This window comes from Arcticibacter svalbardensis MN12-7 (genome assembly GCF_000403135.1).
GTDB lineage: Bacteria > Bacteroidota > Bacteroidia > Sphingobacteriales > Sphingobacteriaceae > Arcticibacter > Arcticibacter svalbardensis.
Window position 1 is genome coordinate 1 of record NZ_AQPN01000032.1, and the last position, 52492, is coordinate 52492.

The following is a 52492-nucleotide window of genomic DNA, read 5'->3' on the forward strand; positions in this document are numbered from 1 at the left end:
TAATTATTATAAAATATATACGTTTATTAGGTTTTCATCGAATTGTAAAATGGCTAGGACAATTGCTTACCTCCGAGTATCTGCCTTGGATCAGAATCTCGAGAAGAATAAAGCAGACATACTGCACTTAGCTAATGATAAGAGTCTTGGCCCTGCAGAGTTTGTTGAAGAAAAGGTTTCAGGAAAAATTCCCTGGAAGCAAAGAAGAATTGGGCCATTGCTTCAGGAGTTAATAAAAGGTGATGTGATTATCCTGAGTGAATTTTCCAGGTTGGGACGGAGCATGTTGGAATGTATGGAAATTATTTCAATAGCAGTACAAAAAGGAATACGGATTTATACTGTTAAAGGAGGATGGTCGTTAGATAACACAATACAGAGTAAAGTAATGGCTATGGTTTTTTCAATGGCAGCCGAAATTGAACGTGACCTCATTAGCAAAAGGACAAAGGAGGCTTTTCAATCCGTTAAGCTTTCCGGAATTAAACTGGGTAGACCGAAAGGGCCAGGTAAAAGTAAACTAGATATTTTGCGTCCGGAAATAGAAGCTTTATTGAATAATGGAACTTCTCAAAAGTTTATTTCAAAACGATACAATATAACCGAATCCACACTCTCGAATTGGATAAAAAAGAACAGCATTAGAACTTTGACAAATATATTCAAAGTTTTATGATGATGGCAGAGGTACGAGCCGTGACGGATTTGTTCCCTTTCTTTAATTTACCCCAAATTTTTTGAAACACCTAATCTAATGTGTGTTTGCAGTTCTGTCGGTGTCTGTCCGAATTGTTTCTTGAAAGTGTGAGAAAAATGTGACAAGGTTTCAAAACCTAATTCCAGATAAACTTCAGACGGACGTTTATTTTTTTGTGTGATCAAAAAATGTGCTTGCGCTAATCTTTCTTTTTGTAACCACTTTTCGGGTGTTGTACTGAAAATTTCCAGAAAATCACGCTTAAACGTAGACAAGCTTCTTCCTGTCAGTTTAGCAAATTGTGCCAATGGGATGTTGTATGAAAAATGCTTGGTCATATATGCTTTCAAATCTATTTTGTGTGGTTTGCTGAAATCAAACAATAAGTTTCTCAATGCAGGATTTCGAAGCAAAATTTCAAGAGCTTCAATGATTTTGACGTACTCTAATGTTTGCGTTAGTTTCTCCGGTTGTGTAAAATAAGGCATTAGTGAACTGAAATAGCCCTTCATAAACTCATCATTTTCTAACATTACATTTGGTTCGCCAATGTAAATTCCATCAGCTGCTACATCATGTTCCAAGCTGTATTTTTTAAGGGTTTCTTGGTCTAAAAAAATGTTGATGGTAGTAAATGGTTTTCCCTCGAAAGGTTTTTTGATTGTTTTCATCAATTGAAATCTCTTAAACAAACACACTGTGCCAGCCGTGTAAGTTGTAACCCCGTCTGGTGTATAATGTTCAGCTATACCAGACGTGATTAAGCCCAATACGTGATCATGGACAAAATGGGTATGACCGAACTGTATATCGCCTTCACAAGCCTGCAAGATAATACTGCGGCTTTTTTGCTCTTTTTGCATACTGATAAAGATACCTTATTTCATTTGGCTCATTAATATTCTATCAAACATCTTATCAGACAAGATGCTTCGTAAAAACAACATCGGCTTTGCCATATAACCACCAGCATACCTTGTTTTCGGATTTTTTGCTTCTATACTTTTTTTGATCAATTCCGCAATTACAATCGGCTCGGGAACATTACCTGCCAATTTTTTAAACGATTTTTCAAAAGCGGTTACCAATCGGGCGTATGCTGTCTTACCCGAAACTCGCATTAAACTTTCAACCGCAATGTCGCCCCATTCTGATTTTGTGCCTCCCGGTTGAATCACAATTACGTTAATACCGAATTGCTTTACTTCCAATCGCATTGCATCACTTAATGCTTCAATTGCAAATTTACTTGCGTGATACCATCCGCCTAGGGGAGACGCGATTTTACCGCCAACCGAAGAAAGGTTTACAATTTTACCGTATTTGTTCTCCCGCATTTTTGGTAGTACCAGTTGAGTCAAACGCATTGCACCAAACACGTTTACTTCCAACTGATATTTTGCATCTTGCATTGTAACATCTTCAATTGCACCATAAGAACCGAAACCTGCGTTGTTTACCAAAATGTCAATCCTTCCTGCTTCCTTAAAAATCTGTTCAACACAAGCCGTAACGCTTTCGTCATTTGTAACGTCTAATGCAATAGGCTTAATGCCGTAATTTATCAGGTCTTGCATTTTTTCTGTCCTGCGTGCCGCACCATAAACATTGTAGCCGTTTTGTGCTAATAAAATTGCAGTTGCTTTTCCAATTCCTGCTGAAGCCCCTGTAACTAAAACTGTCTGTACCATAATTATTAAAATTTTTATGGTGTAAAATTAGTTATTGCTAGTCCATCTAGGTATCCTGAAACGTCCAAAGTGCTATCTTGAGACGTTCAAAATTACCAGCGGAGTACATTGATTTTTTTTGTTTTATCCGTCTTTAATGCTTACATGGTTGATAGATTTCTCTTTCAATAGCTCATATGATTCTATCAATATTCCCTAATTATTTGGTAACAAGACAGCCAGTGTCCCAGTATTCCACCGTTTATTGGTAGAAAATGAGATGAGTATTTGAGAAATGATATCTTATCGGGTAAAATAGAACGGTAGATCTAAGTGTACGGATAAAAGGGAGCGTAAAATGAACTGTGTCAGCATCACTTCATATTAGGTGTTGGCTTTTTCAGCCAACACCTAATATGAAGTCTCCGTTAGGTTTCAACCTTTCCCCAAATTTAATGTACAATTGAGACATTGTCAAGCCCCAGTTATGTAAAGGTGCAGTCCACTTTTTAGAGAAGTCTTTAAAGGCCAGGTACACCAGTTTTAGCAGTGATTGATCTGATGTGAAGGCTCCGTCTGCAAAACAGAATCCTCAATAAACCACACGGCACCCCAGCTTGGATATTTTGTAGTTCGACAATACAATGTATTAGGCTTTAGAATTCATATCTTTATATAAGATATGATGATAGAACGTATCACTTAAAAACGATCTATATGAGAAAAATAAGCGAAGATTATTGGATACTCTTTTTGTTGATGGGTGGAGTATTTTCGGTTAATATCTTTAATCATGGTATTACCGACTTTATAATGAAAGTTACGATGTGTTTGACCATAATAATCTTTGCCTTCGGAATTTTTGGTTTATGTAAATACTTGGAGTCCAGCAGAAATGTTTAAATTGATAGCCGCACAAAAAGATAAAGACCTTTCAGACCACTAATGTAGAAGAGGACCTACAAACTCCAATTTTCTCTGCCTAATAATTACAACGCTAATGCATTCGTTTCAAATATTTGCTTCATGTGTTAACCCCTTTATGCATTTTAGATACACTTTTGCAGATAATAGGTAGTAAGACTTTTACCCCAAGCTGGATCTAATGAAGTCATTGATTGCTGTTTGATATAATTTACTGCAGCTTTCTGTAAAAAAGGTTTAGCCTTTGAAGCACCACCACCTAGAAACGATGGTTTATGAAATAATTGTATACCCTCCAGCAAATTAAGACGTGGATTATTGGGGTACAATTTTAATAAATCATCAATTTCCGAACTGGTTGCCAGAAACGTTTTCAAACGTGCCATGGGAGAGGCAAAAAAATCTGATTGATGAATATATGTTTGTAGAATGGCTAGCTCTTCTTTATCACCAGATTGGTCCTTCGCTTCGTTAAAGTATCGTTGAGCCACCTCTAGTGATTTGTCCTTACTATCGGTTTCTTTCTCAAAATGTGCCATAACTGTATAAGTGTAGCTTACATAATATTTCGGAAGCCACCTGTCTTTTTCAACTTTTGAAATGGCTTCAAATTTATTAGCTAATGATTTAAAAGTCATAAGGTTCTCTGCTTTATCAAGTGCATCGATAGTTGTTTTCATTTCCTGCTCATACCTTGTTTGAGCATTTAGACCAAATGATGCTATGGTCAGTGCTAATACTAATACTCTTGTTTGTTTTCTCATCATTTGTTAAATTAAAAGGGTTTATATTACAGGCTTATAAACAGTGCTGCTAGATAAAATCTATTAGCTTGGGGCGTAACAGGAATTAAATCATATTTATTACTGGTTGAATTAAATGTATTATTGTAACCATACACATTATTGTTCCCAAAGACATTACTTACTGAAAAATAAAAGGTGACTGGAATCTTGGTAAGGCTCGACAAGTCATAAGAGTAATTTACACTTAGATTATGGTAAGGCGTGGTTTTATCAGAAAGGAACAAATTTGCAGGTTTATTGGCATCATAATAAGGACGCCCGGCTGCATAAGTGTAGGAAATTCCTATAAAGCTTTTGAGTTCAGTGATCCACTGTTTATAAACAAGGTTGAAGTTATGCTTTGAGAAAAATTTTGGAGTTGTGTACAATAAGTAATCTCGATAAAGCTTTTTTGTATCTAAATAGGAATAGCTAATCCAAAAGTCTCCGTTTTTTATAGACTGACTGTCACGATAAAATGCATCAAGTCCTTTTGCATAGCCGTATCCATTGTTTGCATAATTTGCTGGGTCTGGAATATCAGGAACGCTATAAGTTATTAAATTCTTGTAGTCTTTATAAAAAAGCTCAATTCTAAAAAGTCGGTCTTTTACTTTGTACTGGTAATTTAAAATAAAGTGATCAGCTCTTTCTGCATTCAGTTCATTAGTGAATTTCAAATATTGGGTCTGAGGATTCTGGTAAAATATTCCATAGGCTGCTGAGAATTGGCCATGATCAGAAATCCGGTAAGCAGCAGACATCCTAGGCATTAATCTAAAATTATCCTTTATTATACTATTTTCTACCCTCACCCCAACCCTAAAAACTAGTTTTGAAGAAAGATTATATTCCGCTTCAGTAAAAAAAGCACTCTGAAAATCATTAAATCCAAGTTTTTGTTGTACCTCCATAATTTTGATGTTTTCATCAAAGTTTTTAAGCAAAAGATCTCCTCCATAGTTTAAGCTTATTTGTTGCAAAACTCTTGTAACCAACGCTACTTTAATCTGGCCTGAAATAAATTTGTCATTGATTATCAGGCTATCCAGACTAAGATCATTTCTATCTAAACTGAATCCTATGCCCGTTTTAAGCATGGTACCATTACTTAGGTTAGTTTGAAAGGAATTTTTAATGAAAATATTCTTATTATCAAGCGCCAATAATACATTTGGTTTGCTGTAGCCATAATAGGGGTAATCTAAAGCCGATCGGTCATCATTATATGAAAAAAGGGTTTTACTTAGCCCACTTCCGATGTGGTTGATGACATTGAGCGATCCGGAGCTTGTCTGGGGTGCTTTTACCCAAGTTGTGTTTTGCGGAACAATTTTAAAATAAGGGCCTAAGTTTGAATAATCAAAAGCAGCTACATAAGTAGATTTCTTTAACTTCTTTGTGCCAGCTATACCAAGACCAAGGGAATATAAGTTTATATTAAGCTTGTCGCTTGCAGGGGCGCCATCAGTTTTTAATAAAACTACCGATGAAAGAGCCTGGCCATACTCAGCCGAATAGCCACCCGTACTAAAAAACGTTCCGGAAAACAGCATTGGAGAAAACCTTCCTTTTGTCGGGATTCCTTCGAGGCGTTGCTGATAAGGAGATTCTACCTGTAGTCCATCAATAAAGGTTCTTGCTTCGTAATCATCCCCTCCTCGTACAAACAATTTACCTGTTTCACCGACAGTTTGTGTCCCGGGTAACGTAGATAACGCTCCATAGATGTCGCCACTTGCACTTGCTGTCGTCACAATATCCATCGGCTTTAAGGCAACTGCTTTTCTCTCATCGCTGGCATCAAAAGAACCAGCGACTATCGATACCGTTTCTAACGTCTTTTCATCTTCGTATAAAACATATATCGGCTGTAAGATATCTGTGGTCAGCTCTATTATTTGCTCTATCGATTTGAAACCGACTGATTGGATTGTAATGACCTGCTTTCCCTCTTTTGTCGTCTTAAATGCAAATGTCCCATCAGCAATAGAGCTTGTACCATCATAACTACCTTTGAGATATACGCTAGCACCAGAAATGATATTACCATTCTTATTTACAATTTTACCAGCCACTATAAATTGCGCTTTTGAAGACCATGATAAAAAAAACAATAATGTAAATATTAAAAATGTTCTCATATATACTTTCTCAATGTTTTGTCGAGATACTTTTTGAATGTTTTAGAGGAAACTTTTTGTCTTTAAATACAGCAGTTACGGTTAATGCTCCACTTAATTGCACCATAAACGCCAGACGAGGTGATGTCTGAACCTGTAACATTAAACTCCAAAGGTGTAAGAAATTTATAAGCCCGCAATAAATTGATAGACCGATTATAAGTGCAAGTGAGCCTGCAGAGACGTGAAGAATTATGTTGCCTTTACGAAGTAGAGAAATAAGTTCCATGTTGTGTTTTGATCACAAAAGAACTGCATTGCTGTTTATACTTCGCCTCATCCTACACAATAGGACTACTTTTAGTACTGTTTTTTCGCTGGTAATCCCGTGGACCAACACCTACCTGTTCTTTAAAAATACGGTTAAATGCTGACTTCGAGCGAAAGCCACAATCATGTGCAATGCCTAAAATGGAAAAATTAGAAAAGGAAGGATTCAAGAGTTTTGTTTTAACCTCTTCCACTCTGTAAGCGTTTACAAACACAAAAAAGTTGCTTCCAGATTTCTGGTTGATTACTTGCGAGAGTTGGTTTGAATTTATAGACAGCTGATTTGCGAGTTGGGCAAGACTAAGATCATCACGAAGAAAAGGCTTTTGAGTTTCCATGTGGCTTAAGAGACGCAGGTATATGTGCTCAACCGCAGATTGATCAATACCGGATTTTTTGTAAGGAGCATCTTTCGTCACATTTTCTGCTGTCATTTTTGTTATAGCCAACATTAGGATAGTGCTCTGGCGCAAACCGAAGTATCCTATAAGGAAAACGTATAGTGACAGTAACGCACCGACGTATCCAAAGAGGGTGTTTCCGGAAATCAAATGTAACTGAGTGCCAAAATGAATAAATAAAAATAACACAAGAAACAAGACCAGTATTGTAAACACCAACCATTTAAGCCAATTCAGATTGATGGTTTCAGTGTATGAATACTCGTCGGGTAAACTTTTCTGATAACGGAGCAAGACTACAAGTCCCATGATAGCATAGAGCCCAGGAATAATGGCCATGGGTAAGGTAAATACGTAAACAAAAACTGACGAGATATTGGACGAAAAATGGGGATAACCAAATTTCATGAAAATATCAAGGGGATGGCTCAGTTTTATCCAACCCGTCAAAATCATATAGGCGAGCCAGGGTGTGAAGTAAACGACAAGGCGTTTATAATCTATCTTTTTACCGAATGAGAGGCTGCAAATGTACTGGAAAAGTATCGGGCCGCTAAGTAGTGGTATAGAGAACGCCAATATTCCCGAAACCCCACCGGAAAAGGAGTTCGTTTCCTGATTATCATAATAGAAAAAAAGTTGTATGCTTACCAAAAATAGCCATAGCATAAGCCAATAATCCGAGTGAGAACCTTTGTTTTTAGATCGAAAAAGCAGAATTAAGAAAAATCCGTGCACAGCACCTGCAAATATTATGGATCTGAGAAGCATTTAAACTTTAAGTTATTTCAAATCTATACAATCATTTGAAATAAGAGGAACATACTTTTGTTACATGTCATCAAGCGATATGTATATTTATTCATTTGTAACGGTTAAAACTAATTCATGAATTTGGCCAAAACGAAATCATGAAAAGTCTCTTCCTAACATTCCAAGAAAACGACCGTTTCTTGATAATTTGATTGCCTACATTAAAATTATATTTAGATGATTGCAATGGCATTTTGTTCGCGATATTAGGTTGGATAAATGGAATCCTGGTCTTTTTTGTTATCTAGGGGTTAATTAAAGAAAAGTACAAAAATTACCACGACTTCGCTGTAGGATTTTTTTTCTTAAGAGTCTCCTTGAATATTCAATTCTCAGCGATTAGGTTTAACTGCTTTAAGGCATTAAAGTCGAATATTTAAATTCTTTGCCATCCGAAAAGTCATAAGCGATGGAAATAGACGGCCAGACGATCAGCAGAAGAAAAGCAAAGAGAATTGGAGAAAACAAGGAAACATCTGATAATTCATTCTGCAATAACAACATCACTGAATTTTTTTACAAATGTAACCACCAGTACATAAATTACGCTTTATTTTTACGGTGTCAATAAATTGAATCAAAATTCGATAGAGCAATTGTTGTATTTATGATGATAACAACATCTAACTTTTAATAAAGATATAAACCATGGTTAAACACCAAAATAACAAGATTACCTTTTTAAAGCGTTATTCGTTTTGTTTAATCATTGTATGCATGATTATTGCCTGCAAAAAAGATCCATCAATTTCACCTGAAAAGAAACCAGATATCACACATAAAAGTTATGAAGATTATGATTTTGGCTCAATGGTGGCAAGATCAGGTTTCTATATTACTGATACCATATGGAATAAAGAGGACATGGCAAAGTTTACCATACGTAAGAGCCCAAATCAGGAATATGTGTATCCTCTTAGTGGTGATGTAAGCAATATTTATCTAGGTTCTGCTATTGATGGGAAGTATTTCATGGAAAATAATGGCTCATTAAAAGCATATACAAAGTTCCAAAAAAAACCCTTATATACGGTTACATCAAGCGCTTATAATTTGAATCTCCCTCGTGTTAGATTAGATGTGCCACTCGATAATAAAGCTGCAATGGATAGCCTGGTAAAAGTGTACTTATCCGGTGCAAAGCCAAGCATTTACGGCTTTGCGAGATACGAATATGTTCCTTTCTCAAACTATAATCAGCTTAAATTATTCTTTGGAGATGATATGGACGTAAGGAGCCTTTTTAATATCAATTCAAGCGATGATATGTCCAATGTAGAAAATGGCCTGGTTTATTACTATATGAAAGAAACTTTTAATTTTCGCTTGTTTTCAGAGCTGAAGCATTTTTTTAAACAGCCTTTTAATATGACAGAGGTGCAAAATGATGAAGCTGGATATATTAATAAAATTACTTATGGCAAAATCGGTATAATGACAATTGATTCAAAACTTAAATGGAGGGAAATGAGGACAATTATATCAAAGATTGAAGATAAGAAAGTACTTTCATCCAGCGAGCTAGCCGTATTAAATATGGGAAAAGTTCATACAAGCTTGATAGGCTATAGTTTAGGAGATCAGGCAGCTGTGAATAAGTCACCTGCGACTAATGAAGAAAAGGTTATTTCCTTCTTTTCTATTTGCACCCCACCAAAGAACTTTGAGACTACCGGAACATTCAGCTATGGGGATCATGGAGTACCTATATTCTTTGAGCTGAAAAACTTGTATTCCGGAACAACATTCTTAGAAGGTTTCAATTTTTCTAAAACCATAAACCTTTAAATTACAAAAAAGAAAGTAGGTCCGCATTCGATGGTAGATAACCTCTGTTGTTAATCATAACTCATTTACCGAGGTAAGCTCAGACGAATATCCTTTATGTGTTATTTTGAAATCATTGTAGTTTCTTATATTGCAATCTCTATTATATAGGAATAAGATGGTCGGTTAAATATATGGGAAAGAAAACTTACGAAGGAGTTATAAGAAATAAGGAAAGAACAAAAAGAAAATTTCTTGATGCGGTGGGCGATATCATACGTAGGGAAGGTCATCAGCATTTGGGAGTTAATAATATTGCCAGGGTTGCTTGTGCAAATAAGGCATTAATTTATTCTTATTTTGGAAATGTCAACAACCTTATTGATCAATATGCCAGGGAAAATGATTATTGGTTGCTGTTTAAGGATAGCCTAGAAGAGCAACTGCATGATAAAACCTTAAATAACAAAGACCTTATAAAAAAGGTGCTCTCCATGCAATTCGATTTTGTGAATTCAAATTTAGATATGCAAAAGTTTATTATCTGGCAGGTTACCAAAAGAGATGCCTTTATAACAGATATTCTAAATGATAGGGAAACGATAGGAAATCAATTCTTTAATGTAACAGATCAAATCCTGGATAAAAAAACTGATTTTAGGGCGATATCGGCACTGTTAGTAGCAGGTATATATCACCTTGTCTTATATTCCAAAAATACATCTGCCACCTTTTGTGGCATAGATTTGAACACTCCAGAGGGGTCTAAAAGGATTAAGAATGCGTTGAGTAATCTTTTAGATTTGGTATATGAAGATAGTTCAGTGAGTACTATTTAATAAGAGGTAAGACGAATAACGTTGACAAATGATAAAGAAGGATATTTTTTTCATTTTTGAATCTTATTACATAAAACGTGCTACTATGTTGAAAGGAACAGATAGCGCAATTTGAAAACTTGAATTTAATAGTGACAAATGTAACCACTAGTACATGCAATCGGCCCGAGGAATTTAAGATGTGAATGTTCTAATTCATTATTCCCACCTTATTTGGTAATAAGCAAATGACAGTCTCTGTTTTCCACCGTTTTTTGATAATGAATAGAGTTCAGTATTAACATCCCCTTGGTAGACTGGTTTGGAGATTATTGTATATTCGTATTATTAAAACATTTCGTCAAATAACATGAACAGTGGATCCGGGTATGTAATTATAAAAATCCTGCTCGGTCTTTAAATCTCCTAATATGATCCAAGTGCTGCGATTTCTCGCTATTACAATCCTAATATCCAGTACAAACGTTTGCTATACCTTTGGCCAATCAGTTGCGGAGCAAATCGTTGGTCTTAGTGAACACATAATTCCTTTAAAGGGAGACATTGCGGATTTTGAGATTTCAGAATATCAGAAACTTGGACCAAGTATAGCTGATAAACAAGTCATAGCACTCGGCGAAGCTACACACGGTACCCGCGAATTCTTTCTTTACAAGGCTGGATTGTGCAGATATTTGATAGAGGTGCTTGGCATGAAGACAATCATTATGGAATCGGATTTTGCAGGGACCCAGCAAATAAATGATTTTGTAGTGAATGGAAAGGGCAGTGCTGAACTAAGCATCTGGCAAATGGGCTTTAGCGGTACCACCCAGGAGTTCATTGATTTTGTTAATTGGGTAAGAGCCTATAACAAGAACAAAAGTGCTATTGATAAAGTCGTTTTTTATGGTTGCGATATGCAATATCCCAGCTATGCTGCAAATACTATCAAGGATTACCTGGTTAAGCGGAAGATGATAAATCCGGAACTTTCTAAGGGCTTTGAGACAATGAATAAGTTTCTTCCAAGCTTGACCAAAGATGATAAAGTCATGATTCGGAAGATTGTATCATCGCTGGCGAGTGTAGACTTTGCAGATCAAGATCCAAATACACGATCGTTATACAGGCACGATGTTAGAGTCTTAGAACAGTTCGTTGACTACATGGATGCACAATCGTCTTTGTTTCCCGCTAAACAAAGCGATCTACGAGACAAGTTCATGGCGGAGAATTGCAAATGGATATACGATTATAACAAAAAGGGTAAAACTGTAATCTGGGCACACAATGAGCACATCAAAAAATCGAAAGGTAGTGATGGGTTTATTAGAATGGGAATTAGCCTTGCCGAAGTCTTTAAGGATGACTATTATGCGATTTGTTTAGATTTTTATAAAGGAACAATGCGGTCCTTTGACATTAAATTAAAGAAAAATATACCAGTAGAGTTACCACCTGGGAAAGTTGGTTCAAGTGGTGAAGTTTTTTCGCGCTGTAATGTTCCTACTTTTTTTCTTGATTTTAAAACAGCGGAAACGAGTATGGGGGTTTATAAATTCCTAAACGCTAAAATTCCGTCTGTGTTTTATGGTGGTCACTTTGATACAGGCCAGCCAGTACACTACGTAAACAATAAGCTTGGCGACGCCTATGATGCGGTTGTTTTTTTTACGCAAACGACTGCAGCCTCAAATATCAAGAAATCTGAGTAAGATATCACTTTTGTGCTAGAAGAATATAAAGTGGGATAAAGACGAAGTGTTAGAAGCTAGCTTCATATTATCTATAGTCCTCAGCCTTTAAATCTCTTCCAGCTCCATTAAATTGCTAGCCTTCATCCTCATCATGATAAACTTGTAACTATACTTGATCACATGTTCTACAGTAGAAATAGTCGTTATTCAGGACATCTTTAAACTCGTTAGCCTTACCTGTAAAATGCTTAGCAAAACCAGTATTCGTCTATCAATATTCCCTCCTTTAAAGACGGCCCTGGCTGATCTGACCTTAATTAAAGCTTTACGGCAAAAAGAGAAATTTCGGTTTGTGCGATAAATCTGGCTTGCGTTAAATCTTGTATTCTCCATTATTCCACCGTTTTTGATCCATTTTTAAGCACCTGTAATTGACCATTTTCTCCGCCAAGTTTAATCAAGCTTGACCTGCCTCAACACTACCTTTTCATTATTATATTCTAAGGTTCCCCTCCATTTGCCTTTAACTACGGTTGACTCACCAGTAATCTCGTTTACGATTGTCATCGTACATGAAGCTAGTAATAACTTCTCATCTAATGAACGATAAACAGCTATCTTAGACTTTGAGGGTACCTTTATGGTTGTTAAGTGTGCAGTATTAGCTACATAAGGCTTCTGTTTCTTTTCTTCAGAAAAAGGCCATTTGTAAACGCCCAAATAGACCTTATTTGCAACTACCGTGCCCGGTACAAGCACTTCCAATTTGCTTAAATCCATGTTTGGTGGAAGAGAGCCGCTGAACTCAAATTTTGACGACATCAAAAATCCATCGTACTTTTCTTCGTATTTCACCTCAAAAATAGTTTGGCCATAGTTGTCGAACGTTTGGGGCTTAACTTCATGAGTGATAATAGTAAGCGAATCTATATCTTCAATGAAATAAGCAATTTCCTTAACGGAAAAAGTGGGGGATTGGGGTTCAATGATATCCGTGTGATTATCTTTCTTACAAGCTGTAAAGGCATTTAAACATACCAATATCCCAAATAAAAATCTTCTCATGCAACTATCTTTAAAAGTAAAAACTTATATAAAGTTAGTGATAAAATGCAAACTTGGTTATAAACGCTCGAATTTACTTGCATTAAATTCGTCAGCTGTTTCCATGTCTGTACCAGACTTATACCTTTGATAGTGGGTTTATCATTATTCCCTCCTTTTTTAATAGATGATTGTTGTCCCTTAGGCACCGCAACTGAACATACCAAATCTTCCCCAATTAAGCCAATTCGGTCTTTTTGTTTTTTGCAGATTATCATAAACTCATTCCATTAATCAAAGCCTTTTTTAGTGTTTTTGATAATGAGTTTTTGATAATATTTTAGAAGGCTCAACCATAATAGTTGTCTCTCAAAACGAACGTTTAATGGCACTCAATTTTCAACCTTCTCCCACGGTGTAAAAAATGCCTTTCCAAGCTCTGAGGTAAGTTTGCATATTCTCTTATAATGGTGCCACAAACTCTTCTCGTAAATTGTGTATTTGAGAGAAATATCGCCTAATATGAAAATTGATTAAGCAAGAGTCAGTACCGCAGACCAAAATTTAGACATGCAACTTAGGCAAAATTATAATTTAAACCTTCCTTTAAACGATAATTATAATTTGATAAAATCAGAGTAATGATTATAATAATTGTTATAATTTAAGTCCCTATAACGTGTTGTGCGATTAAAAAGCGAGTGCATATTTAAGCTGATTAATGGGTTTGTTGTTTTTGATATTGATCGCCTGCAAGCAAGTAACAGCGGCAAGCTTGGCAAATATTCTCATAGTTAAACCCTTCAAAGATTTATCATAATTTCTTTTAAGCATGAACTGGTCGCACAGCTGAGCGAATAAGGTTTCAATCCTTTTTCTGCATTTCCTGAATACAGGCTCAAATGGTTGTTTGTCTTTCTGATTATTACGCATAGAAGTCTTTAACTGTATTGAATAGATCTAACTGACTGGTTTTGAATAAATACCCCCTGTCACCAATCAGTGTACAATTGTTTAATCCAGAGTGCTTTATGTCATTCAGATAATGGATGTCATGTACGCTTGCTTTACTGATGTCCATGAAGTAGAACACCCCTTTTACAGAAGTAACCAGATGAAGTTTATATCCAAAATACCAAGCCTTGTTCACTGCGGAATACCCTTTATCAGGAGCTGTATCAAAGTTTTCCCTGCATATTCTTGAGGATTATTCCCGAACGATTTTACAGATTGGAACAGGAATAGAATCAATAATAAATACATTTTCTCCTTCATTCATTTGTTTGGCCAGGTGTTCATTAAGCTGCCGCAACCAGGGAAAGATTACTTTTCTTCTCCGGTTAAAATTGCAGCGATGGATTAACCGTGGAAATTCAGTTGAATAATCGTGTTTAAGCTTGCCAAACAAGTATTTTCCTAAGTCAATACCTAAAGATTCAGCGGTTAATACCAAGGCAATAATCTCACAATCAGATAGTTTTGGTTTTCTAGGATAAAATCTAAAGTTATTGTCCTCATTAATAGAGGATTTAAAAACAGATTTGGTAATTTCTAAAAATTGATTGAAATTGATCGAAAGGTTGTGCATAAAGAGTAATTTACTTGGTCGTAATTCCTCTTCAAGATACTGATTTTCAGTATTATGCACAATTTTTTTATCCATTTTCGTCTCTTTTTTTAATCACACAACACGTTACCTATAATAGGTTTTCATCAAATTACAAAAACGCTAGGACAAGAGCTTACCTCTGGGTATCTACCCTTGATCAAAATCCGAATAACAATAAAGCCGACATAATGAACTTAGCCAATAACAAGAATCTAGGCCAGGTAGAACTTTTTATTTTCCTTTTAAGGAAAACTGTCCCCCACCTTACATTTACCTTACTCAGCCAAAGTTTTCATCCATGGAAGGGCATCAAGTACCATAGGGACAACACTAGTTGTATGGGTACCACCTGGAATTGGAATCAGCGTGAGCTGCTTTGATCCGGCTGAAATGAATCTATTATATGTCGTTTGCGATGTCTCAAAAAATACCGCTTCATCGGCTAAGCCATGATACATGCGTGTTGGACATACCGGATACCAGTCAGGGAAGCTATTGATCGCTATTTTAGATTTGAAAGCAGTTTCTGCAGCTGGGTTACTTAGGCTACTAAAAAAGGCTGTATTTAGAAGAGCCGAAGGTGAAGTGCTTAACTCCTGATCAATCTGCTCACGGGTTTTTGAACCATCCAGCAAAGCAGGAATTTTAGCAGCATATACAGGCATAAAATAATCTGTCAACGAGCGGTTAAAGCTATAAGTAGTATTGTAAGACTGGATAAACAAAGCCAAAAACGATGGGGTTGCATACGTCGGAACGCTTGCCACTTTTGCCAACATGGTAGTCAGATCATATCCACCGGCACCTTCCGCTGCGGCTGTTAAGGTTAGTTTAAGATTTTTGTTGGTTTCGATCTCTTTCTGGGCAGCCATTGTCACATAGCCACCTTCTGAATAACCCATCAAAAACAGTTTATTGTTAATGGCTATATCTTCTGATTCGAGGTAGTATTTGGTCGCTTTAATCATATCTACGACTGTAGCGGCAGATGACTGCATGTCATAATAGGGATGAACAATATTTTTGGATTCGCCATAGCCTATAAAATCAGGTATGATAGTTACAAACCCGGCTGAGGCTCCTAATTCGAAACCACTAAAGGTAGAAGGGAAATTCGACGGGGCATCAGCATCACTAAACATCGTACCGTGCTGTGCGCTAAGCAGTGCAGGTGTCGTTGGCATATTTTTGGGGATGCCAAGCAGTCCAGAGGCCAGTACTTTGCTTCCGTTTAAGGTAGTATAATAGGTGATTTTATAAAAATCTACATCGTACTGAATCAGCGGCACAAAGCTGCCGAAACCTTTAAGCACTGCTACTCCCTGCAACTGTAACTGGGTGAAGCTACCAACAGAAGTGGCGGAAACAAAAAGGTCTTTTCCATCGGTTTTATCGGTTATATCATCATCTGAATTTTTTTTACAACTTGCAAAAAGGGTCAGGCAAAGCAATACGATGCTAAAGGTTCTAATAGATGTTTTCATAGGTCGAGATAGTATACTTAAAATTAGGATTAATTATCTAAAAACCAATGTAGTTTTTCTAGAAAAAAAGAAAATATTGTATTACAAACGCCTCGTTTATAATACAATACCTAGCACCACCCGGCCTTTTTTAAACGAAACCCGCTTCCCTGGCAAAACATCCGGAATCACCTCCATTGACTTTACCGTTATAGCGCTATCCTTTGCCTGTTTTCTTATTCGGTAATTTAGGCCCAGCATGAGGAGATTGCCTTTATAAGACATCTCTTTGATCGTTTCTCCTCTGCCCAAGTAGTTGGAGGGTTGATAGTTTACTGCTTCCCTGGGATATTCTGAGGAATTCCCGGATTGGAAAGTTCCGATGATAGCACAGGGACTGAACGCTGCACTGTTCAATAAAATACTTTCATTGGTTTGGCTAAGCTTTGAGTACAACATCAGCGACATACTTACCAATGCCAAACAATCATCTGGAACCGCTTCTTTAAAGGTGATAAATTGACTTTCAATGGTTTGATACCCTTCTATGTCAACGTCCTGAAATCCCAGGTTTTCATAATATTCTTCCCTGAAGTTAAAGGCAACCAGCATTAACCGGATCCGGTGTTTCATATAGGCCCCACTCAAACCTTTTGGCCTTTTAGTCCCTGTTTGGGTATTCAAAGATCCAAGGGTAACACTCACCACACCTTCCAAACTTTTACTTACTGAATGGCTCATTTGCAGCACCTCATTTAGTTTACTGTTCGCATTAAAGTCCAGTCCCTCTAAAAAAGAAAGGTCTGCATCATGCAAATCCCGTTTCCCTTTCTCTCCGCTTACATTATTCAATATCGACCTGTACACCAGTTGTGTACTTCTGTAAGCTGCCGTCCCATCCTTAAAAAAATAAGCCGACTCAAATGCAGTTCTTATCACCGCTGCCGAAGAACTCGAAAGTCCAAACTCACAAGCACTCAATTTAGTTTTTTCGGTTTGTATAAATGCTTTTGCCTTTCCCTGGATGATGTTCTTTCCCCGGTACTCCCTGTAAATCACTGAACCTGTGGTTCCGTGTACCATTCCTTTTTTATCTATTGTAGCCATATCCTGATGATTTATATAAGTAAAGAACTCACTTAACGATCATAAAAGCGAAAGAAAGACTAAATCTTCCTAAATCTTCTTTCCTACAACAGATTCTTCCTGAATACGCAATTAAATTATTTTAAAAAGCATTACGTTCACCATTTAATCACTCGAAATCTTACCACCCAGAATCAGTTGAACTCTTGAATTGGGGGATCCGAACTGATCGCATTATGATAACAACGATAATTGATTATAACTAATAGCAAAAACAACCCCATAAGGATCTAGCCTAAGTCCGACTTGAGCTAGACAATACTGGACTCACTAGGGATCCTTATTGCAGTTTTAATAGATTCAATTACTACCACAATTACCCGAAATGCACCAAACCCTAAAACTTAACCTTGAAATCTTCCTTCACCTGTCCCTTCCTGAAAAACACCAGACCGATCCAGAACAAATCAACAGTAACTGTTACCTCCGAATGTGCTTTAATTTTCACCCAAGCTTCCTCCATCCCCTTACTCCAGTAGATATCATCAAAAATCAGCACCGTATTTTCATTTACCTTAGGCAAACACGCTTCAAAATAATCCAGCGTAGCTTCTTTCCTATGGTTTCCATCAATAAACACAAGATCTAATGAAGGCAAGTCAGCGATCACATCCAGTAACACCGAATCAAAGTTCCCTGTAACAATTGACGCATTCTCAATGTGAAGCGATTTCAAGTTTTCACGCGCAACAGCAGCAGTCTCCGGACACCCTTCAATACTTATAATTCTGCCCTCAGGTACCGCTTTCGCAAGATATGAGGTGGTTAAACCCAAACATGTTCCAAGCTCTATACTATTAGCGGGTTTAAATTCGTTTACTAATCTGTATATTAGTTGGGCTAGTTTTGGTGTTTTTAGTGCATTTTTCGCAAGTTGCTTTATTTGCTTTTGTTTGTTATTATTGATATGTGATCCTGCACCCAGATCTGTTATGGTGATATAGCGTTTATCTTTCAGCAATTGATGCCTGAGCAACTCTATATCGCGGTAATCTGAACGGGGTTTAAAGTCATATATCACCTTATCAATTAAATGATAAACAAAAGGAGAATGCACACCATGACGGGTTTTAGCAGTTAAACGGTGTTTGATGTAGGATTTGAGTAGTTGAAAGTTAATCATGAAGGCACAAAATCAGGTAAAGCGTTTATTCGTTTAGAATAAGAACATAAATGGCCTCAAAAATAGCATAAATCAATGAATAAGGAGTTAGAGTCGTTAGTTAAGTTGCTGGATGATCCCGATGAGCAGGTGTCCAGAAATGTGGAAGAGCGGTTACTTTCTTATGGAAATGAAATTATCGATTATCTGGAATCGGCATGGGAGCAGTCTTTTGATGCCCTGGTGCAGCAACGGATTGAAAATCTTGTTCATAAAATTCAATTTAATGATGTTAAGAACGATCTGACGCTCTGGTATCAGGGTGGAGCATTTGACATCCTGGAAGGGATGATTATCATTAACCGCTATCAGTATCCGGATATGGATTCCCAGAAAATTGTCTACCAGATTGAAGAGATCAAACGGGAAGTATGGCTGCAGATCTTATACAGCATGAGCCCGGTAGAAATGATAAAACTATTTAATCATGTGTTCTATAACGTGTATGGTTTTACTGGAAATACAGGAAATCATCAGGACCCGAATAACTCCTATATCAGCCAGGTGCTGGAGAGTAAAAAGGGAAATCAAATCTCTTTAGCGGTAATTTACTCCATTATTGCACAAAAACTGGATATTCCGGTATATGGCGTGAATCTGCCGCAGCATTTTATTCTTGCTTATGTGGACGAATCGCTTGCTGAAAGTCCACAAGAGGAGGTTTTATTTTACATCAATGCCTTTAACAAAGGTTTTATATTCGGCAAGAAGGATGTGGATTCCTTTCTGAAGCAATTAAATTTGCCACCGGAGGTCCAGTATTACCAGGCTTGTTCCAATACCGATATTATTCGCAGGGTATTGCGGAATTTAACCTCTTCTTATTTGAAATCGGGTAATGAAGATAAAGTGACGGAAATAGGCGAGCTACTTAAAATAGTAGAAGATCAAGGTCCGGCTCTCTAAAATAAGGCCCCCAACTCTATAATTACGAGAGCTGGGGGCCTTATGATGTTTAACATATCCTGGATTAAACTTTGGAGTAAGCTTTTGAACTTACTTTAAAATTCCATTAAATAAGCCTTAAGAAATTCATTCAGGTCGCCATCAAGAACGGCCTGTGCATTGGAGGTTTCATGGTTTGTACGTACATCCTTCACCATCTTATAGGGATGGAGCACGTAGTTACGGATTTGTGATCCCCACTCAATCTTCTTTTTCGCACCCTCGATCAATGCTGAACTTTCACTGCGCTTTCTTAATTCCGCTTCGTAGAGCTGCGATTTCAATAGTCGGATAGCATTCTCCTTATTTTGTAACTGAGAACGCGACTCCTGGTTTTTGATCACAATACCGGAGGGTTTATGGTATAACCGTACGGCTGTCTCCACCTTATTTACGTTCTGACCTCCTGCTCCTCCGGAACGGAATGTCTCGAACTCAATATCAGCAGGGTTTACCTCAATCTCTATCGTATCATCCACCAAAGGGTAAACATATACGGAGGCAAATGAGGTATGTCGCTTGGCATTGGCATCAAACGGAGAAATACGAACTAAACGATGAACTCCCGATTCTCCTTTCAGATAACCATAAGCAAATTCACCTTCTATCTGAAGCGTAACGGATTTCACTCCGGTTACCTCCCCTTCCTGCATATCCTGCTCGGTTACTTTATACCCGTTTTTCTCTGCCCACATGATGTACATACGCATCAGCATATAGGCCCAGTCGCAACTTTCAGTACCACCGGCTCCCGGCGTAATCTGCAATACGGCATAAAGCTGATCTTCTTCGGAACTGAGCATGTTTTTAAACTCAAGCTCTTCCAGTTGATTCAGTGTAGCTGTATATTGTTTTTTTAGCTCTGCTTCATCGGCTTCACCCGCCTGAAAAAATTCGAGCATCACAGCGGTATCTTCTATGGCGGTATCGATTTTAACGATACCATCTGTCCAAACCTTCTTTAACTGGATCGAGTGTAATACTTTCTCCGCATCCTTTGGTCTGTCCCAAAAATCAGGTGTTAGGGTTAACTCCTGTTCCTGGTGTAATTCATCAAGCTTCCGGTCAATGTCAAAGGTACCTCCTCAGGGAAGTTGCTCTATCCCTTAAATCCAGCAATTGCTCTTTAGTCATAACACAAAGATAATTATAAAGGAAAAGAAAATTAAAAAAGGAGTCCTATATTCGCTTTAAATTATCATACTTATGCTACCAAGAATAAATTTTACAGATACAAAATCATTCCAATACCTTACAGATCACTTCATTGACATCAGTGGCAAACAGTTGAAAGATCTTTTTACAGAAGATCCTGCACGGTTTGAAAAATTTTCCGTTCAGTTCAATGATATCATGCTGGATTATTCTAAAAATAGAATAACAGATAAAACAATGGCCCTATTGATTCAGCTGACTACGGAATGCGGACTGAAAGAAGCAATCAACGCCATGTTTAGTGGTGAAGCGATCAATGAAACAGAAGGCCGTGCGGTTTTGCACACTGCCCTAAGGAATCAGAGCAATTTGGAAGTGCTGGTTGACGGTAAAGATGTAATGCCTGACATCAATGAAGTGCTGGGTAAAATTGAAAAATTTACTGATGCTGTAATTTCCGGAACCTGGAAAGGATATACTGGAAAAGCGATCACTGATGTAGTGAATATCGGAATCGGTGGATCGGATCTTGGTCCGGTTATGGTTACAGAGGCTTTAAAGGCTTATAAAAACCACCTGAACCTGCATTTTGTATCCAATGTAGACGGTACACATATCGCAGAAACATTAAAGACCATCAATGCGGAAACTACCCTTTTCTTAATTGCTTCCAAGACTTTTACCACACAGGAAACAATGGCAAATGCACATAGTGCGCGTGACTGGTTCCTGGCTGCTGGTGCTGCTGAAGCAGACGTTGCCAAACATTTTGCGGCCTTATCTACGAATGCGAAAGCAGTTTCTGCTTTTGGGATTGATACCGCGAATATGTTTGGGTTCTGGGATTGGGTAGGTGGTCGGTACTCCATCTGGAGTGCTATTGGTACTTCAATTGCATTGGGTGTTGGCTTCCAGAATTTCAAAGCTTTGCTTGCTGGAGCTCATGCAATGGACAATCACTTTAAGAATACCGAGTTTGACCAAAACATCCCCGTGATATTGGGTCTTCTGGGTGTATGGTACAATAATTTCTTTGAAGCGGAAACCAACGCTATTTTGCCATACGATCAGTATATGCATCGTTTTGCTGCCTATTTCCAACAGGGTGATATGGAAAGTAATGGTAAACATGTGGACCGTAATGGTAATGACGTCAGTTATGAAACTGGTCCGATTATCTGGGGTGAACCCGGTACAAATGGTCAGCATGCTTTCTACCAGTTAATTCACCAGGGAACGAAATTGATTCCTTGCGACTTTATCGCTCCTGCTCAATCGCACAATCCATTGGGCGAGCACCATACGCTGTTGTTATCTAATTTCTTTGCACAGACAGAGGCTTTAATGAACGGTAAATCTTTGGAAGAAGTGGTTGCTGAATTGAAGGAATCTGGTAAATCTGATGAAGAGATTGAGAAACTGGCTCCTTTTAAAGTATTCCTGGGCAACAGACCAACGAATTCTATCCTGGTTAAGAAGATTACACCTGAAACACTTGGATCGCTGATTGCCATGTACGAACACAAGATCTTTGTGCAAGGGATCATTTGGAACATCTTTAGCTTTGATCAATGGGGAGTGGAACTGGGAAAACAACTTGCCAGTAAGATTTTACCTGAATTGAGAAGTGATGACGAGGTTCAATCGCATGATTCTTCTACTAACGGATTGATTAATCTGTATAAAAACTGGAGATAAGGAAATAGGGACATAAGTGTCTATTTAAATGAGAAATCCTCAAAATAAAGCTTGCTTAAGCTTTTAATTTTGAGGATTTCTCATTTATAGCCATTCCTTTAGGATCAGCAAACTTGCAAATTTTACTTTTTTTCAACCAACTTAATCTGGAACAGCGTATTCCACTTTTTGCCTGTAACGAATAAACGTTTGCCATTCGCGTCCCAAGCTATTCCATTCAGTACATCAGTGTTTTCAAAATGATCTTTAGCCGGTAGGAGTCCGCTCATATTGACATCGCCTACTACAGCACCAGTCTGGGGATCTATGATCACGATGCGGTCTTTTTGATATACGTTAGCATAAAGTTGTCCATCGATCCATTCGAGTTCATTGAGCTCATTTACGGCACCATTCTGATCGTAAACTTCGATGTATCCTTCTTCCTGATAGGTATCTTTATTCAAAAAGTAAATCCTGTTGGTACCATCTGATTTGTATAATCTTTTACCGTCAAAACAAAGTCCCCAACCTTCCGGACTAGACTGGTAAGGAAATTCTTTTACTTTTTTAAAGCTATCTTTTTCATACACTATTCCGATCCGGTTTTGCCAGGTAAGCTGAATCAGTTTGTCGTCCACTAAGGTTAATCCTTCGGCAAAGACGTTTTCCGGCATATCGAGACTCTTTAGCACCTTACCTGTAGTGGGCTCTACTTTACGAAGGCTTGAAATACCTATACCGTCAGTAGCATTTCCTCCGGCACTCTCATAAAAGTTCCCTTCATGGAATTCGAGTCCCTGGGTATACGAAGAGGTATCATGCGGAAATGTATGCAGTACTTCGAATGAATAGTTGACCGGATCTTTCGCAGGAAGCAATACAATATTAGTGGTAGTTTCTTTAAATTCTCCATTCTTAAAGACACGGGCGGTAATGACCTTGATGCCTAATGATAGGCTGTCCGTTTTACTGCGAAAAGAACTGGTATCTATTTTCGTTCCCAGGTATGTGGTATCTAACAGGTACCTCACCGAGTCAAATGACCCAGTTTCTGCAGATAACTTTAAATTTAGATCATGACCTTGTTTCAAGGTACTTCCTTCTTCGGGTAATACAAAGTAGGTAGATGTGGTGAGTTCCCGCTTACAGGAAGAGAAACCAAGGGCAAACAAAACAAATAAAAGAGCAATTTTTCTCATTTCTATTCTTTGACAAAGGATGTTTAACCCCAAAAGGCATCCTCTATATGATTAATTTTAAATTTTCCGGTTTCATCAAACAGGATGGAAACAATATCAAAGCGAACCTCCCCCTGGTATTTGAACTGGTAAATATAACCTTCAGCAGCCCATTGTAATCGTTTTTGTTTAGAAGGTGATACAAAGTCTTCAGGCTGACCAAAATCAGTTCCTGACCTTGTTTTTACTTCTACAAAAACCAGGTATCGGTCAAAAGATGCGATGATATCTACTTCAGCCTTACCATAGGTCCAGTTTTTATTCATGATCCGGAATCCAAGGTCCTTCAGATAATCTGTTGCGAGTTCTTCTCCCCGTTTTCCAAGATCATTGTGGCTTGCCATTATTTTACAACTACAGATCCTAAAAATGCAGAGATTCCTTTTTCCACTTCCTTTACACGCATATAACGCTGCAATAAAATAGTCATGTTATCCTCATCGACTTCCTTCTGTATTTCCTCCCTGATGTTCTTCAGGATCTCTTCTACCTTTCGTTTTTTAAGATGAAAGATTCCACCGAGTATCGTTGCGCGCATATTTTCTGTCTCATTGCGGACAAAGATCTTCCTTTTATCATACCAGTTATCGCTTAAAACGTAGGGAGAAGTAACCAGGGAGATGGCCATATCGGCTATCCGCTGGTCCCTGCTTTGTATGAAATCCTGCACGGTAGGCAATTCTCCGTCATCAATCCGTTTGGCATATTCGTCAATGATCAACTTACAAACGGGGTCTTCAAAGGTTACGTCTGCCATATTAGAGATCGCATAAGGCGCAATGTAGGTATCGGTTACCCCGTCCCAATTAACCAGTTCATGTCCATAGTTCAGCAGAAGCCGAACTACTTCCTGTTCCTGAACTTGTGCAAGAATGCTGGGGATATCCGCATACTCCATTCCATCCGGAGGTGGTAGTGGATCAGGTTCATCCTGGCGGGGGGCTTTATATTTCCCCTGTTTAAGTTTATTGAGTTCGGTAATTAATGCGCGCTCGTCGATCTGCATCAGCGTGCTGCATTCCCGTATAAAAACCGATGCTTTGATACTATCCGGAATCTTAGCAATACTTTCTACTACTTCACGAATGACTCCTGCTTTTTTGATTGGGTCGGTGCCAGCATATTTTAGTAAGATAGTAGTTTTGTAGAGGATAAAGTCTTTCTGATTCTTCTCTATGTAATTCTTGAATTCGGAGCTTCCTAGTTTGCGGACGTAGGAATCGGGATCATGTCCGTCGGGAAATAATACAACCCGTACATTCAATCCTTCTTCCAGGATCATATCCAATCCGCGGAGGGAGGCTTTGATACCTGCCGGATCACCATCATAGAGAATGGTAATATTTTTGGTAAACCTGCCGATTAAGCGAATTTGAGCGGTGGTAAGTGAGGTACCGGACGATGCCACCACGTTCTCAATGCCAGCCTGATGTACGGATAATACATCGGCATAACCTTCTACCAGGTAGCAGTTATCTGCGTCGCGAATAGCCTTTTTGGCAAAGTAAAGACCATAAAGCACATCTGATTTATGGTAGATTTCACTTTCCGGAGAGTTGACGTATTTAGGAACCTTTTTGTCGGTCTTTAAAGTACGTCCGCCGAAGCCAATGATTCTTCCGGTGAAACTGTGGATTGGGAATAAAACCCTGCCCCTGAAGCGGTCGTATAACTTGCCTTTGTCATTTCGGATAGCCAGACCTGCATCTTCCAGAATCTTTTCATTGAACCCTTCCTGCAGTGCTTTCGTGATAAAGGCATCCCATGAATCAGGAGAATAACCTAACTCAAACTTTTTAAGGACTTCGTCCCGGAAACCCCGCTCTTTATAATAGCCCAGGCCTATGGTTTGTCCTTCCTGAGAGGTCCACATACTGTCCTGAAAAAAGCGGGCGGCACGTGTGGTAACTACATATAAGCCTTCGCGACGAAGGTCAGCCTCCTGTCGTTCCGGCGATTGAACTTCCTCAGCTATTTCAATCTGGTATTTATTGGCAAGGTACTTTAACGCTTCGGGATAAGAATATTTCTCATGGTCCATGATGAAACGCGTCGAATCGCCACCTTTCCCACAGCCAAAACATTTAAAGATTCCTTTGGGAACTGAAACGTGAAAGGATGGTGTGGACTCGTTATGAAAAGGGCAAAGACCAATGAGACTGGTTCCTCGTTTTTTAAGCGCCACAAAATCGCCCACTACCTCATCGATACGTGCTGTTTCTAAGATTTTGTCGACGGTCTCTTTAGGAATCATGAAAAGAATTTAATACGGCTTTAAATTATAAATAAACTGATATATAGGAACGTATTAATGTTCTTTTTTATATCCTTTATGCAGAATCAAAAAACTTGCCCTCTCTTCTTTCTTGAATGGAACGTCCCAGTTTCCCTCATAGGTTATTTTAGTAGGCAGGATGGTCTCTCCCTGATCAAAATAGCCCATCTCAATATTCATCTTCACGTCAAAGTCGAACACTAGATTACCATAATTCATGGTGACAGAGCGCCCCAGAATCTGCATATTTCTTTTATCGAAAATGGTATTGAGCTCCTTGATCATTAAGCCGCTTTTTGTCCAACCGGATAGATCATCCTTCACTTTGACCCGAAAAGTATAAATGGGAATAGTATCCAGGTAATTCCCACTATAAAAGGTGTAGTCATAGTATTGCCTCATATTGGGACTAAAAATCTGTGTCTTGCTTCCTATCAGAGGAACCCCTTTTACCGGTCGTCCGGGAGTGAATAATAAAGTTTTGAGTTTGTCTTTATAAGACTCGTTGCCTTTTTTGTCGCCACTTGCGGTAGCATCCGTTTTTACAAAATCAGAGTTATAGGCATTCATGAAGATGTAATCGAACATTTCCACGGTATAAAGCTGATACTTGCCGTTCTTCTTGAAAAGTTTTCCGCTGTCCTGTTTGGCGAGGTACTGCATTTTATACTTCCCCTGGTTGTTGTGGAAGATTTTTCGGTAGATTTTCCCTTCCACCCTATTTTTCTTATCGAAAGTAAAAATGCGGTTTTCGGCAGTGAAACTATATTGTTTCATTTTACGGAAGGCCTCATAAAAGCTGGTATCGCTGGTTACTTTGTTAATGAACATCTGCACATTAATCCGTTCCCCTTTAATACTTACTGCTGAATCAAGTCTGATGGTAAGAACTGTATCCGGGTTGAACCGTTGTAATTCCTGAGCCTGACAAATGGATGTGCCCAGTATAAAAAACAAGATCAGTCTTTTCATAGGAGGATTATTAGAATTAGGGTGTTTAATTACCTAAACGCTTTACAGCGAGATAGGCCATTAAGCCGGTACTGCAGATCAGCGCAGATTCGTCAATATTAAAAGTTGGGGTATGCACCGAAGATGTTATGTTCTTTTCTTCGTTACGAATACCCAAACGGTAAAAACAGGCATCAGCAGCCTGCGAATAATAAGCAAAATCTTCCGCTGCCATCCATATATCAAGATCTTCTACGTTGTCCTTACCTAAATAATCCTCGGCATACTCGCGTACACTGGCGGTTAGTTTTTCCTCATTGACAAGGAATGGATATCCATGGGCAATTTTGAATTCACATGTTCCACCCATGGCTTCAGCAATGCCTTCAGCCATTTTTTTCATGTGTTTATGTGCTTCATAGCGCCATTCTTCATCAAGCGTACGGAAGGTACCTTCCAGATAAACTTCATTCGGAATAATGTTCGTGGCACCATTGGCAATTACTTTTCCAAATGATAATACAGTAGGGAGACGGGGATCGGCAACACGGCTCACAATCTGTTGCAATGCGACAATAATGTGGGCAGTGATTAAAATAGGATCAATATTCTGGTGCGGTTGAGCACCATGACCACCTTTTCCTATCACGGTTACATAAATTTCATCCGTAGATGCCATATACTTTCCGGAACGGATCCCTATTTTTCCCGCATCGATTAAAGGCATCACATGCTGACCTAATACCGCAACGGGCTTAGGATTTTCCAGCACACCTTCTTTGATCATGAGACTTGCACCACCGGGAAGTTTTTCTTCAGCAGGTTGAAAGATCAACTTGATGGTACCGCCAAACTCAGCTTTTAATGTTTGAAGAATGCGTGCTGTACCCAAAAGAGAGGCAGTATGAACATCATGTCCGCATGCATGCATGACACCTTCATTTTGCGACTTGTATTCCACATTATTTTTCTCTGTAATGGGAAGCGCGTCCATATCTGCACGAAGGGCAATAACCACATCAGAAGGAAGATCGCCTTTGATAATGCCTACCACACCGGTATCAGCTAAAGCATGCCAGCTGATGCCTAAATCATCCAGGCATGTCTTTACAAAAGATGATGTGTTATATTCCTGAAAAGATAATTCGGGGTGGGCATGCAGAAAACGGCGATGTATAACCACATCGCCGTATATATTCTCCGCCAATTGCCGGATTTTTTCTTTTAACATAGTTTATTATTCCAGACCTGCACCATGGCAGTTCTTATATTTTTTGCCACTTCCACAAGGACAAGGATCATTTCTACCGATCTTTTGTTCTACGCGAATAGGCATTTGTTTCTGTGGTTCACGCGTATCTTCCATCCCTATTGTATTAGGATCATCGGATACCGTTGCAAGCTGAGGTTTAGAAACTTTAAGTTTCGACATATCCTGCTTAGGCTGAGGACGAGCCTCTTTGACATCCTCTGACTCCTGCATTGGAATTCCACCTTTAAACAAGAAACTAACCACATCTTTATTCACCGAGATGAGCATTTGCTTGAACAGATTAAAGGCTTCCATTTTGTAGATAACCAATGGATCTTTTTGTTCGTAAACGGCATTTTGAACAGACTGTTTCAACTCATCCATTTCGCGCAAATGTTCTTTCCATGCGTCGTCAATCAGGGCAAGTACCACTGTCTTTTCAAACACTCTGAATACTTCATGTCCTTTAGTTTCGACTGACTTCTTCAAATTTGAAGCAACCTGTAGATTTCGTATGCCGTCGGAGAAAGGAACGATAATATTTTCAATCACATCGCCTCGCTCATGATAAACCTGATCCAGGATCGGGAATGCCTGAGCAGCTATGCTGTCCTTTTTACGGGTATAAAAATCAGATACCTTCAAGAATAAGCGTTCTGTCAGTTTACTTATAGAGCTTTCTGTAAACTCTTTTGCATCAATCTCTGCATCTAAAGAGAAGACACGGATAATTTCCAGTTGAAAACCTTCGTAATTCGCAGTTTCTTTATATTCAGAAACGATATCTTCTACGGTATCATAAAATGTATTACTTAAGTCAACTTCAAGACGTTGGCCGTATAAAGCGTTCCGGCGTTTAGTATAAACCACACTACGCTGGGAGTTCATTACGTCATCATATTCCAGCAATCGCTTACGAATACCATAATTGTTCTCTTCAACTTTCCTTTGTGCTCTTTCGATTGACTTGGTAATCATGGAATGCTGAATCACTTCGCCTTCCTCAATACCCATACGCTGCATAATGCTGGCAATACGTTCTGATCCGAATAAACGCATCAGGTTATCTTCCAGAGAAACGAAGAACTGAGACGATCCGGGGTCACCCTGACGACCGGCACGTCCACGTAACTGACGGTCAACCCGTCGTGATTCATGTCGTTCTGTACCGACTATAGCTAAACCACCTGAATCCTTAACGCCTGCACCCAGCTTGATATCCGTACCACGACCAGCCATATTGGTTGCAATGGTAACGGTTCCGGCCTGACCGGCTTCGGCAATAATGTCAGCCTCTTTTTGATGCATTTTCGCATTCAGTACATTATGTTTTACACCACGGAGTTTCAACATACGACTTAATAGTTCGGAGATTTCAACAGATGTAGTACCAACAAGTACTGGTCGGCCTGCCAGAGTTAAAGCGGTTATTTCATCCACTACTGCATTATATTTCTCTCTTACTGTACGGAACACTTTGTCCTCCATATCTGCACGGGAGTTCGGTACGTTGGTAGGAATTTCTACAACATCGAGTTTATAGATCTGCCAAAGTTCACCGGCCTCAGTTACAGCAGTACCAGTCATACCACAAAGCTTGTGGTACATTCTAAAGTAATTTTGGAGTGTTATAGTGGCATAGGTTTGACTGGCATCTTCAACCTTAACATTTTCTTTTGCTTCAATTGCCTGGTGTAAACCATCGGAATAACGACGTCCGTCCATAATACGGCCTGTCTGCTCATCTACAATTTTGATTTTACCCTCATCAATGATATATTCTACGTCACGTTCAAATAGAGTGTAAGCCTTTAATAGTTGATTTACCGAATGGATCCGCTCAGATTTAATGCCGAAATCGCGCATCAAATCTTCTTTCCGGGCAATCTTATCTTCGTTACTTAAGTCTGATTTTTCAATGTCAGCAATCTCTGTACCGACGTCAGGCATAATAAAGAAGCTGGCATCTTCACCGGAAGTAGTGATCAGTTCAATTCCTTTTTCAGTAAGTTCTACCTGGTTGTTTTTTTCATCAATAACGAAGAACAGTTCCGAATCGGCGTTAGGCATTTCCTTATTCTGATCCTGCATGTGATAATTCTCACTCTTCATCATGATCTGTTTCACACCAGATTCGCTCATGAACTTGATTAAAGCCTTGTTTTTAGGTAAACCACGATGCGCACGCAATAAGGCTAACCCACCTTCTGTAGGACCTGTTTTACCTTCGGCAACTAATTTTTTGGCTTCATTTAAAACACCGGTAATATAATTACGCTGTACACTAACAAGGCGTTCAATTCTTGGCTTAAGTTCATAGAACTCATGCTCATCACCTCTTGGAATAGGTCCGGATATAATTAAAGGAGTACGTGCATCATCAATCAATACCGAGTCAACCTCATCTACCATTGCAAAATGCAATTTCCTTTGCACCTGACTTTCTGGATTCTGAGTCATGTTATCACGCAGATAATCAAAACCGAATTCATTGTTGGTACCAAAAGTGATATCGGCAAGGTACGCTTTACGGCGTTCTTCAGAATTAGGCTGATGTCTGTCGATACAATCTACCGATAGACCATGGAATTCGAATAAAGGACCATTCCATTCAGAGTCACGACGTGCCAGGTAATCATTCACGGTAACAATGTGAACGCCATTTCCAGCAAGGGCATTTAAGTAAGCAGGCAAAGTTCCAACCAACGTTTTACCTTCACCAGTAGCCATTTCAGCAATCTTACCCTGATGAAGAACAATACCACCGATTAGCTGAACATCATAATGGACCATGTTCCATACTACTTCTGTTCCGGCAGCAAGCCAGGTATTACTGTGAATAGCTTTATTGCCTTCAATAACCACATTGGGTTTGCGGGAAGCAAGTTCCCTATCGAAGTCTGTAGCAGTAACTACAATCTTTTTGTTCTCTGTAAATCTTCTGGCAGTTTCCTTTACTACGGCAAAACCTTCAGGAAGAATTTCAAGTAAAATCTTTTCGAGTTCTTTATCGCGATCCTTCAACAGCTTATCTACCGCCTCATAGAGATCAGTTTTGGCATCTACAGAAAGAGTTGGTGATTCGGCTTGTTCTTTAAGGTCTGTAACCTCCTGATCGATATCTGCTAATCCTTCTTTTATTTTGTTCTTAAAAAAAGAGGTCTTTTCACGGAGTTCGTCGTCAGACAAAGTGGCTAATGTGGGATATACTGCCTTAATCTGTTCAACAAGAGGTTGAATTTGTTTTATATCGCGATCAGACTTACTTCCGAATAGTTTATTTAAAAATCCTAACATGTGTATCTTGAATAAATTCTAGTTGACCAACAATTGCGCCATTAGGCCCTCATCAGTCAATTTGACATAATAACGCAAAACTAGTAAATTAGTATTGATTTCGATGCTTTACTCCGACTACTTTATATAAATTAATACGTTTTTAACATCTACAAAATCAGATCAGATTTCAAAACGGCTATATCAGCGGGCTGCAAGATAAAAGATCCGACAGTTCGTACTAATTTAGAGCTCTAATCCTGATCCTTTTCCTATATATTTGCTTCCATGAACATTCTTTTATTAGGTTCAGGTGGAAGGGAAAGTGCTTTTGCCTGGAAGATTACTCAAAGTCCGCTCTGCAGTGAATTATTTATTGCTCCAGGTAATGCTGGCACAGGTGCGTATGGTCAAAATGTCAACTTGCAACCAACGGACTTTGAAGGCATCCGTGAGTTTGTATTAAATAACGATATAAACATGGTGCTAGTGGGGCCGGAAGAACCTTTGGTAAAAGGGATTCACGACTTTTTTCTTGCTGATGCGGAGTTAAAAGCAATTCCTGTCATAGGTCCACAGCAGGAAGGCGCCAAGTTAGAGGGGAGTAAAGAATATTCGAAAGCATTTATGCGCAGGCATTTTATACCCACTGCTGCATCTGCTACGTTTACCGTTAATTCGCTAAATGAAGGTCTTGATTACCTGGAAACACATAAACTTCCTATTGTACTGAAGGCTGACGGACTTGCTGCCGGTAAAGGTGTGTTGATTTGTCAGACGCTTGAAGAAGCACAAACTGAATTAATTGCCATGCTTCAGGATGCCAAATTTGGTGAAGCAAGCAGTAAAGTGGTGATTGAAGAATTTCTGGACGGGATTGAGCTTTCTGTGTTTGTACTAACAGATGGGCATTCATATAAAATACTACCTGAAGCAAAAGACTATAAAAAGATAGGTGAAGCAGATACCGGCTTAAACACCGGAGGAATGGGTTCGATCTCTCCTGTATCATTCGCCGACGAAGCATTCATGCTGAAAGTAGAGAATGACATCATCAAACCTACTATATATGGGTTAAAGATTGATCAGATTCATTATAAAGGATTTCTCTTTATTGGTCTGATGAATATTGACGGCGAACCTTTTGTGATTGAATATAATGTGCGGATGGGTGATCCTGAAACAGAAAGTGTCATTCCAAGGATTGAAAGTGATTTCCTGGATCTGCTTCTAGGGGTTGCCAATGAAAACCTGGCTGAAAAAGAATTGGTCATATCTAAGAAAACAGCCGCTACAGTAATGTTAGTTTCCGGAGGTTACCCCGGAGAATATATAAGCGGTAAAACAATCTCCGGAATAGAAAACCTAAGAGGCTCACTTGCCTTTCATGCAGGAACTACTTTGGAGGATAACATTGTGAAGACTTCGGGAGGCAGGGTTTTGGCTGTCACCTCTTTACAGGATACACTTTTTAATGCGGTACAACAGGCAGTAGCTGATGCAGGAAGGATTTACTTTGATGGTCGGTATTTCCGTACTGATATTGGGTTTGATTTGCTTTAAATTAGAGCGGTTAAATCACTATTGCGGATTTGGGACTAACCTTATTAATCAGCTAATCTCAATCTGATACAAAGGACTGAAGTTGGAAATTCTACTATACTTGTAATAATTGAAAATAAGCACAAAAGGCTGTTTCCTAATACTAAGAAACAGCCTTTTGTGCTTATTTTGAAAATTTTATATTCTCTGTTAAAGGATCTCTGCAAGTTTTTGATCTAATTCAGCTCCACGTAAGTTTACAGCAACGATCTTACCGGTAGGGTCAATTAAATAATTCTGAGGAATTGAGCGGATCCCATACAAACGGGCTACATCATTATTCCAGAATTTAAGATCGGAAACCTGTGTCCATACCAGACCATCAGTTTCAATAGCCTTTAACCAATTCGCTTTCTGATTCTCACGATCAAGTGAAACACCTAAAACAGTGAAGTTTTTGTTTTTATACTTGTTATAAGCAAGTACTACATTGGGATTTTCCTGGCGGCATGGACCACACCATGATGCCCAAAAATCAAGCAGTACATATTTACCTTTAAAATCAGATAATTTAACGGGTTTCCCATTGATATCATTTTGCATAAAGTCCATTGCAATAGCACCAACTGAAGTATTTTTAAGGGATGCTAAACTTTGAATCAAAGGCTGAAGTGATGCACTTTTTTGAAGTTCGGGACTTAGTGATTTAATTAAAGGGTCTATTTCTGCATATTGAGGATCCCTGCCTGCCATAGCAATAAGGGCACTTACACTAACAAAGCTAGCGGGGTGTTCTTTAATAAATTGTTTGAAAACTTCATTTTGTTGCTGCGTAATCTTCTCAAAGCGGTTTTGCAAATCCCCCATAAAGTCAGCATTGCCTTTTTGATCTGCCGAAGCTTTTTGATATTCGGCATTCAATGCTTTAAAACCATCGTTTATTGATTTAAGACGAGCTGATAAAAGCTGGTTATCCGTATTCAGTTTACTACCTTTTATTATTGCTTTAGATAAAGAGTCCTTGCTTTCAATGGAGTACTCTCCTTTTTCAACATAGAACGAGGTAAGATCAGGAGTTCCTATTGCTTTTAACGAATCAAGACCAACTCCTTTAGGATCAAGAATCAAAATCCCTGAACTGGGCTCCGCAATGGTACCCTTAAAAGTAAATTTGCCATCCTTCATTGTCGCAGAATCTGTCATAGGCTGACCTGCAGCACTATATAACATATACACTTTAGCAGGCACATTATATTTACCAATTGAACCTTTAACCGTATATGCACCCTGCTGAGCAAAAAGCATCACAGGCGACAATGCAAAAGTAATAAACAACGATTTTTTCATTCTCCAAATTTGTTAAATAAAAACGTATTTTCCCATTAATGTTTGCAATTGTTACTTTCGCTTATTTAAATTGTTACTTTCGCTCATTTAATATGAAGTGGAATATATCTCCTTTACAGGGTCACCTGTTCTATCAAATACGGTAAGGTATATTTATGTGATTGAAGCTTAAAAGCTACCACCTTGCCATCTGCTTCCTCTCATTCGTTATAAAGTAAGTGTTTCTGTATACATATGGCCGAAAAGATCTTTTGCGATTACCTTAATGACTTTAGCGTTCAAAGTCGGTTTCGCAAAAAACAAATGATCCGTTAGAATAGGGTCCACCCATCCACGAGGTTTAGGTTTCGAATCCCCTTCAAGTAAATCAAAGGCCATTGGATCAAAAGCTGTGCGCTGCTCCGGTGTTCCCAATGATTTGCCATCCGCAAAACATTCAACCTGCCATGTTTTATCCCAGTTCCATATATTGATACAAACTTCTGTATTGAACTCGGCATGTTTTCCGGGAGGATAAATCCTGATCTGATGCGTTTTAGGCTTCCCGGTTGCTTTATAATACCAACTTAATTTACCGCCGTCCACTTCGTAAACGCCATATCCGTTAGGGGTACCATCACCACAAATGTCACCTGTCCACCAACCTCCACAAACCGTTCCATGAACATGTTCGGTGATATGATCTTCCTGCCAGATTTCATTGAAATGGGTATGTCCCGACATGATATGCACCTGGTATCCTTTAAGCATTTCATAAAGCAGCTTACGGTTCGCCACACTGCCACCCAACCCATCATCCTTTGATTTCTCTCTGCGGAGCTGACCGGTGAAGGTAGGAATGTGCAGACTTAAGACTACAGTGGATCCTGATTTTACTAGTTTCAGATCCTGCTCCAGCCATTGCAATTGGGTTTCAGTGATGTAACCAATATATTTTTTAGTAGCACCTAAAAAAAACACGTCATCCAGTACAATGTAATGTACCTGACCACGATTGTAAGAGTAATAAGTTGGTCCGAAATGTTTTTTAAATGTATCTGAAGAGCCTTCATCGCTACGAGCCTCATTATCCATGTCATGGTTTCCGATCAAATTAAAGAAAGGAATCCCACTCATGCCAATAGCTTGTTTATAATCAGCATAAAGTTCGAAGTTATCCCATACCAGATCACCGCATCCTATTCCATGAATTAGCGCATCTTTCGGATAGGTATCGATCAGTGCTTTCAAATCAGGCGCTGAGTGTTCTAATAGCAACTGAGCATCTTGCTGATTCTGGATCTGCGGATCTGAAAAAACAATAAAAGTATGTTTGTCATCGCTTTTAGAGAGTTTTTTCAATTCAAAGTCGGCATTAAACTCATTCTGTGTATGAACAATCTCCTTAAAGAATTTAGCCAGACTCTTTTCATGTGGAAACTCATATCCGGAAGGCATTGAGATGTAGACAAACTTTGTCGTTTTGTTGGTCAATAAATTATACTCACCGTTTGCATTTGTTACCGTAACATTCAATCCATCGGTGACTGCAATTCCTGGAATTGCTCTTCCATTTGAAGAAACACGGCCCTTTAAAGTAATAACGGATAGATCTGAACTGCCCGGTTGGACAACTGCAGCGCGAACTATGGTTATGGGTGTAGCAACAGCTACCCCCATAACACCTATATTTTTTAAAAAACTTCTACGTTCCATTTTTTATTTATGTGCTGATTACTTTTCCCACCAAACTTTTGTATTTATATCATCGCCACCCATTGATTGTACGGCTAACTTATAATTATCTGTATTTGTGGACGCTACCGTAGTGGGGTATTTAAAACGAACAGGCATAATGCCATTGTTCATCAACGATGCTCCTTTAGGAAGAATCGGTAACCCTGTCCGCCTGTATTCAAACCATTGTTGATAATCATTAAAAAACAAAGCATAATATTTCTGCAGCATGATGCGGTTTAAGGTTCCGTCATATGCCGTATAAGCCGTTGTAGTGGCATTAGTAAAGTAATCTGCCGGCATGGTATAACCCCATTGTTCGATTGCAGCTTTCACTCCAGTTTCATAACTGGTCTTTGCATCTGCTGTAATAACCCCTTTAAACGCTAATTCGGCTTTAATAAACTGAACTTCGGCATAGGTCATCAATACAGAAACCATGGGCACAATAACTAAAGCTTGGGACATGTTAGATGGCGTGTAATCAAACTGTGTATCGCCACCTGAATAAGCACTGGGAATTCCTGTGTAACCAATTGCAACGGCCTTTTTAGTAGTTGGATCAACACGTGTAGCCTCAGTAATGAATTTCGGGCGACGAGGATCATTGAAGCTGTTCAGGTTATCTACAAAGAAAGAAGCGGCTGCACGTGCGTTCGTAAAATCAATCGCTCTACCCCATGGTGAAACATTAGGCTCAACTCCTGTCATTTGCAATACTGCCGCATCTGTATTACTTGCGAAAACAGGATATTTGGTCGGGTTGTTAATAATTTCGGCCATTTTAGCATTTGCATTAAGTTCTGTTCGTTTTGAAACTCTTAAGAGTAGTCTCAGATATAACGAGTTACCAAACTTTTGCCATTTAGGAATATTGTTGGCAAACAAAATATCAGTACCATAGATCATTGTTCTGCTTACATCAAACAAACTGTTTGCAGTTTCAAGGTCTGCCAGAATTTTAGTATAGATCTGTTGTTGTGTATTGAAGGCCGGACGCAGGATACCTTCATCCCCTTTCGATGCTTCATCCATTGGAACGTCGCCAAAACAATCGGTCAGTTGAGCATATGCCCAGGCATTCAGAATTAATGCCACCGCCTGGTAATTAGGGTCCTCTATTGCATCTGCTGCACCTTTCATCTCCTGAATATTCTTAATCCATTTGTAATAGGTATTCCAGGTTGAATTACCAGCAGACTCACTCACATCATACCTGTGAATTCCACCTGCAACACTTGGAAAAGGCAATGCATTCTGCATGATATCGAATGTAAATCCATCGGCTCTCTGCATATTGAAGGCAGCCATGCTATAAATGATTGGATTTAACAGAGTTCCGGGACTTACCCTATCTAATCGATTAGGATCGGTATTTAACTCCTCAAAATTTTTGGTACAAGATATATTGATACAGCATAACATCAGGAATGTAGCTGTTATTGTCTTTATTGTTGTCATGTTTTTTTACTTATGATTGGGATAGAAACGAAGTCTTTAAATCCGGTTAAAATATGCTAAAATTTAAAAGTCAGGTTCATCCCGAAAGTACGGGTTGTTGGCATTTGACCCATTTCCACGCCAGGTAAAATACTTGATCCGTTTAAAGCCGCCGTCTCAGGATCGAACATCGGGAACTTAGTAATCATCGCCAGATCGCGTCCATACACAGCAAAGCTGGCGTTATTGACGTGCAACCTGGTTGTTATACTTTTAGGCAAAGCGTATTCAAAACGAACTTCTCTCAACTTAAGAAATGATGCATCAAAAGAGTTGGCTTCCACATTTGCCCTACGGTAATAATCAGCGTAATAATCACCCACACCTACCTTGGTCGTATTTGGAGAAAAGCTTCCATCTGCATTTTTAACCACACCATCTCCAATAATAAATCCATCTTCTCTACCTGCCAACGTACTTTTCAACTTTCCTTGCTCACTCATTTTATGATGGGTTTGCGAATAAATCATACCACCATATTGGCCATCCAACAGGAAACTGAACCGGAACTGGTTATAAGAAAACTCATTCTGGAAACCACCCTTCCAATCAGCGTAAGCATCGCCAATGTATTCTATTTCAGCACCACGAGCAGTTAAGCCAGCAGAAGTATAGATGATCTGTCCATCAGGAGCACGTTGGAAATTGAATCCATAGATCGCGCCTGTAGTACCACCAACGCGGGCTTGAATCGTTGCATTTCCTCCATAACCAATATCCTGTTTTAAATCCATTCCTTCGGCAAGCGAAAGCACTTCATTATTATTCTTTGCCCAGGTTATCGTTGAATTCCAGTTAAATCTTTTACCACTTATCGGCTTTGCATTGAACACCACTTCAATACCTCTATTCCGTACCTCTCCAGCATTCAATAATGCTGTTGTAAACCCGGTTGATGACTCCAAAGGAATCTGCAGAATCTGATTTTTCGTGTTATTGCTATAAAGCGTCAAATCTAAACCTACACGTGCTTTAAAAAGTTTCAATTCTAATCCACCTTCTAAATTTCTAATTATTTCAGGTTTAAAATTCGCATTGTAAAGCAAGGTCGGAGCTACTGCTGAACTTGGGAAATTACTGATGTCGTAATATTTACTAGTACCATACTCGTCTGTATCATTACCCACTGCTGCTGCTGATAACCTTAACTTAGCATAAGATACCGCCTGAGGAAGTGTGAAGATTTCATTTAAGATAAAACTTGTACTTAATGATGGATAAAAGAATGAACTATTAGCTACTGGTAGGGTACTCGACCAATCATTTCTACCGGTGATGTCTACGAATACTTTACTTTTCCAGTCAAAAGCGACCAACCCATAGACACTATTTACTTTTCTGTTTATATAATAAGAACTGCCGACTGGCGAATTTCTTCCATTAGCAAGTTTGTACACTCCCGGAGTAACCAACCCATCGACAGAGCGGCTTATATCTTTACCATGCTGGGTCCTAAAGTTACCTCCAAAAGAAGTCGACATTTTAATAGAAGAGCTTAAATCTTCCTTGTACGTCAGTAAGGCATCATTATTAATTTCATAGCTGTAAACATTCTGTTGTCTATAATACCCATTCTGAAAGTTTGCCGTACTATAAGGACGTTTAGTTTCCCTGTCTTCATTAAGCATATTGAGTCCTGAACGAACCATAAAGCTGACCTTTTTTGAAAAGTCATAGGTAGCAGATAGGTTTCCTACTGTATTGTAGCTATTCACACCGTTAGTCATTTCATTCGCAATCAGAAAAGGATTATCGATGAAAGAGCTGAATGGATGAATCTGTGTAATCTGATCAAAGCCTGTTTTCCATCTATCTTTATACCAATCTAAGTCCACATTGGGATTCTGAAAGATCATGAAATAAGAAATCGTTTGATTATTATATCCCGTAGCAGGAAGGTTATCACTGCTCTTGTTCGTAAAATTAACGCTTGAATTCAGCTTTAAACGGTCGGATATAGCGTAATTCATACTCAATGCGGCTGTAATACGCTCATATCCTGTGTTCGGCATGATCCATTCATTTTTAGAATGCGTGATGGACGCACGGGCTGACCCTTTTTCATTTCCACCTTCTAAGGCGACACTATTTGTAATAGTAGAACCAGTTCTAAAAAAGCCCTTTACATTATCCTTATAGGGCTGCCATAAAGTGCGTTCTGTACCTCCAGTCTGTGTTGCGGGATCATATTGATAATACATCTGACCGTTAAAAGCAGGACCGAAAGCACTGCTTGTGCCACTGGTACTTGCACCGTCTTCTGTAATACCATATGAATAATACCGCTGACTTGCAGGGATAAAGCCTTGTTGAGTGGTCATCGTTCCCTGACCATACTCATGTTGAAAATCAGGCCATTTCAACACATCATTAAAGCTGACGTTTGAATTTACCGTAACCCCTATTCCACCATTATTATTTGAACCTGATTTAGTGGTAATGATTAAGGCTCCATTTCCAGCACGACTTCCATATAAAGCGGTAGCACTAGCTCCTTTTAATACAGTTACACTTTCTATATCATCAGGATTAATATCCGCAATACCATTTCCAAAATCTATTGGGGAATCATTACCTGAACCTGCACCATATCCGTTGTTCACACCAGAAGAGGTCAATCCACTAATCAATGGTACTCCATTTAAGACGATCAACGCATTATTTCCACTAGGACTTAAGGAGTTATCACCACGAAGAGACACCTTTGTAGAGTTCAGAGGGCCAGACCCTGACGAAAGTAACCTTAAACCTGCCACCTTACCTGATAGAGCAGCGATAAAGTTGTTAGAACGCGCATCATTGATCTGTTTCGAATCAATCGTTTGTGTCGCGTACCCAAGCGCTTTTTGTTCTCTCTTGATACCCAAAGCAGTTACGACCACTTCATTAAGTGATTGCAAATCTCCTTTCATCTGCACATTAATGCTGGTGTTGCCTTTGTAAGGTACCGATACTGTTACAAAACCAATATATCTGAATTCTAAAGAATCCTGATTGGTAAGTACGCGATTTAAGGATAGGTTATAAGAACCATCTGCCCCTGTAGAGGTCGCTATTTTACTGCGTTTTAATGCGACCCGAACTCCCGGAAGAGCAATATTTTGAGCATCAGTAACTTTCCCTTGAACCGAAAGCAACTGTGCGTCAGCCGTTTCTGTCAAGAAAAACAGTATGTAAGCTAGCGTAAAGGCTGTTTTAAATACTAATTTGATAAAAATCTTCATATGTTCCCCTGTTTTCAGAGACGAAAATACCTGCAGTATGTTAAATAAATGTAAAAGCAAAATTAACCTTGTATGACTCCTAATACATTTTTTACGTATTGTTTAAAGAAGGGCTCTTTAGATTTTATTGTTTCCATCAAACGTTTGACTATTTTGAATAGTTGATTTTTGTTTTCATGCATACAGTGCCTACACTAACCCCAGTGTTTACATGTCGCCCTAGCATAAATATGCTGATTTGGCTAATCTTATATAGATTAGTTCTAAATAATTTGATTCATAAAGAAAAGAATGCTTTATTTGTAGCGATTTAAAATGCCTTCAATATTTTGGATAAATACTTATACAGCGGATCATATTATCCCTGGTAAAAATTCTTTAACTGCCACACAAAGGCTCACCATAATTTCAGATTAAGTTTAGCATACAAGTTTTAATACATGACGTTCAAAAAATTAACAGGAAAATTACACTTATGGCTCGGATTAATATCCGGTATATTGGTGTTATTTTTAGGCATTACCGGATGTATACTTGCATTTGAACGCGAAATTGAAAATGTCACTCAACCTTACCGATTCACAAAGGTTGAGCAGAGTCCTTTACTCCGGCCCTCCGAACTAAAGAAGATTGCCGATCAGGAATTGCCTGGCAAAGCAGCACACAGTATCGGATATGAACCCGGCAAATCAGCCACAGCCGTATATTATGGTGATAAGCCGGAAGCCTATTATTATATCGTGTTCCTGAACCCTTATACGGGAAAGGTCCTTGAGGTGAAAAACATGTCCGATGACTTCTTTCGCATTATAATCATGGGACATTTCTACTTATGGTTACCTCCTCATATCGGGCAGCCCATTCTTGCCTCTGCCACACTTGTTTTTGTACTGCTCATGATAACCGGGATCATCCTATGGTGGCCCAGACATAAGGCAGCCCTTAAACAACGTTTTACGATTAAATGGCATGCCCGATGGCGCAGAAGGAATTATGATTTACACAATGTATTCGGGTTTTATGTTACATGGGTCGCTATTTTCCTAGCTTTAACTGGCTTAGTAATGGGCTTTCAATGGTTCTCTAATTCTGTATATTGGATTGCTTCAGGAGGCAGACAGGAAGTAGCATACCAGGAAATCTATTCTGATTCCATCCGCATAATGAACAAAGCCAGTAACATTCCAGCGATGGATAAGTTGTGGTACAAAACCATGAAAGAAAATCCCGGCTACAAAGGAAGCATAGAAATACATCCACCCGAAAATGCAAAATCTGTAATTGAGGTAGCCATGAATCCAAACACAGGTACCTTTTGGCAGTATACCTATCTATTTTATGACCAATATACCTTAAAGGAGAAAGAAGTTAAACACAGGTATGGAAAGCTGCAGAATGCTTCTATTGCTGATAAAATCATGCGCATGAACTATGATATTCATGTGGGAGCAATCGGTGGAATTGCAGGCAAGATCATTGCCTTCCTGGCTAGCTTGATAGCCGCCAGTATGCCCATAACCGGGTTCTTAATTTGGCTTGGAAGAAAAAAGAAGTCCTGTAAAAAGCTAAATCTTTAACATTGGTATCAATCTATTTAGTTATTCACATGCAACTTTAGTCGCTGTTTCTTTTAGAAAATCTATTAAAATCTGTAAGCTAATTGGTTTACTGATGTATTCATCCATTCCAGCCTTTATACAAGCTTCACGATCTTCAGGCAATGCATTAGCTGTCATCGCTATAATGTTGGGTTGAGATATAGCACTCGCCCGAATAGCCCTTGTTGCTTCCAGCCCATCCATTTCTGGCATCAGCATGTCCATAAGAATTAAATTGTATGTTTTTACCTGCATCATTTCTAATACTTCTTTCCCGTTGTTAGCAATATCTGCCTGGTATCCTAATTTATTCAGTATCCGCATTGTCAACTTCTGGTTAATCAAGTTATCCTCAGCAATCAAAATACATAATGGATAAATCAGTGCAAAATCATCCGTAATTGGTTTTACTTTTGCAGTGATATCCGAAATCTCCTTAGTTTGCTTTAGCTCCATCTGAACAAGCTTAAAAAGCTGCTGTAGTTTAACTGGTTTAGTGATTACAGAGCTAAATAAGTGAGGATATTTAGATTTGCTTTCGTCTCCAACTGAACTTAAAAGCATAATTGGAATGGTAGTGATTTTTTTCTTTATTGCTCCCGCCAACTCAATACCATCCATATCAGGCATTTGCATATCCGAAATAATGAGCTGAAAATTTCTATCATTTGTTAAAATTTCCAAGGCAGATTTTCCTGACACGGCCGTTTTAACCTCTAATTTCCATAACTCTAACTGGCTCTTTAGAATAGTCAGGTTAGTCAGATTATCATCTACAATTAATACACGTTTCCCTTCAGTCTCCTTACCGAAACTGACATACTTCTTTTCCGAACTTTCTGCTGCCTTAGTTTTGATGTTAAAGGAAAAAGTGGTTCCTACTCCTTCCTGACTGTTTAGTCCTATCTCACCACCCATTAGCTTTACAAGGCGCTCACTGATTACCAATCCCAATCCAGTACCCCCATATTTTCGGGTCGTAGAAGAATCAACTTGTGAAAAAGCTTTAAATAACCGGGATACTTTATCCTCTGCAATGCCTATCCCTGTATCATGTACATCAAACCGAATAGATATGCCATCAGTATTTGTACTTTCTAAACCCACTTTTACAAATACTTCTCCATATTGAGTGAACTTGAGCGAATTGCTGATCAGATTAACTAATATCTGACGAAGTCTTAAGCTATCTCCAACAATCATGACAGGCAGCCTATGGTCAATCTGGTATACCAGATCAATTCCAATTTTCTCCGCTTTCCCTCCAAAAACATCCATTACATTTTCTATGCACTGGCGTAAATCAAAAGGATGCAATTCAAGCTCTAAATTTCCGGACTCTATTTTAGAGAAATCAAGGATATCATTAATAACGCTCAATAAGGCATCCCCGCTTGTATTGATAATATTTACATAATCTTCCTGCTCCTGATCTAAATTAGTCTGGGCCAACAAAGAAGCCATACCAATAACACCATTCATTGGAGTACGAATTTCGTGACTCATTGTAGCCAGGAATACACTCTTAGCCTGGTTTGCTTTGATAGCCTCTTCCTTAGCTATTTCAGCTTCATTACTCTTCTCGTGAAGCTCTTCATTCAGTATCTGTAAGTGTTCTGATTGAGATTGAAGTTCTTCAGCCTGACTTTGTAATTCCTCGTTTATTAACTGCAAATTATCTGCCTGATCATTTACGATCTTAGATTGCTCCACAACTTCTGCAGTTCGGATGAGTACTTGCTCCTCCAGCACCCTTTTCTGATTCTCTATCCGCTTAAATCTGAGTTTTATACCAAGATAAATGAAAAAGGCAATCACAGCCAGAACTAGTATTCTAAACCACCAGGTAAGCCAAAAAGGGGGCTTGATGATTACTTTAATGGAAGTTCCTTTTTCATTCCATAACCCATCATTGTTGCTAGCCCGAACTCTGAATGTATAGGTACCCGGATCAAGGTTAGTATAAGTAGCAGTCTTTACATGCCCAACTTGCATCCAGCCCTCATCAAATCCTTCCATTTTATAGGCATACTGATTCATTTCAGAAGAGGTATAGTTCAATGCGGCAAACTCAAAAGAAAACACGGATTGATTATGATCTAAAGTAATTTCTTTGGTCTCTGTGATATCATTAGTAAGAGGCGAATTCTTTTGATTTGGAATAACCTGCTTATTGAAAATCTGTAATCCAGTAATATAAACAGGTGGAATAAAAGGGTTTCCTTTAATGCTGTCTGGCTGAAAACTAATCATGCCCTCTAAACTTCCAAAAAACATCAATCCTTTATTGTTCTTAAAAAATGCACCTCTTCTAAACTCATTCTCTTCGTCCTCTTTCGCAGGCTTATAGTTAATGCAGTTTTTCGTCAAAGTATTAAACTTTGCAATTCCATTGTTCGTACTGATCCATAAATTATCTTTATTGTCTTCAAGAATCCCATATAACACATCATTTGGCAAGCCCTCTTTTTCTTTAAAACTGGTAAATGATTGATCTTTAGCATTAAAAAGGCTCAATCCTCCCCCACCAATTGCTAACCAGATATGTCCTCTTTTATCTTCGTGAATACAGTTAATTATACCATAGCTAATGCTTTTAGGATCTTTTTTATTATTCAAGAAGGTTATCCTTTTCCCTGTTTTACCATTAATAAAAACCAATCCTTTCTGCGTACCCATCCAGCTATTGCCCTTTGAATCAATTCTAAAAGCAAAAATTCTATTTAATTCTGCGCCCTTATTGCTTGAATAAATGAACTTCCCGGTTGTTTTATTGTAATGAAGCAACCCCTTGGTGGTACCAATCCATAAATCGTTCTTTTTGTCTTTAAAAATGGTATTTACAGTTGCAGGATACTTACCATTTGCTTCCAGCTCATAAAAGGGATAATGGGTGAATTTACCAGTCCGCTTATTATAGAAATCAATACCTCCTCTAAAATACCCAAATACCAACGTATCCTCATTAAGCTGGCTTATAGCATAAATTTTATTACTTGCCGGACTATTCCTATTTTTACTGTCACTCTTTAAAATGGTATAAATACCGGTTTTAGTATTTAGATAATTCAGATCATCAGCCTCAGTGCCCATCCATATATCACCATCCGTATCTGTATAAATACTTCTAATGGAATTGCTGCTTAATGTGTTCGGAGAAAGAAGGTCCTGTTGATAATATTTAAACTTTTTAGCATTTCTTGAAATAAAAAGAACACCACCGGAATGCGTTCCAAGCCATATATTTTCACGATTATCCTTATAAATAGTCCTTATTGTTTTATCCTTATTGTTATATGCGTAAGAAGTAAAAAGGTTAGTTTCCGGATCAAACTTACACAGCCCTTTGCTGTCCGTACCAATCCATATTTTACCATCTGAACTTACATTTAACCCAGTTAAATCATCGTAAACAAGTGAGTGCGAATTGCCCGGTACATTACGGAAGTTTTTAAAGATTTTAGTCGAAGGATTAAACATGGACAATCCTTCGTCACGAGTTGCAGCCCATATATTTCCTTTTTTATCCTTAATAATATGCCTTAAAAAATCACCACTAAGTGAATTTTTATTTTTCTTATCATTCTTGTAAGTAATAAGTTTATGTGTCTTTAGATCGAAATTCCCTAAACCACTACCAGCCATTGCAAGCCAAAGGTCACCGCTATTTCCTTCAATAATTCGTGCAATCTCATTAGTAGTAAAGTTTTTAAACTTCTTCCCATTATCGAATAAAAAAAGCCCCCTTTTTGTTGCAATCCACAGGTTCCTTTTACTGTCTTGAAACAAATCCCTTACAATTACTGAGTTCCCAAACTTATCAAAATGGCTAAACGATGCTGTTTTACGATTATATCGATCCAGTCCTTTTTTCGTTCCAATCCACAAATCACCTGCTTTATCTTCAAAAAGAGCATTGATGTAGTTGTCATTGATCGTACGGTCATCTGCTGGGTTGGTTTTATAAATAACCATCTTATACCCGTCGTAACGATTAAGACCGTCTCTTGTGCCAAACCACATGAAACCTTCTCTATCTCTCAAAATACATTGAACCGTACTTTGTGATAGGCCATCTTTAGTTGTAATCCTTTTGAATTCTAACTTTTCAGTTTGGCTTAAGGCTGGTTTAGGAAGAAGGTTTATTAATAGAATCAGATAAAAGACAAAGTCTTTTATACCTTTAAACACACTCATACTTTATAATAATCCTTCTAAACTAATGAGAAAATATGATATTCCGCTTAATTAAAAAAAGCTCTTAAAAAAATAAATTTCAATTAATTACTAAGAAATACAAAAAGGAATATGGTACAAGCAGAGGAAAACTTATATTAGATTTTTATGACACAATTTAATGCTTTAAACAAGTTAAAGTTCGATTGATCTCATGGAAAACAAAACGCATAAATGATAAATATATGAAAGAAGAAAATATATCAGTTTTTGATATGTTTAAAATAGGCGTTGGTCCCTCTAGCTCGCATACACTGGGTCCATGGAGAGCCGGAAATATGTTTATAACAAAGCTGGAATGCGCATTCCCATTGGACCAAATAAAATCGTTGAAGGTTCATTTATATGGATCACTTGCTAAAACCGGTATAGGTCATGGAACTGATATTGCAGTAATGCTTGGTTTATGTGGTTATGGAGCAGAAACAATAAATACCGATCAGATTCCAATACTGATTGAAGAAATCAGAGCGAAGCAGTCGCTACTGATAAATGGCCAACATGCAGTTAAATTTTCTGCCGAAAATATTATTTTTCTTTATCAGGAATCGTTGCCATTTCATCCTAACGCTTTGACATTTATTGCCGATTTGGGCGATAAGGGAGAATTTATAGAAACCTACTATTCTATTGGGGGAGGTTTTATAATCACTGAAACACAAAGAAATCGCGAGCAGACCTTTAAAGAATCTCTACAATTACCCTATCCAATAAATTATGCATCCGATCTTTTATCATACTGTGAGCAGACCTCGCTGCCCATTTCTGCACTCGTTTTTGAAAATGAAAGATTATGGAAAGATGAATCTGCTATCCGAAAGGATCTTCTACATATTTATAAGATCATGCAGGAATGTATATTTAAAGGCTGTCATACCAATGGAGTATTACCAGGGGGATTAAATGTGCAACGAAGAGCTGCCCGGATGAATAATGATCTTCTAAAAGCTGAATCCTTTTCAGAGTACCCGGAATGGCTTAATGCGATTCAAAAAACCGGACAAGGCTTTAATTATACGCTCGATTGGGTAAGTTGCTTTGCATTAGCCGTAAATGAAGTGAATGCCTCATTCGGGCGCGTAGTTACAGCCCCTACAAATGGCGCAGCTGGAGTAATACCCGCTGTTCTTCAATATTATATTACATTTTGTGAGGGTCATACTGAAGATAAAATCATAAACTTTCTTCTTACCGCAGCAGAGATTGGCAGCATTTTTAAAAAAGGTGCTACTATTTCAGCAGCTATGGGAGGATGTCAGGCAGAAATTGGAGTTTCCTCCGCAATGGCTGCTGCTGGCTTAACCGAAGTACTTGGCGGCAGCCCTAAACAATGTTTAATGGCAGCAGAAATTGCCATGGAGCATCATTTGGGCTTAACCTGTGACCCTATAGGTGGTCTGGTTCAGATTCCTTGTATCGAACGCAACGCAATGGGTGCCATAAAAGCCATAACAGCTTCACAACTAGCACTAAGGAGCGACCCTCAACTCGCAATAGTTTCTTTAGACCATGTAGTCAAAACCATGTGGGAAACTGCAATTGATATGAATTCCAAATACAAAGAAACCTCTGAAGGGGGATTAGCTTTAAACATTCCAATCAGCTTAAGTGAATGCTAATCAGGAATGGCATTAAACAAAATAACCCGTCTCAATTATACACTGAGACGGGTTACAAAAAATCATAAATCCTTAATTAAACAGATACCTGATTCCAAGTTGTCCCTGCCATCTAGACAATTGACTAACATCGTTCCTGGTTGAATTAACAATAGGAATGACATTAGTAGCATCAAGATAAGGAAAAGCATAAGTTGCTTTTCCTGTAGTAGCATCCAGCCCTTTGTATGTCAGGACAGTTGCTGATCCAAAATTATTTCCATTAAATGCTGTTTTATATAATCCCCAATCGCGATTCAGGAAATTACCCACATTAATAATATCAAAAGAGATTCTTAATGTATTTTTAGTTTTTCCACTTTGAATAAAAAAGTCCTGTGTAATATTCAAATCAGCCCTTTTAAAGTACGGAAGAATACCTGCATTTCTTTCTGCAAACTGTCCACGGTGTTTGCTCAAATAAGAATCCTGTCCAATGAAATTATTTAACTGAGTCCAAAGCTGATCAGGAGTACGCAAATCAGTAACTGCATTCGGAACAAGAATGATATCCCCCTTATTTTCAGGAATGAACATCAAATCGTTTGTAGTACCACCATCATTATTTATATCTCCACTTGTTACATAAGATACCGCACCATTATTAGCAGCTTCAAAAATTATACCTACCGATGTAGCATAATTCTTCAGGTACTCTTTGCGATAAGATAGAGAGGCAATAACACGGTTTGGCTGCACATAAGAGCTGTTTGATAATACATCAGCATTTGGATCGCCAGCTACAGGTCTGCCACTCCAGATCGAACTTGCTGTTGAACCTCCATCATTAACGTCCTTTGATCCACTATGCGTGTAAGCTACATTGGCATAAAAGCCTGAAGCAAAATTTTTCTGCAACTGTGCAGTAATGAAATAAGAATATCCCTTTTTAGTATTCCTCATGTAATACAATCCTGTAATTCCAGGGTTTGCAGCAGTAGCCGCTGCAGCTGCTGGAGTTCTATTTTTAGAGGCATAACGAATTTGTCCTTCCACACCAGGAAGTACTGTAGTTTCATCTGATAAAACTAAATTCTGATGATAGATCGCATTCAGATCTTTTGTATAAGCACCTTCCAGGGTTCCGATGATCCCCCATGGAAGACGTTGATCTACGGCTAAATTTGTACGGAAGATCTTCGGGTATTTAAGATTAGGATCAGCGACATCCAATTCGTAAGAAGTATTTGCAGTTGCACTACCTGCGGCAGGACGATTTGCATCCACATCAGGATTAAAGATCAACCTTGAATCAGTAGGTGTAGCTGCCTTTGTAATAGTATATGAGCCAAATAGCAATCCATTATTGGATGCCTGGTTGGAAATCCATACAAAAGGAACAGTACCTGCAAATAAACCTGCACCACCTCGAACTTGTGTAGTTTGATCAGCATTTACATCCCAGTTAAATCCTATACGGGGAGAAACCTGGATCCTATTTTTTGGAAGCTTAGAAGGGTCAACCTTTACTCCTTGTTGAAAAGTTAATGCCGCAGCATTTGGATTTTCATCAAGGGTTGTTGGAAATGCATCGTAGTCTGCCCTTACTCCATAAGTTAGCTTAAAGTTATCGGTTACACTATACTTATCTTGTACATATAAACTCCAGATAGAAGCTTTGATTTTAGCAAATGGAAATGATCCATCTGATAAGGCTGAAAACCGCGTAGTATAAGCTGCCGCTGGTAAACCGTTTATAAAGTCGGAAGCTGAATTGTAGGTATACAAGCCATTGTAAGTAGGAGCAAATCCATTTTCATAACTTTGACTTTGGAAACTGGTTCCTAATGTAAACTCATGTCTACCGGAATACAGAGTAAAGTCGTCCGAAAACTGAACAATATCTGTATTCAATAAGTTTCCTGCTGTATAAAGCTCATATCCAAAACTGGTGGCAGTAGCAGTAGCTGCTGTGGTAACCACTCCGGCAGCACTGCTTGTTCCATTACCAATATCAACCATTGGCAAAGAGCCTGAACCTAGAGAAGTACGAAAATCGCGCAAAGCCGAATAACCAAAAGTCAATCTGTTTGACATACTGTTACTAATCCGGGTGTTCAACTCCACTATACCAATGTTAAAGTTATTGTTGATGGTGTAACCAGAGCCATAGAAAGGCAGCGTATTTATACCTGGCGCACGGGTACTACCATAGCCAACTCCTGCATTTGAAATACCTGAATTACTTGCAGGTTGATTACGATAAGATTTCAAATAAAAATACTTCGCACTTAATGTATTCTTACTGTTGATGTTCCAGTCTAATTTAACTGTTGCCTTATCACTATAGGTATCATAGTTATAATTTTCATACGGTCCCGGATCATAACCATATTTTGTTGTTAATGTATTGGCAATATCATCCAATGTGGATGCCTGTACCTGCGAAACATTCGCACCACTCAGGCCACTTCTACCAGCCAGATAATTTGTTACTGGTGGCTGACTGATCCTTTCCTGCTCTCCTGAAACAAAGAAAAATAGTTTATTCTGAATAATGGGACCACCAAAACTAGCACCTGTTTGTCTGTAATCAAATGGAGTTTCAGGAATATCGGTTACTCCAGCTTTATAGCCGGTCAATGTAGTACTGCGGATATAATCATATACTGTAGCCTTGAAAGTATTAGTACCTGATTTAACTACAGTATTCACACCTGCACCTGTAAAGTTTCCCTGTCTTACATCAAAAGGGGCAATATCAACCTGAATCTGGTCAATTGCATCTAATGATATAGGCTGAGAACTAGTTTGTCCTCCTAAAGTACCCGACAAACCAAAGGAATTATTAAACAATGCACCATCAACGGTAATGTTGTTATAAAGGCCACTACGACCTCCAAAGCTCAACCCATTTGCTGAAGGAGTAAGTTTAGTAAAATCAGTAAGAGATCTGCTGATTGTAGGTAAACTCTCAATCTGTGCACGACTAATCGTTTCACGTGCACCTGTACGGGAGGAATTAATTACTTTTCCAGAGTTTCCTGTTACGGTAACTTCCTGAAGTGTTGTATTATCCTCTTGAATGCGGGCATCAATCCGCTGTTCCTGACCGATGGACAAGGTAAGGTCCTCCCTTTTAAATTCTTTGAATCCGATATAGGTTACACGAAATGTATAAGGACCACCAACTCTTAAATTTGGCAAGTTAAACCGTCCATCTGAGCGACTCATAGTAGAGTACAAAGTACCAGTAGGAATATGCGTTACAATTACACTCGCACCTGGGATTGACTGTCCCTGACTATCAGAGACTACACCGCTCACACTAGCAGTAGTAACACCTTGAGCAACTGCCTGTTTACTTATGAAAAAGCAAAGGCCTGTCACTAATAAATACAGAAGTAAATTCTTCTTCATTTCTTGATCGCGTTAATTTTAATTTCCAGCAAAGAAGAAGTAATAGTACTAAATTAATGTTAAATTTAAATTAACTTTCTGATTATGTTACCATAATGACAACAGATGTAACATATTTTTTTAAATATTAAATTGACTAATAAATGACAATATTAATAATCAGGATAATTAAATCCTTCCCTACACTCAGCCCATATCGCAATAAATAAGCTGTAAAATAATAAATCCTCAAAGCAACACCTTTAAAAAAGATGTTACTTTGAGGATTTATGCCTTAATGAGAATCAATCCCGAAGGCGACTCTCGCACATATACCTGAATCAAAAAGCCTTAGCCCTTATTTTGCAGGTGTTAAAGGAGTAGCAGGTGCATTAGCTGCTTGAGGTTTGTAGATTGCGCCAGTAGCAAAATCAACAATCGTTGCAGGCAAGAAAATAATAATATCCGCGATCAAAGCTCCTGCCCGAATAGGTCTTGAAGGTTCTCCAGCAGCAGGTTTAGTTCTTTGATATTGATTAACAGGTCCGCCAAATAAAGTGGCACATGAACTCATTGAGCTGATTAGCAATACAGCTACTAAAAGGTTTGATAAAGTTTTTTTCATGATTAATATTTACATTGAAGTCATAAAGAAACAATAGATTAATTTTTGCTATTACCTTTCCTTCAATACGCCGTGAAAGTAGCACTTTATTGTGAAGGAATAAAATTATATTATTTCACAATTTTCATATTACCATAAGAAGGCAATGCGTCGTAAGACCTCAAACCTATCGTCCCTTTAACGAACTCGTTATCGTTTATTTTCAACACCGGTTCCCGTTCATTATCCAGAAAAACACGAATATCAGCACCCTTTGCTTCCACCTTTAACTTATACTTCTTTTCAGGCTCCACTTTCCTTTTTATCTTACACATCAAAGTAAGCTAAAATCCAATAAACAATAATCTTAATAGTTGGTCTATTTGTCTCATTTTGATTGTGGTCATTGGAACCCACAAGTGATTGAATGAGATGACAAAAAAAATTATCTTTGAGTACATGACAAGTATCCAATAGGTATACAGGAAAACCAAGCTAAATCAT

37 protein-coding genes and 1 pseudogene are annotated in these 52492 nt (G+C 38.5%); 9 read left to right on the top strand and 29 right to left on the bottom strand.

The genetic code is table 11. The features are described 5' to 3' along the window. Positions 1 to 676 (top strand): recombinase family protein (locus ADIARSV_RS03745; protein ID WP_235048354.1); only part of this gene is annotated, 676 nt, incomplete at its 5' end. 47 nt (positions 677 to 723) lie between these two features. Here the strand turns inward: ADIARSV_RS03745 and ADIARSV_RS03750 are convergent. The 7 genes and pseudogenes from ADIARSV_RS03750 to ADIARSV_RS21780 all read right to left on the bottom strand — a co-directional run bounded on the left by ADIARSV_RS03750 (position 724) and on the right by ADIARSV_RS21780 (position 8247). After that, positions 724 to 1560 carry a helix-turn-helix domain-containing protein gene (locus ADIARSV_RS03750; protein WP_016194042.1) on the bottom strand — a complete coding sequence of 279 codons (837 nt, stop codon included), beginning with the start codon at positions 1558 to 1560 and terminating at the stop codon, positions 724 to 726. A gap of 15 nt (positions 1561 to 1575) precedes the next feature. After that, positions 1576 to 2388 (bottom strand): oxidoreductase, encoded by an 813-nt coding sequence (locus ADIARSV_RS03755; protein WP_016194043.1) that lies wholly within the window; start codon positions 2386 to 2388, stop codon positions 1576 to 1578. Between the two features lie 379 nt (positions 2389 to 2767). Beyond that, positions 2768 to 2941, bottom strand: a pseudogene (locus ADIARSV_RS23315) (IS256 family transposase); the annotation flags it as partial. A 475-nt stretch (positions 2942 to 3416) separates the two neighbouring features. Beyond that, complete coding sequence (locus ADIARSV_RS03760; protein ID WP_152439760.1) at positions 3417 to 4058, bottom strand: hypothetical protein; 642 nt, start codon at positions 4056 to 4058, stop codon at positions 3417 to 3419. Between the two features lie 23 nt (positions 4059 to 4081). Then, on the bottom strand, positions 4082 to 6220 hold the full coding sequence (locus ADIARSV_RS03765; protein WP_016194046.1) for a TonB-dependent receptor: 2139 nt from the start codon (positions 6218 to 6220) through the stop codon (positions 4082 to 4084). 320 nt (positions 6221 to 6540) lie between these two features. Continuing rightward, positions 6541 to 7269, bottom strand: a complete 729-nt coding sequence (locus tag ADIARSV_RS03775; RefSeq protein ID WP_235048355.1) for a helix-turn-helix domain-containing protein — start codon at positions 7267 to 7269, stop codon at positions 6541 to 6543. An 828-nt stretch (positions 7270 to 8097) separates the two neighbouring features. Then, a complete protein-coding gene (locus tag ADIARSV_RS21780) occupies positions 8098 to 8247 on the bottom strand; it encodes a hypothetical protein (protein ID WP_016194049.1) in 150 nt (49 codons plus the stop codon). Between the two features lie 213 nt (positions 8248 to 8460). Here ADIARSV_RS21780 and ADIARSV_RS03780 point away from each other — a divergent pair, with 213 nt between their 5' ends. From ADIARSV_RS03780 to ADIARSV_RS03790, 3 genes are all read left to right on the top strand, one after another. Further along, positions 8461 to 9531, top strand: coding sequence for a hypothetical protein (locus tag ADIARSV_RS03780; RefSeq protein ID WP_040299004.1), 1071 nt, complete (start codon positions 8461 to 8463; stop codon positions 9529 to 9531). Between the two features lie 173 nt (positions 9532 to 9704). After that, positions 9705 to 10349 (top strand): TetR/AcrR family transcriptional regulator, encoded by a 645-nt coding sequence (locus ADIARSV_RS03785; protein ID WP_016194051.1) that lies wholly within the window; start codon positions 9705 to 9707, stop codon positions 10347 to 10349. Positions 10350 to 10768: 419 nt separating this feature from the next. After that, positions 10769 to 12046, top strand: coding sequence for an erythromycin esterase family protein (locus ADIARSV_RS03790; RefSeq protein WP_160166635.1), 1278 nt, complete (start codon positions 10769 to 10771; stop codon positions 12044 to 12046). Between the two features lie 435 nt (positions 12047 to 12481). Here the strand turns inward: ADIARSV_RS03790 and ADIARSV_RS03795 are convergent, their stop codons facing one another. The 7 genes from ADIARSV_RS03795 to ADIARSV_RS03820 form a co-directional block, all read right to left on the bottom strand. Continuing rightward, positions 12482 to 13093: a hypothetical protein gene (locus ADIARSV_RS03795; protein WP_016194054.1), complete on the bottom strand. Its 612-nt coding sequence runs from the start codon at positions 13091 to 13093 to the stop codon at positions 12482 to 12484. A 669-nt stretch (positions 13094 to 13762) separates the two neighbouring features. After that, a complete protein-coding gene (locus ADIARSV_RS23110; RefSeq protein WP_016194055.1) occupies positions 13763 to 14005 on the bottom strand; it encodes an IS982 family transposase in 243 nt (80 codons plus the stop codon). Next, on the bottom strand, positions 13998 to 14270 hold the full coding sequence (locus ADIARSV_RS23115; RefSeq protein ID WP_083936518.1) for a transposase: 273 nt from the start codon (positions 14268 to 14270) through the stop codon (positions 13998 to 14000). The genes ADIARSV_RS23110 and ADIARSV_RS23115 overlap by 8 nt, the downstream gene beginning before the upstream one ends. A gap of 9 nt (positions 14271 to 14279) precedes the next feature. Beyond that, positions 14280 to 14735: a hypothetical protein gene (locus ADIARSV_RS23120; protein ID WP_016194057.1), complete on the bottom strand. Its 456-nt coding sequence runs from the start codon at positions 14733 to 14735 to the stop codon at positions 14280 to 14282. Positions 14736 to 14956: 221 nt separating this feature from the next. Beyond that, positions 14957 to 16165 (bottom strand): alpha/beta hydrolase family protein, encoded by a 1209-nt coding sequence (locus ADIARSV_RS03810; protein WP_016194058.1) that lies wholly within the window; start codon positions 16163 to 16165, stop codon positions 14957 to 14959. 96 nt (positions 16166 to 16261) lie between these two features. Further along, positions 16262 to 17251, bottom strand: a complete 990-nt coding sequence (locus ADIARSV_RS03815) for a hypothetical protein (protein ID WP_016194059.1) — start codon at positions 17249 to 17251, stop codon at positions 16262 to 16264. Between the two features lie 376 nt (positions 17252 to 17627). After that, positions 17628 to 18413 carry an O-methyltransferase gene (locus ADIARSV_RS03820; RefSeq protein ID WP_016194060.1) on the bottom strand — a complete coding sequence of 262 codons (786 nt, stop codon included), beginning with the start codon at positions 18411 to 18413 and terminating at the stop codon, positions 17628 to 17630. Between the two features lie 75 nt (positions 18414 to 18488). Between ADIARSV_RS03820 and ADIARSV_RS03825 the strand changes: the two genes are divergently transcribed. Then, positions 18489 to 19358 (top strand): transglutaminase-like domain-containing protein, encoded by an 870-nt coding sequence (locus ADIARSV_RS03825; protein WP_016194061.1) that lies wholly within the window; start codon positions 18489 to 18491, stop codon positions 19356 to 19358. 95 nt (positions 19359 to 19453) lie between these two features. Here the strand turns inward: ADIARSV_RS03825 and prfB are convergent. Continuing rightward, positions 19454 to 20531 (bottom strand): peptide chain release factor 2 gene (gene prfB, locus ADIARSV_RS03830; RefSeq protein WP_152439761.1). Its coding sequence is split into 2 segments (ribosomal slippage): positions 19454 to 20470 and positions 20472 to 20531, totalling 1077 coding nucleotides; the frame shifts between segments, so codons are not numbered across the junction. 72 nt (positions 20532 to 20603) lie between these two features. Between prfB and pgi the strand changes: the two genes are divergently transcribed. Beyond that, positions 20604 to 22250, top strand: a complete 1647-nt coding sequence (gene pgi / locus ADIARSV_RS03835; RefSeq protein ID WP_016194063.1) for a glucose-6-phosphate isomerase — start codon at positions 20604 to 20606, stop codon at positions 22248 to 22250. 122 nt (positions 22251 to 22372) lie between these two features. Here the strand turns inward: pgi and ADIARSV_RS03840 are convergent, their stop codons facing one another. Genes ADIARSV_RS03840 through secA form a run of 6 tightly spaced genes read right to left on the bottom strand, consistent with a single transcriptional unit; the run spans position 22373 to position 31245 of the window. Beyond that, the gene (locus ADIARSV_RS03840) at positions 22373 to 23431 is read right to left on the bottom strand and encodes a glutaminyl-peptide cyclotransferase (protein WP_016194064.1); all 1059 of its coding nucleotides are present in this window, start codon (positions 23429 to 23431) and stop codon (positions 22373 to 22375) included. A 23-nt stretch (positions 23432 to 23454) separates the two neighbouring features. Further along, positions 23455 to 23814, bottom strand: a complete 360-nt coding sequence (locus ADIARSV_RS03845) for a YraN family protein (protein WP_016194065.1) — start codon at positions 23812 to 23814, stop codon at positions 23455 to 23457. Beyond that, entirely contained in the window at positions 23814 to 25724 is a 1911-nt protein-coding gene (gene dnaG, locus ADIARSV_RS03850) for a DNA primase (RefSeq protein ID WP_016194066.1), read from the bottom strand. The genes ADIARSV_RS03845 and dnaG overlap by 1 nt, the downstream gene beginning before the upstream one ends. Positions 25725 to 25778: 54 nt before the next feature. Further along, positions 25779 to 26717 carry a hypothetical protein gene (locus ADIARSV_RS03855; RefSeq protein WP_016194067.1) on the bottom strand — a complete coding sequence of 313 codons (939 nt, stop codon included), beginning with the start codon at positions 26715 to 26717 and terminating at the stop codon, positions 25779 to 25781. A 25-nt stretch (positions 26718 to 26742) separates the two neighbouring features. Next, complete coding sequence (locus ADIARSV_RS03860) at positions 26743 to 27927, bottom strand: M20 metallopeptidase family protein (RefSeq protein ID WP_016194068.1); 1185 nt, start codon at positions 27925 to 27927, stop codon at positions 26743 to 26745. Between the two features lie 6 nt (positions 27928 to 27933). Next, positions 27934 to 31245: a preprotein translocase subunit SecA gene (gene secA / locus ADIARSV_RS03865; RefSeq protein WP_016194069.1), complete on the bottom strand. Its 3312-nt coding sequence runs from the start codon at positions 31243 to 31245 to the stop codon at positions 27934 to 27936. A gap of 267 nt (positions 31246 to 31512) precedes the next feature. On the opposite strand from secA, the gene purD reads away from it, so the two are divergent. Continuing rightward, complete coding sequence (gene purD / locus ADIARSV_RS03870) at positions 31513 to 32787, top strand: phosphoribosylamine--glycine ligase (protein ID WP_016194070.1); 1275 nt, start codon at positions 31513 to 31515, stop codon at positions 32785 to 32787. Positions 32788 to 32976: 189 nt separating this feature from the next. Here purD and ADIARSV_RS03875 read toward each other — a convergent pair whose 3' ends face one another. The 4 genes from ADIARSV_RS03875 to ADIARSV_RS03890 all read right to left on the bottom strand — a co-directional run bounded on the left by ADIARSV_RS03875 (position 32977) and on the right by ADIARSV_RS03890 (position 40553). Then, the gene (locus tag ADIARSV_RS03875) at positions 32977 to 34113 is read right to left on the bottom strand and encodes an AhpC/TSA family protein (RefSeq protein WP_016194071.1); all 1137 of its coding nucleotides are present in this window, start codon (positions 34111 to 34113) and stop codon (positions 32977 to 32979) included. A gap of 207 nt (positions 34114 to 34320) precedes the next feature. After that, positions 34321 to 35808, bottom strand: a complete 1488-nt coding sequence (locus tag ADIARSV_RS03880; RefSeq protein WP_040299010.1) for a calcineurin-like phosphoesterase C-terminal domain-containing protein — start codon at positions 35806 to 35808, stop codon at positions 34321 to 34323. A gap of 18 nt (positions 35809 to 35826) precedes the next feature. After that, positions 35827 to 37290 (bottom strand): SusD/RagB family nutrient-binding outer membrane lipoprotein, encoded by a 1464-nt coding sequence (locus tag ADIARSV_RS03885; protein ID WP_040299012.1) that lies wholly within the window; start codon positions 37288 to 37290, stop codon positions 35827 to 35829. Between the two features lie 56 nt (positions 37291 to 37346). Beyond that, positions 37347 to 40553: a SusC/RagA family TonB-linked outer membrane protein gene (locus tag ADIARSV_RS03890; protein ID WP_016194074.1), complete on the bottom strand. Its 3207-nt coding sequence runs from the start codon at positions 40551 to 40553 to the stop codon at positions 37347 to 37349. Between the two features lie 440 nt (positions 40554 to 40993). Here ADIARSV_RS03890 and ADIARSV_RS03895 point away from each other — a divergent pair, with 440 nt between their 5' ends. Continuing rightward, positions 40994 to 42130 carry a PepSY-associated TM helix domain-containing protein gene (locus ADIARSV_RS03895; protein WP_016194076.1) on the top strand — a complete coding sequence of 379 codons (1137 nt, stop codon included), beginning with the start codon at positions 40994 to 40996 and terminating at the stop codon, positions 42128 to 42130. A 21-nt stretch (positions 42131 to 42151) separates the two neighbouring features. Here the strand turns inward: ADIARSV_RS03895 and ADIARSV_RS03900 are convergent, their stop codons facing one another. Beyond that, on the bottom strand, positions 42152 to 46348 hold the full coding sequence (locus ADIARSV_RS03900; RefSeq protein WP_040299013.1) for a hybrid sensor histidine kinase/response regulator: 4197 nt from the start codon (positions 46346 to 46348) through the stop codon (positions 42152 to 42154). A 224-nt stretch (positions 46349 to 46572) separates the two neighbouring features. Between ADIARSV_RS03900 and ADIARSV_RS03905 the strand changes: the two genes are divergently transcribed. Continuing rightward, on the top strand, positions 46573 to 48006 hold the full coding sequence (locus tag ADIARSV_RS03905; RefSeq protein WP_040299014.1) for an L-serine ammonia-lyase: 1434 nt from the start codon (positions 46573 to 46575) through the stop codon (positions 48004 to 48006). A 72-nt stretch (positions 48007 to 48078) separates the two neighbouring features. Here the strand turns inward: ADIARSV_RS03905 and ADIARSV_RS03910 are convergent, their stop codons facing one another. The 3 genes from ADIARSV_RS03910 to ADIARSV_RS03920 form a co-directional block, all read right to left on the bottom strand. Further along, positions 48079 to 51405: a TonB-dependent receptor gene (locus ADIARSV_RS03910; protein ID WP_016194079.1), complete on the bottom strand. Its 3327-nt coding sequence runs from the start codon at positions 51403 to 51405 to the stop codon at positions 48079 to 48081. A 337-nt stretch (positions 51406 to 51742) separates the two neighbouring features. Further along, complete coding sequence (locus ADIARSV_RS03915) at positions 51743 to 52009, bottom strand: hypothetical protein (RefSeq protein WP_040299015.1); 267 nt, start codon at positions 52007 to 52009, stop codon at positions 51743 to 51745. A gap of 110 nt (positions 52010 to 52119) precedes the next feature. Continuing rightward, positions 52120 to 52323 carry a hypothetical protein gene (locus tag ADIARSV_RS03920; protein ID WP_016194081.1) on the bottom strand — a complete coding sequence of 68 codons (204 nt, stop codon included), beginning with the start codon at positions 52321 to 52323 and terminating at the stop codon, positions 52120 to 52122. Positions 52324 to 52492: the final 169 nt, after the last annotated feature.

Bases quoted from the DNA above. Each gene is read 5' to 3' on its own strand.
- ADIARSV_RS03750 (WP_016194042.1), bottom strand. From the start codon at position 1,560: ATGCAAAAAGAGCAAAAAAGCCGCAGTATTATCTTGCAGGCTTGTGAA.
- ADIARSV_RS03755 (WP_016194043.1), bottom strand. From the start codon at position 2,388: ATGGTACAGACAGTTTTAGTTACAGGGGCTTCAGCAGGAATTGGAAAA.
- ADIARSV_RS03760 (WP_152439760.1), bottom strand. From the start codon at position 4,058: ATGATGAGAAAACAAACAAGAGTATTAGTATTAGCACTGACCATAGCA.
- ADIARSV_RS03765 (WP_016194046.1), bottom strand. From the start codon at position 6,220: ATGAGAACATTTTTAATATTTACATTATTGTTTTTTTTATCATGGTCT.
- ADIARSV_RS03775 (WP_235048355.1), bottom strand. From the start codon at position 7,269: ATGGCCATTATTCCTGGGCTCTATGCTATCATGGGACTTGTAGTCTTG.
- ADIARSV_RS21780 (WP_016194049.1), bottom strand. From the start codon at position 8,247: ATGTTGTTATTGCAGAATGAATTATCAGATGTTTCCTTGTTTTCTCCA.
- ADIARSV_RS03780 (WP_040299004.1), top strand. From the start codon at position 8,461: ATGATTATTGCCTGCAAAAAAGATCCATCAATTTCACCTGAAAAGAAA.
- ADIARSV_RS03785 (WP_016194051.1), top strand. From the start codon at position 9,705: ATGGGAAAGAAAACTTACGAAGGAGTTATAAGAAATAAGGAAAGAACA.
- ADIARSV_RS03795 (WP_016194054.1), bottom strand. From the start codon at position 13,093: ATGAGAAGATTTTTATTTGGGATATTGGTATGTTTAAATGCCTTTACA.
- ADIARSV_RS23110 (WP_016194055.1), bottom strand. From the start codon at position 14,005: ATGCGTAATAATCAGAAAGACAAACAACCATTTGAGCCTGTATTCAGG.
- ADIARSV_RS23120 (WP_016194057.1), bottom strand. From the start codon at position 14,735: ATGGATAAAAAAATTGTGCATAATACTGAAAATCAGTATCTTGAAGAG.
- ADIARSV_RS03810 (WP_016194058.1), bottom strand. From the start codon at position 16,165: ATGAAAACATCTATTAGAACCTTTAGCATCGTATTGCTTTGCCTGACC.
- ADIARSV_RS03815 (WP_016194059.1), bottom strand. From the start codon at position 17,251: ATGGCTACAATAGATAAAAAAGGAATGGTACACGGAACCACAGGTTCA.
- ADIARSV_RS03820 (WP_016194060.1), bottom strand. From the start codon at position 18,413: ATGATTAACTTTCAACTACTCAAATCCTACATCAAACACCGTTTAACT.
- ADIARSV_RS03825 (WP_016194061.1), top strand. From the start codon at position 18,489: ATGAATAAGGAGTTAGAGTCGTTAGTTAAGTTGCTGGATGATCCCGAT.
- pgi (WP_016194063.1), top strand. From the start codon at position 20,604: ATGCTACCAAGAATAAATTTTACAGATACAAAATCATTCCAATACCTT.
- ADIARSV_RS03840 (WP_016194064.1), bottom strand. From the start codon at position 23,431: ATGAGAAAAATTGCTCTTTTATTTGTTTTGTTTGCCCTTGGTTTCTCT.
- ADIARSV_RS03845 (WP_016194065.1), bottom strand. From the start codon at position 23,814: ATGGCAAGCCACAATGATCTTGGAAAACGGGGAGAAGAACTCGCAACA.
- dnaG (WP_016194066.1), bottom strand. From the start codon at position 25,724: ATGATTCCTAAAGAGACCGTCGACAAAATCTTAGAAACAGCACGTATC.
- ADIARSV_RS03855 (WP_016194067.1), bottom strand. From the start codon at position 26,717: ATGAAAAGACTGATCTTGTTTTTTATACTGGGCACATCCATTTGTCAG.
- ADIARSV_RS03860 (WP_016194068.1), bottom strand. From the start codon at position 27,927: ATGTTAAAAGAAAAAATCCGGCAATTGGCGGAGAATATATACGGCGAT.
- secA (WP_016194069.1), bottom strand. From the start codon at position 31,245: ATGTTAGGATTTTTAAATAAACTATTCGGAAGTAAGTCTGATCGCGAT.
- purD (WP_016194070.1), top strand. From the start codon at position 31,513: ATGAACATTCTTTTATTAGGTTCAGGTGGAAGGGAAAGTGCTTTTGCC.
- ADIARSV_RS03875 (WP_016194071.1), bottom strand. From the start codon at position 34,113: ATGAAAAAATCGTTGTTTATTACTTTTGCATTGTCGCCTGTGATGCTT.
- ADIARSV_RS03880 (WP_040299010.1), bottom strand. From the start codon at position 35,808: ATGGAACGTAGAAGTTTTTTAAAAAATATAGGTGTTATGGGGGTAGCT.
- ADIARSV_RS03885 (WP_040299012.1), bottom strand. From the start codon at position 37,290: ATGACAACAATAAAGACAATAACAGCTACATTCCTGATGTTATGCTGT.
- ADIARSV_RS03890 (WP_016194074.1), bottom strand. From the start codon at position 40,553: ATGAAGATTTTTATCAAATTAGTATTTAAAACAGCCTTTACGCTAGCT.
- ADIARSV_RS03895 (WP_016194076.1), top strand. From the start codon at position 40,994: ATGACGTTCAAAAAATTAACAGGAAAATTACACTTATGGCTCGGATTA.
- ADIARSV_RS03900 (WP_040299013.1), bottom strand. From the start codon at position 46,348: ATGAGTGTGTTTAAAGGTATAAAAGACTTTGTCTTTTATCTGATTCTA.
- ADIARSV_RS03905 (WP_040299014.1), top strand. From the start codon at position 46,573: ATGAAAGAAGAAAATATATCAGTTTTTGATATGTTTAAAATAGGCGTT.
- ADIARSV_RS03910 (WP_016194079.1), bottom strand. From the start codon at position 51,405: ATGAAGAAGAATTTACTTCTGTATTTATTAGTGACAGGCCTTTGCTTT.
- ADIARSV_RS03915 (WP_040299015.1), bottom strand. From the start codon at position 52,009: ATGAAAAAAACTTTATCAAACCTTTTAGTAGCTGTATTGCTAATCAGC.
- ADIARSV_RS03920 (WP_016194081.1), bottom strand. From the start codon at position 52,323: ATGTGTAAGATAAAAAGGAAAGTGGAGCCTGAAAAGAAGTATAAGTTA.